The organism is Lysinibacillus cavernae (assembly GCF_009724685.1).
Taxonomy (GTDB): Bacteria; Bacillota; Bacilli; order Bacillales_A; family Planococcaceae; genus Lysinibacillus; species Lysinibacillus cavernae.
In genome coordinates, this window is record NZ_WMEF01000011.1 from 1 (window position 1) to 57671 (window position 57671).

Sequence of the window (57671 nt, forward strand, 5' to 3'; positions counted from 1 at the left end):
GGCATCAATTTTGATGTCCAAAATTTTGTTTCGTTCACTAGCGAAGCTAGTTACTGAAAACTTTATTGATTACGTTTTGCTTGTTCAGTTTTCAAGGTTCATGTTTTGGTTTGTTTTAGCGTGTCACCGTGGCGACTTGTATAATACTACACCCTTATTTTTAAAAGGTCAACACTTTTCATGAAAAAAATTTAACTTTTTTCTTAACAAAGAAAAACTTCCTATATATAACCTCAAAATAATTATGGTTTAAATTTTAATATCACAAGTTAATTCAATGTTATTTTCTAACTAAAGTATAATTTTATCATATACTTCAGTAAAAAATATATTAGTTTTTAATTAGAAAAATATACAAAAAAACTCGGTATAGCAACCGAGTTTTTAAAACGGGAAAAAGAATGGGATGGCTATCATCATGACAATAAACATAACTATTTGTAATGGAATCCCTATTCTTACAAAATCCATAAATTTGTAGCCACCCGCTGTCATTACCAGTGCATTCGTAGGAGAAGCAATTGGTGTAGCAAATGCCATACTTGCCGCTACTGCTACTGCAATCATAAATGTTGTGGGACTAACATTCATTGCAATTGCAGCACTCATTGCAATCGGTGCAAACAATACAGCAGTTGCTGTATTACTAATAAACTGACCAAAAATAACAGTCAAAATATAAACACCTACGAGTACACCATAAGGTCCGAAATCACCAAGGGCATTAATAATTCCATCAGATAAAATGGTCATGCCTCCTGTTTTTTCTAATGCTGTAGCCATTGGCAGCATTGCAGCCACAAGCACAATACTTTCAAAGTTCATATTGCTATAGGCATCTTCCATGTTTCTCAAGCAACCTGTTAAGATCATAAGCACGGCACCAAGCATTACAGAAATAACCGCAGGGAAAATTTCAAATGCCATCAATATAATCATGAACAACATAATAATACCTGCTATACCTGCTTTGCCTGTAGCAGCTGCGACACTTGCATGTTCTTTCGGCTGACCGACTACCACGACATCCTGAGTCTCTCTTGCTAACAAAAGAATTTCATCCCATGCACCCTGCACTAATATTGCATCTCCAAATTTCAATTTATGAGAAATCATGTCTTGGAGTTGGTAACCACCTTTGCGATTAATGCCAATGATATTTAAATTATATTTTTCACGGAATCCAAGAGAACTAACAGTTTCATTGATAAAGCTCGAATTAGGTGTGAGCAATACTTCTGCAATACCGAGATGTTTCGATACTAATTCATCCGCTTCCCCTTCCACTAACCCTTGCATCTCAAGCTGATAATCCTCGACAAAACGGCGAATATCCTCTTCCTCTCCTTGAACATATAGCTCGTCCTTAGCATGGATGACACTTGTTGGGCCAGCCATTTCTTGATAGGTCATTGGTAATAAATTGATGCCCTCCTGTGATTTACGATGAATTTTCATCATACAGAGCATATACTTAGCAGGCAATTTTAATTCTGCTAAAGATGTTTCAATAATAGGTGACTCTTCAGGAACAGAGATTTTAAATAGACGATTATTTAAATCATATTGCTTAATGATTTTCTTTGGTGAAAGTTTATAGCCTTCATTTGTCTGTGTACGGTTTTGATCCTTTGGTAATAGGATATTGCGTACAAGTACTAAGTAGGTAATACCAGCAATCATGCCCACTACCCCAATAGGAGTCACTTCGAAAAAACCGAGTTTGTTATAGCCCCGATCAACCAATAACTGACTGACAATTAAATTAGTTGGTGACGCAATCAATGTCATCAGCCCTGAAAGACTTGCTACGTATGAGAGTGGCAATAGAAACTTAGAAGGACTAACCTTCATACTGATAGCTATACTTACAACTATTGGCATCATTAATGCTACTGTACCTGTATTACTCATAAAAGCACCCACAGATCCTACAATAATGAGTAGTAGTACAAATAATTTTAACTCACTATTGCCTGACCATTTAAGTAATAATTGTCCTGCCATGCCCGCAAGACCCGTACGCAGAATTCCTGCACCCACGACAAATAACCCTGCAATCATTAAAACGACAGAGTTCGAAAAACCAGCCAATGCCTCAGCGGGCGTTAAAATATCCGTAATGACAAATGCTAGAAGTGACACAATCGCTACTAGATCGGCTCGTATTTTATTGGTCACAAATGCTAAAATTGTTGCTCCTAAAATTAGAAATGTTAATGTAAGCTGCACATCCATGAATTCCTTTCTAACATTAATCATCGTAATTATCATCAGCAAAAAAATCGTATTCCTTTGCTATTATTATTATAGCTTATGAAAGGCTACATATGATAAAATTCACCATCTTTTCAAAATTAAAAAAGTGTGGCACTCGACCACACTTATAAAAGTATATCCATTATTTTTGATAAAGATGATGCTCTTTAATATAGTCGTAACACGCAGTTGGCAGGAGATATCTCGGCTCTCCATCCATCGCGAATTCTTCCCGAATATAGGTAGAGCTAATTTCCATTGCTAGCCCTTTGTCTATAAGATGAAATCTACCATCATCATTATTTCTTAAAATTGGAGAGCGACTAATCGTTGATAGCATATCAATGCCATGTCTTGCCATCACAATAAATTTATTCTCCGCTACTAATGCGTCACCCTTTTTCCATAATCCCGCACCAATATCCACTAATAAATCTGCCCCCATGATAAAATGAACTTCATCCTCAGGGTGCTTTTCTCTAAAGTATTTCATCGTGTCATATGTGTAGATATTCCAGCCTTCTTGATCCATTTCATAGGAATCTGCTATGAAACGATCGTCCTTGGCAATGGCTAGCTGTAGCATATTCCAGCGATGAGTATCCGCTGTTTTTATTGTTTTATCTTTCCGTTTATTCGAACAAGGTAAAAAAATGACTTTATCTAATTTACAGCGGTGTGCGACCGTGCTTGCTGTCCATAGATGAACATTTGTAATAGGGTCAAAGGATGAACCATAAATACCTATCCTCGCCATCGTAACTACCTCCTGCTACTTCTTTTAATAGTTAGAATTCATTCCCTGCGTAACCTTCTCTTGTATTGCCTGAATGCTTGCCATTTTATTGTCCCAGCATGCTTGACTTAAATCGACTGGATACTCTTCTGGGTTCATTGTTCTTTTGTATTCACACCATAGTAAATGTAAATTTTCTTTCACATATGCTTGTGTTTCTTGAATTGTAGGCTCCTCATAAACAACTTTCCCATTTTCTATTATGCTTTCATGTAAATCTTTTGCTGAAAAATTCGTCACAAATTTACTAATATACGTATGAACGGGGTGGAACATTTTCAATCTTTCTTCTCGCTCTATGTTTTCTCCATCTAATGTAATATAGTCCCCTTCAGCATGACCATTCTCATTATTAATAATACGATAAACTCGTTTACGCCCTGGAGTAGTCACTTTCTCAGGATTTGCTGAAATTTTAATGGTATCTACCATTTCTCCACTTTCATTTTCAATGGAAACTAATTTGTATACCCCACCTAGAGCTGCTTGGTCGTAGGCTGTAATCATCTTCGTCCCAATTCCCCAAGCATCAATTTGCGCACCTTGAGACTTTAAATGCATAATTGTATATTCGTCTAAATCATTTGAAGCCATAATTTTTGCTTCTGTAAATCCTGCAGCATCTAGCATTTTTCTTGCCATTTTCGAAAGATAGGCTAAATCCCCACTGTCCAAACGGATACCAATAAAATGAATCTGATCTCCTAGCTCCTTCGCTACACGGATAGCATTAGGAACGCCCGAACGCAACGTATCATAGGTATCTACTAAGAAAACACAGTCTTTACGCGCAGTTGCATATTTTTTAAATGCAGTATATTCATCTCGATAGGTTTGAATCATAGCGTGTGCATGTGTTCCCGACACTGGAATACCGAACAACTTTCCAGCCCGCACATTACTTGTCGCAGAGAATCCACCTATATAAGCAGCACGAGTTCCCCAAATAGCGGCATCAAATTCATGTGCACGTCGAGTACCAAACTCCATCACCTCATCCTCGCCTGTCACTTGTTTAATACGTGAGGCCTTTGTTGCGATCAGCGTTTGATAGTTCACAATATTTAACAGGGGGGTTTCAATTAACTGAGCTTCTGCCAAGGGTGCTTCGATTCGTAAGATAGGCTCATTGGCAAAGACTAGCTCGCCTTCCCTCATCCCCTTAATAGTTCCTGTAAACTTAAGCTCCTGGAGGTATTGAAGAAATTCTTCTGGATACTTTCCCTCTTCACGCAAATATTGAATATCACTGTGAGAGAATCCAAAATTATTTATAAAATCTATAACTTTTTTTAAGCCTGCGAATACCGCATAACCATTACCAAATGGAATTTTTCTAAAATATAGCTCAAATACAGCTTTACGTTGATGAACATCATCTTGCCAATAGGTTTGAACCATATTAATTTGATATAAATCTGTGTGTAACATGAAGCTATCATCGGCATATTTCATGTGTTTCTCTCCATTCTTTAATGTCAAATAATAGTGGCGCCAAGTGTGTGCTCAAAATGTCCTAATGCCCACTCATGTCCTGTTTGATTAAATGATGCGACGGCATTTTTATGAATCACGAGATCAAACCCTTTATTATAAGCATCTACCGCTGTATGAAGAACACAGATATCTGTACAAACTCCGATTAAGTGAAGTTCAGTAACTCCTCTCTCACGCAATTTCAACTCTAAATCTGTCCCCGCAAAAGCAGAGTAGCGCGTTTTATCAATGTAAACGACATGGCCCTGCTCCTTATTTGTTTCATATAACGTGTTTAAAGCTCCATATAAATGTCTACCTTTTGTATTTCGAATATTATGCGGTGGAAATAGCTTTGTTTCTGGATGATAAACATCCCCTTGTTCATGAACATCGATTGCAAATACTGTAAACTCCCCATTCAATATAAATTCCTTTGTTAAGTCTACATTTGCTCGCTCAAGTAGTTGCCCAGGCTCTCCACAAGTTAAAGCTCCATCTGGTGCAACAAAATCAACCGTATAATCAATATTAATTAGTGCCCGCTTGTTCATCATTTCATCACTCCATTTTATTAATTAGTAATATTTAAATTACAAATTACTATCTTTAAAATAATCAGGAAAGACGGATCTTTCCTAATGATAAATGGATTCCACCATTTCAAAGTCATTAAATGTATACAGTTGTGAAGGTCTGAACGAATTTCGTTTCGTTTTCTTCGGTTTTCCTTCTTCATCCAATACTTTTTCGATAAAAGGCAATTTAGGTGCTTTTGTAAAGAATACGGAATCATTAGATACTCGAGGATCCTCTCCAACAGTCAGGAGCACCCGCTGCAATTCAGATAAGGTGAACTCTTGTGGTAAAAAGTTTTTGGCAACGGTCGTTTGTATCATATCTTTTTTAATGAAATCCAACGCATCAGTAATTATTTTTCGGTGATCGAAGGCTAGCTGAAGTGAAAATACATTTTCTATATCAAACAACTCTACATCATCAGCATCATCATTCGCTTGTCGTTGCTCAATGTACGCTTCAGGAACAATTGCGTAGAATGCATTTGAAATCATCCAACCACGAGGATCTCGCTCAATTTCATCATAAACACCAAAGTGCTGAACAAGTAATCCTTCTACATTTGTTTCTTCTTTTAATTCTCTTTTAGCTGCGATATAAGCTGTTTCCTTTTGATTAGCATCTACAAATCCTCCTGGGAGCGCCCATTTCCCTCCTTCAATATTCGGATTTCCATCAGCATCCTTAGCAGCACGTTTAATTAACATAATTTTCAGCGTCATGCTTGGTGGTGCCTTTTCTTCTGTTTTTTTAGAAGTAATTGTAAAAATAGCAATATCTGCTGTATATCCATCAGGTGTTTGGTATTTTGAAGAATCATAATGTGCAAGTACTTCTTCTTCAGTACGGAATTTTGTCATCGTATAACCCCTTCAATTGATTACAAGGTTTTAGTAATTTGTAATTAACGAATTACTATTTATTTGTATTATAATCTTCCACCCAGGTAATTGCAACTCAATTTTAAAAAAGCATAAATAAAGCTTCCTCAGCCTTATTTATGCCCATTTTTTATTGATTATTCAGGAGAATGCCGTTTTGCACAACAACTCGCCCATTTTTAATAACAGTGTGCGTATGGTTCATGCCATAGAAGTATTGTAGTTGTTTGTAGTTCGCAACATCTAGAATAATCACATCTGCTTTTTTATCAGCTTCAAGGGAGCCTATTTGTTCTCCTCGATTCAGTGCATATGCCGCATTAATCGTTGTTGCAGTCAATACTTCCTCTAATGTCAGCCCCATATGCATGCAAGCTAAATTCATGATAAATGGTAGACTCATTGTCGGTGATGACCCTGGATTAAAGTCTGTAGATATTGCTACAGGTACCCCTTCATCAATCATCAAACGCCCTCTCGCAAACGGTGCACGTAAAAAGAAAGCAGTTCCTGGTAGCAATACAGCAATCGTACCTGCTGCAGCCATTCTTTGAATGCCCTCATCAGAAGCAACTAGCAAATGCTCTGCCGAAATGGCTCCTACTTCCGCAGCAAGCTCCGCTCCTTTATAAGGTTCAATTTCATCAGCATGTATTTTCGGCGTTAGGCCAAGTGCTTTGCCAGCTTCTAAAATGCGTTGAGATTGCCCTGGTGTAAAGACACCTTTTTCACAAAACACATCATTAAATTCAGCCAGTTCTAGCTCTGCCACTTTTGGTAGCATAGTATGAATCACGACATCAACGAATTCATCCTCACGTCCCTTATAGTCACGCGGTACAGCATGAGCGCCCATAAAAGTACTCACAACATCAATGTCATGTGTAGCTTGTAATTTTTTTGCTACCTCTAGCTGTTTCTTCTCCGTTTCCCAATCCAAGCCATAGCCTGATTTTGCTTCAACTGTTGTCACACCATGTTTTAAAAATCCATCTAAGTGCTGCATCGTTTTTTCATATAATTGTTCAAAGCTAGTTTCTCTTGTACGCTTTGTTGTAGCGTGAATTCCGCCACCTGCATTCATAATTTCCATGTAGGTAGAACCATTGAGTCTCATATTAAACTCTTGCTCTCGTGTTCCACCATGCACTAAATGCGTATGACAATCCACTAAACCAGGCATAACAATCTTGCCAGTAGCATCAATAATCTCTGCTTTCTTCACTAAATCAGGGAAGTCTTCTTCCAACTGGTCAAAAGCTCCGACAGCTACTATACGATTTTCCTCAATAAGTACACTGCCATTTTCCACTATTGCTATTTCACGCATTCGCTCTTTCGTACGTGGTCCTTGAACATTACTTTTTAATGTAATCACTTCATTGGCATTCTTGATTAAAATGGTCACTTCACATCACCCTTTAACATTGGTATATGCACACCTTTGTTTTTCGCTGTATTAATCGCAATGTCGTAGCCTGCATCAGCATGGCGGGCAACACCCATCCCCGGATCGGAAATTAACACACGCGCGATTTTTTCAGCAGCAAGTTCCGTTCCATCTGCTACTAACACTTGACCTGCATGCTGTGAATATCCCATACCAACACCACCACCATGGTGCACACTTACCCAGCTTGCACCGCTTGCTGTATTAACAAGTGCATTTAAAATTGGCCAATCTGATACTGCATCCGAACCATCTAACATTCCTTCTGTTTCACGGTTTGGTGATGCTACTGAACCTGAATCTAAATGATCACGACCAAAAACAATCGGTGCTGATAATTCACCATTTGCAACCATTTCGTTCACTTTTAAAGCAAACCGGTGACGATCACCATAGCCTAGCCAGCAAATACGCGCAGGTAGCCCTTGCCATTTAACCATTTTTTGCGCCATGCCGATCCAATTTACAAGGCCCTCATCTTCAGAGAACATCTCTTTCGCAAGTGCATCTGTTTTATAAATATCCTCAGGGTCTCCTGAAAGTGCCGCCCAACGGAATGGACCTTTTCCTTCACAGAATAATGGTCGAATATAAGCTGGTACAAAGCCTGGGAAATCAAAGGCATTTGTCACACCCATTTCCTTGGCATATGCGCGAATGTTATTACCATAATCAAAAACTTCCGCACCAGCTTCTTGGAACTCTAGCATTGTCCGTACATGCTCTGCCATTGTTTCTTTCGCTCTTCGCTCATATGTTTTAACATCAGATTTACGAAGCTCTAGTGCTTCTTCCAATGTCATTCCATTTGGGACATAGCCATTAATCGGGTCATGTGCAGATGTTTGATCTGTCACGAAATCTGGAATGATCCCTCGATTCAGTAGCTCTCGATTGACATTTGCACAGTTACCAACAAGGCCAATCGAAGCTGGCTCTTTTTGGTCACGTAATTTATTGACTAATGCAATGGCTTCATCCACAGTCTCCACAATGTAATCACAGTAACCTTCTTTTATTTTACGTTCAATGCGAGCACGATCCACTTCAACAACTAGTATCACAGCGCCTGCCATTTTCCCTGCTAAAGGCTGCGCACCACTCATACCACCCATACCACCTGTAAGAATGAATTTGCCACGTAAGTCTGCAGTGCCAAATACTTTTTTACCTGCTTCTACGAATGATAAATAAGTGCCTTGTAAAATACCTTGAGCACCAATATATATCCAGCTACCTGCAGTCATTTGACCATACATCATTAAATCTCTGTCCTCTAATTCATAGAAGTGATCCCAATTTGCCCATGCCGGAACTAAATTTGAATTGGCAATTAACACACGAGGAGAATGCTCATGTGTACGGAATACTGCTACCGGCTTCCCAGATTGAATCAATAGCGTTTCATCATTCTCTAATTCTTTTAAAGAAGCAATAATTTGTTCATAGCTTTCCCAATTACGAGCAGCCTTTCCAATACCACCGTATACGATCAATTCATCTGGGTTTTCTGCCACCTCAGGGTCTAAATTGTTCATTAACATACGCATTGCCGCTTCCTGTGTCCACCCTTTACATGTTAGTTCTTTTCCACGTGGTGCACGAATATCTGTTTTAATTACCATTAAAAACACACTCCTTTAAAATAATTAAAATGCCGTTAACAAAAAACTGAATATTCAGACTTAGTTAGATGTCATTATTTTTGAAGAAGAGGTGACTTGGAAAACCAAGTCTACCTCAGCTCTTATCGTTATACATACTCATTTACTAAAGCATCACTCGTTAATAAATATTTCGCCAACGCTTCAATTTCATCACCAATTGGTTGATCTGTTAATAACGGCGGACAGAATTCCCGCACTTTCTCTAAGTATTGACGTGTTGTCGGAGATAATTGCTCTTCTGCCTTATCTAAATGGATAGCCTGTGATGCACAGATCATTTCTATTGCTATCACTCGAGCAGCATTGTGGACAATCTGACGAACTTGTCGAGCAGAAGTTGTTCCCATGCTCACATGATCTTCTTGATTTCCTGATGTAGGTATAGAGTCCACACTAGAAGGATGTGCCAGCACTTTATTTTCTGAGACAATGGAAGCCGCTGTATATTGAGCAATCATAAGACCACATTCAATCCCAGGGTTTGTAGCCAAGAACGGCGGTAATCCTTCATTAAGCTGAGGATTTACCATACGTTCAGTACGACGTTCTGAAATATTGGCCCACTCGCATACGCCAATTTTCAAAAAGTCCATTGCTAAGGCAATTGGCTGACCATGGAAATGACCACCTGATAGTACCTCACCGCTTTCTAAAACAATCGGATTATCTGTAGTTGCATTCATTTCCGTTTGAACTCGGTTCTCCGCATAGAAAAATGACTGCCAAGAAGCGCCGTGTACTTGCGGAATACAGCGAAGTGAATAAGCATCCTGCATGCGTATTTCTCCTTGCTTCGTCACACGCTTACTACCTTCAAGCCACTTACGAATACGACCACCAACAAGCTCTAATTCTGGATGTGGTCTTACAGCTAAAAGTGCTGGATCAAAGGCTGATGTAATACCCTTCAAAGCCTCAAGCGTTAAGCTAGCTGCCATATCAGCTGCAAGCCCAATTCGTTCAGCTTCATTGACCGTTAAAACCCCAATCCCTGTCATGGCTTGCGTGCCGTTTACAAGCGCCAGCCCCTCTTTAGCTTGAAGTCGAACAGGCACTAATTCTGCTTTCTGTAACGCATCTCTACCACTCATCACTTCTCCATTAAACTCTGCCTTCCCTTCTCCCACTAGTACCAACGCTAGATGCGATAATGGTGCTAAATCACCACTTGCTCCAACAGAGCCTTGTGACGGAACAATCGGATGAACCCCTTTGTTAATAAAATTCAATAATAGTTGTACAGTTTCCTCACGAATACCAGAAAAACCTCTAGCTAAAGCATTAGCACGTAACACCATCATTGCACGTACAACATCAGTTGGGAACGGTTCGCCAACTCCTGTTGCATCTGATCGTAATAAATTTAGTTGTAATAACCCAATATCTTCTTCCTCAATTTTTATATTGCTGAGTTTACCAAACCCTGTGTTTACACCATAGATCGTTTGTCCTTCTGCTAAACGTTTTTCGATACGCTCTCTACTTAGACGAATACGTTCTACACTAGCGGCAGAAAGCGAAACTGCTGCTTGCCCCTTAACGATTTCCTCAATTTGTTGTCTTGTTAATGTATTGCCATCAAGCTCGATGATTGACTTCACATGACATCCCCCTGTTCCCTATATAGCTATGTAAATTAATTACACTTCAGCGTAATGGCGTCCAGATTTTTTGAGCTTGCTCGAAAAGCTCCTCTTCAAAATCCGTGACATCCACCCTTTACCTTGATTCAAGCGGAGTTTGAATAGCCACTGAGTCCAGATAAAGTCTTTTCATTCTTTGATCGTAATATCTAAAACATCAGCATTAAACTTCATTTAAAACGTTTTCATCATAAAAGTGGTTTCTGCCGAATGGTGGTCAATTACTCTATTTACATTGTACTAACTACTTTTTTCAGAATATAGAGAATTTTAATAGCTAAAACAAGATTTTTTTCAGATTATTATGTTATTTTTAATAATATAATCGTATTTTTATATGAAACTGGACTATTTTAAGAAAGGTTGATGTTATGAAGTTGTTATTAATAGATCGTGATGCTACCGATTTGGCAGGTATAAAGTGGTTTTTGCATACATATTTCCCTGGGGATGTCTACATTGAAATATGCACAAATATTTCAGAGGTGCCTCAAAACATTCGACAATTTGAACCTGATGCCATACTGTTAAATATAGACTTATTTCCCAATAATCTCTTGTCTACTCTTTATCGTGATTTACAAAAGCTTTCCGGTGCTATTCTAGCAATGACGACTGAACCATTATTTAAAAATGCATTGAAAGCAATTGATTTACAGGTAGCTCATCTTTTTGTGAAACCCATAGATTTAGAAGTATTAAAGCAAAAACTCACAGCCATTTCTCTTCGCACACCACAGATCAAGGAATATACACAGGAGAATACAAAAGAATCCTTTTATTATCAATTATTTTTAGATAACAAATCTAGCTCTATTGATACCCATATACATTTCGCAATGATTGAGCCTGAGCATAATGAAACCTTTAATAAGCTTTACAATTGGCTTCAACAAACACCTATTCACTTCCATATGAAAACCTATCCTCTCTCTAATAGAATCGTATGTCTTTTTCAAACGCACGACATAAAAATGGTAGAGAAGGATGTACGTACGCTTATGAAGGAATGGCGTTTGATTAGTAATAGTTCTTTAAATATTGGTATCTATGATGGAACAGCTACAACCATTAAAAACATGTATACATTAACAAAGCGTGCTCTACATCAAAGTTTTTACGAAGGCTTTGGGCATATTTTTTATGCTAGTAAACGATATGAAACACAGCCCTTTGATCCCTTACTAACACCGGAGGAACAACAATTATTAATAAGCAGTTTGGAAGATGGTAATCTCGAAGTCATTAAAACATTTTTATATCGACTATCTAATGAAGGTATATATTACGAACAAGATGATTTACGCATTCACCTAACGAGTGTCTTAGCACAAATTAGGCGCTTTATGCTGAAATATAAATTACACGAAAAAGCAGTTATTGAGCAAAATTACCGTCAGCTTTTTCACTTAATCATTGAACATCCTATTTTTTACACGATTCTCAATGGCATTATTTCTTTTACACAAACATTAATAGAATTAGCACGGGAAGCTCGAATAGAGAAACGGGCCGATTATGTTGAGCTAGCTTTAGAAATAATTGATCAACAATTTAAGGATAGCTCCTTGTCTCTTCCCTTTGTCGCCCACAGGCTCGGGATTAGTCCAAATTATTTAAGTACAATTTTCTCAAAGAAGCAAGGCTTGCCATTTAAGCGCTATTTACAGCAAATAAGAATTCACCATGCCATTAAAATGCTGCTTGAAACAGATTTTGCTATTAGTGAAATTGCCCATTTAAACGGTTTTGATGATCCAAATTATTTCATTAAAATATTTAAACAACAAATCGGTATTACACCTAATCGTTATCGAAAAAACTAAAAGATAAGGCCTACTATAGATTTTCAATTAGTCAATTTTATTTTCAATAAAGGTTATTACAATGTAGCAATTATCTTAAAATTTATTTCAATTACTTTACAATTATTTTTTAAATCCAGTTTAGAAAAGCTAAATTTAAGGAAAAACTATGTATAATACGTAGATCTTTCGCATATATTTATAGTTTATATTTAAATATAAAAATTCTTTAACGATAATTATTATAATGTACTAGCAATTCTATTTTATATTTGTTATAGTTATAGACGAAGAGTTTGACTTACATTTTTTTCAGGAGGTAAACTAATATGACAAACGCAAATGATCGCAGCCGTCGTTTTACAACAGCAGGTGGTGCTCCAGTAGTAAGTAACCATGACTCTATGTCAGCAGGTCCACGTGGCCCTCTTTTACTTCAAGATGTATGGCTAGTTGAAAAATTAGCAAACTTCAACCGTGAAGTAATTCCTGAACGTCGTATGCACGCAAAAGGTTCAGGTGCATTTGGTACTTTTACTGTAACGCATGATATTACTCAATATACAAAAGCAAAGATCTTCTCAGACATCGGCAAGAAAACAGAAATGTTCGCACGTTTCTCCACAGTTGCTGGTGAACGCGGTGCGGCAGATGCTGAACGCGATATCCGTGGCTTTGCCCTTAAATTCTATACAGAAGAAGGGAACTGGGATTTAGTAGGGAATAATACGCCTGTATTCTTCTTCCGCGACCCATTACACTTTACAGATTTAAACCACGTGGTAAAACGTGACCCACGTACAAATATGAAAAATGCTAACTCTAACTGGGATTTCTGGACTTCATTACCTGAGGCACTTCATCAAGTGACAATCGTAATGTCAGACCGTGGTATTCCAGCTGGTTACCGTAATATGCACGGTTTTGGTTCTCATACGTACAGCTTTATCAATGCTAAAAATGAGCGCGTTTGGGTTAAATTCCACTTCCGTACAGAGCAAGGCATTAAAAACTTAACAGGTGCTGAGGCTACTGAGGTTATCGGTCAAGACCGTGAATCTTCACAGCGTGATTTATATGAAGCTATTGAAAAAGGCGAGTTCCCAAAATGGAAAGTGTACATTCAGGTAATGACGGAAGAGCAAGCTCGTGAGCTACCATACAACCCGTTTGATTTAACAAAAGTATGGTATAAAAAAGACTTCCCATTAATCCCTGTAGGTGAGTTCGAGTTAAATAAAAACCCGGACAACTACTTTGCAGAAGTTGAACAAGCTGCATTTGCACCATCTAACATTGTTCCTGGTATTAGTTTCTCACCAGATAAAATGTTACAAGGTCGTATCTTTGCCTACTCAGATGCACAACGCTATCGCCTAGGTGTAAATCACTACATGCTGCCTGTCAACGCACCGAAATGTCCATTCCGTACTTTCCACCGTGATGGAGCTATGCGCTTTGACGGCAATCTTGGTTCTACGCTTAGCTATGAACCAAATAGCTATGGTGAATGGGAGCATAACTTAGACCAAAAAGAGCCTGAACTACGCATTGATGGTCATGCAGGTATTCATGACTTCCGTGAAGACGATAATAATTACTTCGAGCAACCAGGTAAATTATTCCGTCTAATGACTGCAGAAGAACAACAACGCTTATTTGAAAATACTGCTAACGATATGGCTTCAGTTGAAGAATTCATCAAACGTCGCCACATCCTTCACTGCTACTTAGCAGATCCAGCATATGGTGAAGGTGTTGCAAAAGCAATGAGTCTTTCATTAGAAGGTATGGATCTTACAAACCCATACGTAAAACAACCAACAAACGTTTAATATTCCACTTATTATTGATATCCAAATCCAACTTTTACTCCATGTGAATCTGTCATTCACATGGAGTTTTTTTGTATCGAATACTGCGTAATGGCGTCTTGATTTTTTCGAGCGGATGACTAAAAGTTAATCTCAATCCGTCCCCTCTTGTAACAACAACTAACTGACATGCGTTAGATAGGCCTTCCATCAGAGATTTTGGTGCAACTGGCTAGTATTCTCTTATTTCAGCGGACGTTAGTACACTCGTCCAAATAAAGCAAAACAAGTATTCCCTCAGGAGGGAATCTTCTACTGAATCAAGACAAATAAGGCTTGCGTCTATTTATTCGACACAAGCCTTTTACTTCCTTATTGGTAAATCTGACTCCCCGCTTTTTTAAACTCATCGGCCTTTTCCTTCATTCCCTGATGAATGGCTTCAGTTGTATTTAAATCCTTTTCTTTAGCATAATTACGAATATCCTGTGAAATTCTCATGCTACAGAATTTAGGGCCACACATAGAGCAAAAGTGTGCTGTTTTTGCCCCCTCTGCTGGTAGCGTTTCGTCATGATATTCCACTGCACGCTCTGGATCTAATGATAGATTGAATTGATCACGCCAACGGAATTCAAAACGTGCTTTTGACAGTGCGTCGTCTCGTTGTTGTGCACCTGGATGACCTTTTGCTAAATCAGCCGCATGTGCAGCAATTTTATAAGTAATAACGCCCACTCGAACATCCTCTCGATTAGGCAAGCCAAGATGCTCTTTCGGTGTCACATAGCAAAGCATCGCTGTACCAAACCAACCAATCATTGCTGCACCAATGGCAGATGTAATATGGTCATAGCCTGGGGCGATATCCGTTGTTAGTGGGCCCAATGTATAGAATGGTGCTTCCTTACAAACCTCTAATTGCTTGTCCATATTTTCTTTAATCAGGTGCATCGGGACATGCCCTGGCCCCTCTACCATCACCTGAACATCATGTTTCCAAGCAATTTGCGTTAATTCACCTAGTGTTTCAAGCTCCGCAAATTGCGCCTCATCATTTGCATCTGCAATTGAACCTGGACGTAAGCCATCGCCTAAAGAAAAAGCAACATCATACGTTTTCATGATTTCACAAATTTCTTCAAAATGAGTATAAAGGAAATTTTCTTGATGATGATATAAACACCACTGTGCCATAATGGAACCGCCACGAGACACAATACCCGTCACACGCTTTGCAGTAAGGGGGACATAGCGTAAAAGGACACCTGCATGGATGGTGAAATAATCAACACCTTGCTCAGCTTGCTCAATGAGCGTATCACGATAAACCTCCCACGTTAAATCCTCAGCAACACCATTTACTTTTTCCAACGCTTGATAAATAGGTACTGTTCCCACTGGCACCGCTGCATTTCGAATAATCCATTCTCTCGTTGTATGAATATGTTTACCCGTCGATAAATCCATAATATTATCGGCACCCCAACGTGTAGCCCATGTCATTTTTTCAACTTCTTCTGCAATGGAAGATGATACCGCAGAATTTCCAATGTTCGCATTAATTTTCACATGGAAGTTACGACCAATAATCATGGGCTCTGCCTCAGGGTGATTAATATTTGAAGGCATAATTGCTCGTCCTGCTGCAATTTCTGATCTTACAAATTCAGGGTCCCTATTTTCGCGGATTGCCACGAACTCCATCTCAGGCGTAATAATCCCCTTTCGTGCATAGTGAAGCTGTGTTACATTTCTATCCTTTTTAGCACGCAAAGGTTTTCTTGCTAATTTAGGAAAAACATTTTCTTGATTGCGTGGGTCATCTGCACGACGAAAACCATTATCCTCTGGTTTAATCGTACGCCCAGCATATTCCTCAACATCCTCTCGCTCTTGTATCCATCCACGTCGTAAAGCAGGCAAACCTTTAGTAATATCCACTTGATAGGCTGGATCTGTGTAGGGACCACTCGTATCATATACTCGGATAGGGGTATTTTCCTCATCCCCAAAACTACCCGTAGTCGGACTTAATGCGATTTCACGCATAGGCACTAAAATATCCGGACGAGATCCTTCCACATAGACTTTTTCGCTTCCTTCAAAGCTGGACATAATTGTAATGTTCTTTTCACTAATTGCTGACATAAGCTACTTCTCTCCCTTAAATATATTTTGATACAAGGACCGAATCTAGCTCACCCCAACAAATAAATAAAAGCCGAATCCAAAATAATTATTTGGATCCGGCCATGAATGTAAAGGTCTATGTATTGCACAACATATTATGCAATAGCTTCTTAACTTTCCCACGCTGGTATGAGCCAGATCAGGTCCAAAGGGTCAAGAAACTTCTAAGTGTTTCCCTCTCAGCCTGACTCATCAGACTCCCCTAGTTAATACTATTTAGTTTGATGCTAGTGTAGCAGATATTGCTAAGAGATGGAAGATTTCGTTTGAAAATTTTTGAACTTTAAGCAACTAAGTAAACAATATTTCCGCAATGTAAATGACAATAGTAACCGTTATACAGCTGACTATGGTCGAAAATAAAACAGTTTGTGCAGCTGTTGCCGATTCCACATCATATTCCAGCGCTAGACTAGAGCTGTTGCGCGATGTTGGAAAGGCACTAGCTATAAATAGTGATTGTGCGACAACGCCATCTAGTCCCAACACGTAAATAATGACTAATGCCACAGCTGGTCCGATAAATAATCGTGTAAAACAGCTGACAAAAACGGTTTTATTAAACATAGATTTAATTTCAAGCTGTGACAATTGTGCACCTAACGTAATTAAAGCCACAGCAATAAAGCCATCTGCTACATGGTCTATTGGTATTTTGATAAATTGGGGAATGCCAATATCAAAATAGTTCATTGCTACACCAATAATCAGGGCATGAATAATCGGCATTTTTAAAAAATCTTTAATGATCGTCATGCCAGATTTGGTAGAAGAAATTAAATTGTACAAACCATATGTATATGTTGTCATATTTTGAAAGATAACGAGTATGACTTGGATGGCTACACCAATGGGTTGCGTTACAAATATCATTTGAGCCACAGGAATGCCGTAGTTTCCAGAATTAATGAGTACAACACTATTTTTAAAGACAGCCGCTTCCGTTTTGGCTAAACCAAGCCCTTTCGCTAAAAAGTGACTGAGTATTATTTGACTGCCTATAAATAGAACAATAAATAATCCAACTTCACCAAGCACAGATATCTCTACACTAGTTTCATATAAATTAACAAAAACAGCCGCTGGCATAAAACAGTATGTAATAAGTTGAGACAATGCTTTTAAGTTAAAACGAAATTTCTTTTGTAGTATAGCGCCTAGTACAAGTAACACTAAAATAGGTACCACAATTTGAAAGAAAATCATTCCGAGATACATCATATCGATGACCCCCTCCCTTTTTTTATAGTAGTGCTGATTTTCTACTAGGTCAATGTCTCTTACTTTCACACACTAAATAATAAAAGAAAGACTGCCTATGTACAGGCAGCCTCGGACTGTCGACAAAAGGAATCGAGAAGTTCACACTCGATTCCTTTTGTCTTTTTTTCTTCTATGAATAAGGTAAAAATGGTGATTTTCTACCCGTTTAAACATACTCTTCAAGCATAAGGGCTCTTTAAGCTGCCTGCCACGTCCAAGTAGGCAGTTTCTTTAAATTCATGGCAGCAAAAGTAAGCATCGCCCGAAGGTAGAGATATGCGGGACTTCTGTATGGAACCAAATCCTAAAAACCAGCGATACGCCATATTCGTTTGGATTTCTTTGATAGTTTGACGCATGGAGCGAATGCCAAAGACATATTGAATAAACGTCATTTTAAAGAGAACGACAGGATCAATACTTGGACGTCCATAAGCTGAATAGAAGTTTGCTACTAATGGATTTCATTCTTCGTCATCATGGTTCATCACCTGGAAAGGTCGAAAGGTTACTTTTTATCAACATATGAATAGGGATTTCTTTATGTAGAAGTTGATTGGAACGAAGGGCGGCTACTCCTGCGGGAAAAGCGGGAAAGTCGAGATCCTGGACTGAGTGAATGTTTTCTGTACGAAAGCGAAGCGGCAGTAACAAAGCGAGGGAAGCAGCTCGACCCCGCCCGCGGAAAGCGTCCGCCCGTAGTGGAAATCAACGGCTTTACTTTATTTCATTGTAAAAGAAAAAAGACTGCCTATGTACAGGCAGCCTTTCTCTTTACGCAAGCTTAAATCGATTAACGACTTCTTGCAGTTCATTTGAAATATCATTCATGTTTTGAATAGACCCTGCTACTTTTTGTAACTCGGCTTGTTGATCCATTGCAGAAGCACTTACTTGTTCAGCAGAGGCAGCTGTTTCCTCTGAAATAGCCGAAATACTTTGGATAGCCATAATTGCTTGATTTTTATGCTCTAACATACTAGACAGCTTAACCATTAGTTCACTAATTGATGTTGCAATGGAACTCGACAGGTCACTGTTGTCTTTAAAAGCCAATTGTGTGCTTTGTACTGACTCATTTTGGGATTGCATTAAATCTGCGTTAGAAGCAATGACAGCAACTGTTTGTTGAGAGTTATGAAGAATGCTTTCTACAGTACTCTTAATAATTTCTGTTTCATTTTTAGATTGCTCCGCTAACTTTCGTACTTCTTCTGCTACTACCGCAAAACCTTTCCCATGTTCACCAGCTCGCGCAGCCTCAATACTTGCATTTAAAGCTAATAGATTGGTTTGCTCTGTAATGCTTTGAATTGAAGCAATGATCTGATTTATATTCGCAATATTAGAGGCTAACGATTCCATTTGCTGTTGAATACGCCCATTCATTTCATTTGTCTCTATATTACGTTCACGTAAACTTTCAACCTCGAGCAATCCTTTTTCTGTTGTAGCACTCGTTTTATGCGATAGATTATCCATCTCATTGGAAAGTACAGTAATAGCATCCATCTGATCAGATAAATCCATCATTCGATAATTCGTTTCTTCTGTATCCTCTGATTGCTTTGATGCTCCTTGTGCAATTTCATTGATGGCAACAGAAACCTCTTGACTAGAAGCTACTATTTCATTAAACGCCTCATGTACTTGATTGGAAGATTGGTTTAATAATGTCGTAGAATGCAATACTGTTTGAATCGCATCATTGGTTTTATCTAGCATATTGTTATAGGCTAATGCAACTGCACCAATCTCATCAGGCTTAATATACTTCTCCTCAACCCTTTGCGTTAAATCCCCCTCTGCTGCTGTTTCAATGGACGCACGTAGAAACTTGAGCGGTTTTAACTGTTTGAAAATGAATAACACACTTGCTACTGTCATCAAAGCAACCATTATAATAGAGGCAATAATTGTAAATATAAATACTTGGTTGTATGTCTCTAAGATCTTCGATTCAGGTAGAACAATTTGAACAGTCCAGATTTCATCGATGCCTTCTAAAGTCATTGGAGCAAAAACATTATATGCTTTCTCTTTCAATTGATTGGAATTCATATAAAGGCTTGTCAGTTCTTTATTTTCCATTGTTTGCTTAATGCTTGTCCAATCCATATCATCCTGCATATTGAGCCCATCAAGCTCTTCACCAAAACTATTGGCTGTTAATATACCTTTATCTGTAACAATTGCTGCATAGCCACCTTCTGGTTTGACAGATTCTGTTAATTCATTTAAATAATCAATAGCTACATCTGCTGTCAATACACCAAAAAACGTCCCTGACGCATTCACTAATGGCACTGAGATTGTCGTCATTAGAACATTCTGACCGTTTACATTATAATCGTAAGGCTCTGTTAAAACTGCACGTCCCTCCTCTTTTGGCACCCAATACCATTCAGAGGCACTTTTATCATCAACACCTTCAAGAAGAGCAGTCGAAATTTCGTTACCATTTTTGCTTAAATAAGGGCCAAACCGTTTTTTAGAATCTATTAAAGTAGCTGCATCACTTGGGTTTAAAGTGATAGAATCTTCCTCAAATATAGCTCCTACCCCTAGTAAATCAGCATTGTTAGCTAAATTACTTTCCATGATATCTAAGACCCCTTTAGTGGATAGGGATTTATTCTTTTCCATACTTTCAATGATTCGCTTTGTTGTTTGTAGAACTGTATTTGCTTTCTTGAATCGTTCACTCATAATAGCTGCAGAGGATTCAGCTGCCTGCAATGTTGCATATTCCGAATCTTTCACACTTTGTTTTTTTATAATGATTCCCGTTGTCACTGTATAGGATAAAAATAAAACTAAAAATAATCCTATTATTAGGGAAGATAGTTTTAATGCAATACCTCTCGATTTTTTCATAACTAACACCCCACTTTTACTAATAATGATAAAGGATGGTTAGTTATATAACAATAAATATTTAGCGAATAAAGTAGAAATTTACAGAATTATAGAGATAAATGCGTATATTTTAACAAATATTTTAATTTCTATTATAAGGACTTATAGCTTATTTAAATTTAGATTTATAGTTAAACATTCACTTCCAATTCTAAATTATAGAAAAATATGATATATTATCTATTAAATAAAATGATTGGAGTGATTTATATGAAAAATAAAGCGCTATCAACATTAATGGCTACAGCTATTACAGCGACCTTGATATTACCAGTGTCGACTGCAAACGCCTCTTCATCTCAAAATCAACCAAATTTATCTGAGACACAGGTAGCCGCTACAAAAGTGGCAGGCGAAACGGTAACAATAAGAAATATTACAAAAGATACGGTCATTACATCGAACGGTACATTCAGAATCCACAAAGAATTGAAGCCCCTATTTGATTATTCAAACAAAACAGCATTAACGAATGCGCTAGCCACTATGGTAGTAAAAAATGGGCAAATTACTGACGTAACTGCACTAACATTGAACAAAGCAGGTACGAGCAAAAAAGCCGTATACTTTGACGGTGGTGATGCACAAATCTCTGGGGATCTTACAGTAAATGCGGACTATGTGAAGGTTCAAGAAGTTATTGTGGATGGACAGCTTATCATTACAAACAGAGTAAAAAAGGCTATAACACTCGATGAAGTTTCAGTCGGTGATACCATTACATTAAAACCACTTATAACGAAAAAGACAAATTGGCTATATGTTACTTTAAGGGATATGGAGTCATCGAACATCAATTTGGCACGTACGAAAGTTAATGTAGCTTCTGACCAAACACTTTCTAAAATTGGTGTAGTAGGTAAAGTTACGTCATTTGAAGTGATGGCTAATGTGGAAAAGCTAACAATTGATGTTGAGAAGGATTTCAACCTTTATGGTGAAGGAAAAATTGATCAAATCGTTGTAAAGGGCGGTACTAAAGTAGCTTTAGACTCAGGACATCTGGTAAACAATGTACAGGTAGACAATAAAAATGTTTCTGTCACACTTCCTATTATTGACAAAAAAGAGCTTAATACGCTAATAGCATCACCGCCATACGTAAAAGTATCTATTAACAACGGGTATGATGTTTTAACGACTGAAAAATGGACAACTCAAGCAGAACGTAATGTTTTTGAGTCAGCCGTAGCTAGCGCAAGAGCTGTATCAAACAATACAAGTGCCTCTCAAGAACAAGTGAAGAATGCTATTAATCAGTACAAAAATGCACTAGCAGTTTACCAAGCTGCTCAGAAAACTGGAACAACATATGGCTATGGCGATAAAGCTTCTCTACAGTCATTAATTAATTCTGTTCAATATGTTACGGTTTCTTGGTACAATGGCTCAGATGTTTATAACAATAATCCTTGGACAACACAAGCCGATAGAAACGCTATAGAATCTGCTGTGTCATCTGCCCAAGCAGTAGTGAATAATTATTACGCTACTCAAAATGATATTTCCAATGCAGTAAATAATTTAAACAATGCTATATGGACTTATAAGAATGCTTATAAGTATGGTAATAATGGGTATTATGTTGATAAAACTAATTTACAATCACTTATTACATCTGCATATAATGGAACTGTTACAATCTCTTATACTGAAAATGGCAGCGATGTATCTATTAATTCGCAATGGACTAGTTTATCTGAATATCAAAAACTAATAACTGCTATTGACCAAGCGCAATCAATTGTTAATAATTTATATGCAACACAAAGTGAAGTCTCAAATGCTTATAATAACCTTAACAATGCAATTACTTATTATAACAAATCTAAGAATACAAAACATTAACAGAAAGGACTCTGCGTTTTGCAGAGTCCTTTCTGTTAATATAAAATTGAGTTTTAACTAAGACTATTCGTTTGCGCAATTGCATTTGCCTGTTTCCAACTTTGATACCAATCCTCTATCTCCTTGTCTGGTTCCACTGCCAAGTGCTCCTGAAGCATCTTTTTTAACAGCCAGTACTGCTCTTCAACAGCACCAGCGTTATTCAGTAGGTCGTATAGCTTCATCAAGGTAAAGTAGCTTTCCTCTGCATCATAGATAAGAGCTTGGACTTTTTCCTGCACCTTTACAGCAGCCATGTAGTTCTCATTCTTTATATAAAACTCGCTTAACTGATGGGCATGGTGTAACCACAGTCGCCTTAAGCGCTCTCTCTCACTTTCTGCCCATAGATAATCGCAATCCCCTAAAAAATCACCTGTATACATTTGAAAAACTCGTTCATGTTCATCCACTGTTGTCTGTTGTAATGGAGGTAATGATTTTAAGCAGGATAGCCACTGTTCTACATCCACAACGACATTTTCAACTAATAGTTTATAGCCTGAATTCAACAAAGGGCTTGAAATTTGTACGCCATCCAGCCCGTAGTTCTTTAATGTTTGCCGTATTGTATAAATGGCTGTATAAAGTTGCTTAGATGCTTTATCAATATCAGATTCTGGCCAAAATAATTCTAAAATCGTATCACGATAAATCATTTCATCACGGTGATTGAGCATGTAGGCAAATAACTCTTTAGCTTTAGATGTACGCCACTTCATGAGCTGTGTATGGCCGTCTGGTGCAACAACATTTAGCCCCCCAAAAAGCTTGATAAATGTATGTTTAGCTAGTACTTTTTTATGTTTATTACTAATTTGTTCGAGACGTTCTAAGGTCTTTTCTAAACGCGCATTTTGTACAGGTTTCAATAAATAGTCAATCGCATGTAGATTAAATGCATCTATTGCATACTGATCAAATCCTGTTGTAAAAACAATTTCCACATCAGGCAATAATTCCTGGATTTTTTCCCCTAATGCTAAACCGTCCAGATCAGGCATTACTATATCTAAAAATACAACGTTCGGTTGTAGCGTCTGTATCTCTTCAATCACTTTTAGAGAATCGGTGTATTCTCCAACTATATCAATTCCCGGGACATTACTTTTTTCAAGTAAGGTTTTTAGTCTCGTTAATGGTAAATGTTCATCATCTACTAGCACGATTCTCATATTTACTCCTCCTTAAAAACTATTCCTTTACTTATTATCGTTTACTTTTTGAAAGAATTGATAGAATAACCATTACTTTTGAAGGAGAAAAAAACTATTTGTCGAAATCTATTATTTATGATGAAAAAGAAAATATTCTCCAAAAATTTTACTATTTTTCTAATCGCAGCGTTATTTTTTTGCTTTCTATCGCTTATACGATTCACTTGGATGAATTTCACAAACATTTCAGAAGGGGTTGCTGCTACACAAGGGACTGTTGATTTAACAAATATTGATACAAGCCATAATTTTAAAATCAAGCTACAAAAAGAATGGGAATTGTATCCTAATATCTTCCTTGCTTCGGAAAGCGTTACATCTTTTGAGCAAAAAAAGATTTATACGAATCAGCCAGAATCTTGGGATCAGTATTTTCAAAATAACAATGGGAATCACTATGGTTCCTATCGTTTAAAAATTTTAAAAGAACACACGTCACCTCAGATGTATGGTATTACGATTCCTGAAGGTTTAGCACCCTATGAGCTTTACATAGATGGTCAATTCATTGGAGGATTAGGAAATCTTACGTCAGATAATGTTCAAACTGCTCCTACTGGCAGACCTGTTACTTATTATTTTACGCTTACTACTAATGAAAGCGAAATTATTATACAAGGTATTCAAACTAATCCTTATGTACAAGGTGGATTTCAACGAGAAATTGTTTTTGGTGATCTGCAATCTATGGAACAGTCAAAGTCTTTTTCCATTGCAACTCAAATGGCTGTTTGTCTAGTATTTCTATTTTATTTATTATTTACAATTCTACTTTGGTTGATAGGCATTCGAGATAAATCCCTACTTTATTTTGCCCTAATTATTATTTCAACTTGTGTAACTGTACTTGTTTCAAGTAATAAAATTTTATATAGTTACATACCTATTAATTGGATTTGGGCAAATAAAATATACTATTTCTCTTACATTAACAATATGTTATTTTTCGTTTTATTCCTACGTGAATTAATGAAGGAGTATGCTAAGCCAAAAATATTAACGATTGTTCCTTTTCTATGTGCTACCTATTTATTATTTATTGTAGTAGCGCCCATAGAATATATTTTCAAGACCAAAATGATTTTTACATTACTTTTTATCGTCTCTCCTATTATTATAACTATCTACACACTGACTATTGTTATAAAAGGTCAAAAGGGTGTGATGTTTTTATTATTAACGGGAACAGCAGTAGCAACCAATTCTTTATTTTCCTCTTTAAGACAAAACGCAACATTACCTTATAGTCACTATCCTTTCGATTTATTAATAGGAATCACTGCTTTATCAGCATTTTGGTTTACCCGATATTTTCAAACAACTTTACAAACAGAAAGGCTTTCTGTGAAATTACAAAAAGAAATAAATACAAAAGATGATTTTCTGGCAAATACCTCTCATGAACTGCGGAATCCTTTGCATGGCATCATGAGTATTGCTCAAACGATGTTATCTAAGCAGGATGCTAAGGAAAATCAAAATGATTTAAAGCTACTGGTCCGAATTGGTAATCATATGACCCATATGCTAGATGATTTATTGGATTTAGTAAAATTAAAGGAAAAATCGCTCAAACTACAACCAAAACCTTTAAATACTTATATTCTTGCAAGTGGTGTAAGCAGTATGTTTCGTTTTATGCTGAAAGGGAAACCAATTGAGCTTGTCGTGCGTATACCCACTCATTCACCACTTGTGCTAGCCGACGAGACACGACTAATTCAAATTTTTGCAAATTTAATTCATAACGCCATTAAATTCACTGAACAGGGCTCCATTACAATCGATGCAGAAGAAGTTGGTAAAAAACTATATATTTCTATTACAGATACGGGAATTGGTATTGAAAAGGCTATGCAGGAAAGAATATTCGAACCTTATGAGCAAGTTGATTCAACAATGACATCCATAGGTGGTGGACTTGGATTAGGCTTAAGAATTTGCCAAGAGCTTATATCCTTGCATGGTGGGACCATTTCGTTGTCATCTACTATAGGGAAAGGCTCAACCTTTACTTTTTCATTACCAATAGCTAAAACTCAGTCGCTAGAAGACAGCGAATTGCGTACTGAAAAGGATACAGTGTTATTAAAATATACTTCTTTAATAAGTGATTTATCGATAATTGAACACAGAATTCCGTCTACTACTGAAAAGGACACTTTGGTGACTAGCCATGCGCGAATTCTCATCGTTGATGATGATGCTGTAAATTTACAGATCCTCGTTAATGCCTTTTCAACCGAGCCCTTTGAAATTGAAACGGCTTTAAGCGGGGCCGAGGCTCTTGAAAAACTACAAGAGAATAGCTTTGATTTAGTGATTTCTGATATTATGATGCCACATATGTCTGGCTATGACTTGGCAAAGCACATTCGTGAAAAATTCTCTATTTCAGAGCTACCATTATTGTTCTTAACTGCACGACAACAAAGTGAGGATATTCAACTAGCCTTTTTAAGTGGGGCAAATGATTACGTTAAGAAACCGATGGAGTATCTGGAGCTTAAAGCACGTGTTCAGGCACTCATTCAAATGAAGCAATCTAGTGAAGAACGTCTTCGTATCGAAGCTGCTTGGCTCCAAGCACAAATACAACCTCACTTTTTCTTCAATACGCTGAACTCTATTATATCCTTACATGGCGTAGACGAGGAGAAGATGGAGGAATTACTTCTTGCCTTTAGTGACTACCTACAAATGAGCTTCGATTTCCAAAATGTCGATTTAGTCGTGCCAATCGATTATGAATTAAAGCTTGTACGCGCCTACATAGCAATTGAACAAATTCGCTTTGGTGACAGGATACGAGTTGTGTGGGATATACCTAATCAGATGGGGCTGTTCGTTCCTCCACTGTCAATACAAACGCTTGTCGAAAATGCTATTCAGCATGGTATTTTACCACGCCGGGAAGGTGGCACTGTGACCATTTACATCAAAGAGATGGAGGAGCGTTTTACAATAGTCATTTCTGATAATGGTGTTGGCTTTGAAACAAAGACGCCTAAAAAGAAAACTGGCGTAGGTCTCGTTAACACGGAACAACGGCTAAAACAATTATTTGGTGTGGAATTAACAATAGACAGTGTCATAGGTCATCGTACAACCATCTCCTTCTCCATTCCAAAAAATTAATGGTTTATTATGTAGTTCTATCCGTTAGCTCGATGACTTTATCCTTCACTTTACTAGACTGATTCGCTTTATAAATCAAAAATGACTAGGCTATGAGATGCCTAGTCATTTTTGATAGTTATACACGGTCCTCACACATAGCACTCATTTAGCACAGCACCCTCAACAGCATCTGAAACCTAAACAAACAGGTAATGTCTTCACTCAACATCACCTGCTTTTCTCATTACATTTCTATTATCTTTACCAATATGACTTCCTTTATAGGTACTGAAGTTGTGCAATTCTCATATAAAATTTATAACCAATCTACCTATTCATCCAAAAAATGCATAAAAAAATACTTGCCTATGATAAAATTGGTTTATCACCATATCTTGGATAGATTTTCACTCAAATTATCTACGTTAACTATTAAAAACTAGGAGGCTTCTCATAGTATGAAAAACAAAAAAAGATGGGCCTTGCTGTCTTTAGTGGCAGTCCCTTCGCTTCTTTACAGTGCACCCGCATCGGCAGATGATATGACTGGACATGCAAAAACTGCCTACATATACAACTACAATGCTAACGTGTCAAATGTTATGCAACTGATTAACAACATTAACAATACAACCGCTACCTTCCAAGCAAATTTAGAGGCAGCCCTTAAAGCCTACAATGCTTTAACGGAAACAGAAAAACAGTATGTAACGAACTATTCAACATTGTCAGCACATCAACAAACAAGAGTGTCTTACCGTAAGTTAGCTGCTAAAATTGAAGAAAAGTTAAATTCTGTGGAATCCACGTCTATTAATTATTATCAAAATGTTATTGAAACGCGAGATTGGTATAATACCTTGAATGCTGCGCAAAAATCATATGTAAGTGCATCTGCACAAAAAATATTAACATCCTATATAACACCAAATACATCTGTTGATAAAGTGGTCAATAAAATTCGACTAATCAATTCATCTCGTCTGACTTTCCATAAAGATGTGGCTGATGCGAGAGCGGAGCTTAATGCATTACGTAAGTTTTCAAATGTTTCTTTACCTGTGGGTATCGAACAGCTTTTACTTGATGCTGAACAGCTTGTTGTAAAGGATAAGGCTGCTGCTAAAGAGGTTGAAAATGCCATTACAGCTTTATCGCCAAAAACGTCGACTGTTCAAGATGTACAGGTAGCCAAAACAGCATTTGAAGCTTTAACACCTGTACAACAGCAACTCGTACCGAATGTTTGGACTTTAGTCGATTTTGTACAAGGAAAATATACACTTCCTACAAAGGACAACGTCCCTAAAACACCTGTGTTATCAGACAATGCGGCTATACCAGGCAAAACCACTGAAATGACAAAAAGTAAAAACACCTATAAGGCGAAAATTAATGTAGCTAAATCAGAGATTGATACAGAACGTTTTATTCTCACTACAAAAGATAATATGACGATCATCATTCCACCACTTTATACACTAGTGAATGAGGATGAAGGCGTGATGGATATTCAAGTGACGAAAAAGGCAAATCGTATTACTTTCCAAGCGACTTTAAATAAAATACCAGTAACATTTGATGCTAATATGGAAATCATTATTGAAGGTTTATCAGCAAGTTCATCCATCGTCCACTCAAATGAGTTTGGCAAACGAGTACCCGCTGACTTTATCGTTAGTGGAAATCGTCACATTATCCAAACAACTTCTCCTGGTTCATTCCAAATCATAAGAAATTAAACCTTTTAAAGCATGAAAGAAGTACCAACGAAGCTTGTGTTGGTTTCTTTCATGCTATCTTTTTGTACATATCTACCGATAAGGTAAAGCCCCTCTGTATATATATGAGGCACTTATTTTGCCGTAGCTACTAGTCGATCCACAATGAAATCTAGCTGTTTAGTTAATGAATAAATGTCGTTGTAATAACAAAAACCAAAATCCATTTCAATAAGCCTGCCTTCTTTAATGGCTGGAATATTGGACCAAACTGGGTGATCTGTTAAATCGACCATCCCTTCATAGGATGAACGGAAAACATAATCACCTGCATAATCCGTTATTACTTCTAAAGATACATCAATTGCCTCTTCCTTGTTATTCTTATCATCAATTTTCTGTTGAATAATCTCGGGGGCTTTCATTCCTAAATACTCGTAAATGGCTTGGGAACCACGTCCAAAGGTGTAACTAGTCACAACTGACATTTTTCCTTTGCCACCTTCCATAATACTAACTGTTTTATCTAAAATGCCTGCCTTTTTTAACTTTTCTTGACTGTCTTCTACTTTTGCATAGAAATTAGCTAAAAGCTCTTTTGCTTCTTTCTCTTTCCCTAGCACTTCTCCAATTTTAGTTAAACGCTCATCTAGTGATGTTGAGAAGTCTATCATGACAGTAGGTGCAATCTTTTGCATTTCATCATAAAGTTCTTCCTTACTTGGAATTATGATGACATCGGGTTTTAATTGAATCACTGCCTCGACATTTGGCTCGAACCATTCACCTAAACTTTCAACGGTTTTTAATTCTTCCTCAAATGCTGCTCCCTCTTGTATTTTAGAGGAGCCCACTGGTGTCACATCAAAAGCTAGGACATCACCTGTATAATACATCACCACTACTCGCTCAGGGTTAACAGGTATTTCAACGTCCCCTTTCATAGTGGATATAATTTTTGTTTGTGATTCGCTGGCTGTTTGTGTAGTAGAAGCTTGTTTTTCTCCACCTATATTGGTAGATGCTCCGCTGCTGCAAGCGCTTAATAAAAGTGTTAGACATAGAAAGAGTGTTGCAATAGCTGATAATCCTTTTTTATTCATTGATTCATACTTCCTTTCATTATATTGATAACCTTTCTCAATATAATCTTGGAAGCTAAAATCGACAATGGAGTATCTTTCAGACATTGAAGGACTATCTTTTACTAGACGATTCACCTGTTCCATTTGACGAAATTTTGTGGGTGAAACGCCTACTCTCTTTTTGAATAGTCTACTAAAATAATAGACATCGCTATAGCCGACACCCATTGCGATATCGCGTAAGCTAGCGTTTGTCTGCTCAAGCAAAATAGAAGCCTTTTCAATACGAAGTTGAATTAAATACTCAATCGGACTACAACCTATTTGTTGCTTGAATTGAATGGATAAATGAGATGGACTATAGCGTAATGCCTTTGCAATTGATTCTAAAGTTAATGGCTGTGCATAGTTTTTTTCTATATAGGCTTTAATTTGACTAGAGACATTCAACTTTTGAATATCGACACTGTCCAGATCTAACTGCATGAAAATCTCATTTAATAATTGGTAAAATAACGATTTTATGGTGAATTTGCCGAGATTTTTTGCATTTTCCCATTCTATATACATATAATGTATTTTTTCAAACATGGTAATTGGTGAGTTAGGTACAAGACTGTATTGATAGTTGAAAGGATTATTGCTTTGCATGGCTCTTGCTATCAGTTTATTAGAGGTTAAAGGAATCGAAGCCCGATAGAATACCATATAGTATTCAAATCCTTTGTCGGTTGCAACGATTTGCAGAGTGGAGCCCTTCCCACCGTGAATAAGATGAAAGCCCTCTAGTGTATAGTTTGTTAAATCGATTTGGACTTCCGCACCACCACCTGTGGTATAAAGAAACATATTAGCAGGTAATTTATATAATTTTCCAATTCCCTCAGGTTTGATAAGCTCATATCGTATATCGAGTACTTTAATCGCTGCATGATTCCAAAGAAATAGAAACTCCTCTTTTGGTAGCATCCTAATTCATTCCTTCCAATTTATTACTACCTCCAATTTTATTATAATTGATAATCATTCTCAATATTTTATTTTTCTAACAACAATAGTGAAGGCATAAAAAAATCACTCAAACAAAGCTTGAGTGATTTTATTCAATCGCCTTTATTTTTCTTTAGCATGCTGTACTAACATTTCTGTCACTTCTTCAATCTGACCAAGAATTGAAATAGGATCTGAAAACCAAAAACTCCATCCATCAATTTCAAAGATTTGATCATTTTGTACTGCATCAAGCGTTTTCCAAACTGGTTCGTTTTTATAATCGTATGTTTCTGTCGCTTTATCCACTGCCATAAAAATATAATCACCCGCATAATCTGTAAGTAACTCAGGGGATAATTGAAGCCAAGGCTTTTCAGGATCAATTTCCTCTAATACTTTTGCGGGTGGTGTCATGCCAAGCCCATCATAAAATGATCGCCCTGTATAACCATTACCGTATAATGTTATATCATCTTTTGCTCCACCAGCCAAAATCGTAACTGTTTGATCCTTACCAAGGATATCTTGAACGGTTTGTCGGGCTTTTGCTACTCGTTGATTGTAGTCGTCTAACCAAGTTTTTACCTCATCCTCTTTATCTAAAATTCTACTAAACTCCTCCAATGTTGCATCCATTTCTAAAGTAAAGGGTATTAACACAGTAGGCGCTATTTTGGCATATGCTTCATAGTTCTTATCATCCCCTGTAATTATAAGGTCAGGCTTCAAATCAACTACTGCTTCAAGGGATTCCTCAAAATATGTAATTCCTTCATTATGCCCCTTCAAGTAAGGACTTTTCATATAAAGCTCCAGTGTTCCTACTGGTTTAATACCCATAGTTAATAAAAAACCTGGATAATAATCGGTTACGATACGTTCAGGGTCGAGAGGAATCTCTACATCACCCTTCACAGTTGATACAATTTTTGTTGTCGACTGTACTTCCGCTGACTCATTAGCTGGTGCTTTTGTTTCCCCATTATTAGAAGCAGTAATGGCAGTACCAGAACATGCACTAAGCAATAAAGTAAAGCATAACAATAAAGTCGCCATCATAGAGGACTTTGTTTTTTTATTCATCGATAAATCTCCTTTTGTCTTATATTGATAATAATTATCATTATCAATATAATGTCGTATCCACTTTTTATCATTAGACAAAGAAAGCCGATATATAGGACGATACGATTTCTTCTTCACTGGCTGTTGTTTGAATTGCATAGGGGTTTGCCCGCTGTATTTTTTAAAGATACGAATAAAATAAGAGACATCTTCATAACCAACACTCGACGCAATTTCTTGCAAGCTTGATGATGTATGTAATAGTAAATGTTGTGCTTTTTGTATTCGTATATGAATGAGATAATCAATAATACTTCTACCCGTCTTCTGTTTAAATTGCTTGGCTATATAAGGCACACTATAATTCAACATTTGGGCAAGCGATTCTCGTGTAATCGGTTGACTGTAGTATTCTTCGATATAATTTTGAATTTGTTCCACAAGATCTGGCTGCTGAACAATTACCTGCTGTTGGTGTAATTGCTGCAAAAGCTCATAAACAAATTGATAAAAAAGTGCTTTGACATGAAAATGAGCTAGATTCCCCCCCTGTTTGAGCCACTCTCGGTGCATAGTTTCAATTTTCTCCTGTAATGTGAGTACATTCGAAACTTGAAAAACATATTGAAGCTGAAAAGGTTTTTCACGCTCCCATAACGCTAGCAAACTTTTTCTATGAGGAAGAGGTAGCGCCGCTTTGTAGAGAATTAAATAGTACTCCAAACTATCTTCTACAGCACTAATCTGTAGGCAGCTCCCTTTGCCAACATGCGCTATATAAAAACTTTCTATTTTATAGGCTTTACTATCCAATAATAAATTAGCTTTCCCTTTTATTGCGTACAGAAAACCGCTTGTTGGTACACGATAGGAGCTAAGCTGTTCATCACTTTGCATCCTTATATAACGGATATCAAACACTTGAATGGAAGCCGCTTTCCACAGAAGAATATGATTATCTATGTTCACTTTGATTTCACACCTTTCTAGTCAAATCATAGAATGGTTCCTCTTGTGAATATTATAAATGATAAACATTCTCAATAATATCTTAAATTGTCACAATAAAAAGGAAGCACCTTCGTTTCTTAAGGTACTTCCTTTTATGTTGAGCTAAATGCTTCACTCAACTCGCGTATTATTTTTTATTCGTTAGCCAGTTTGTTAACTCCTCAACCTGCGCCAACACTGCTGTTGGATCATAATACCAAGAGCGCTCCTCTGGCCAAACATAAAGGTGATCATTTTTTACAGCTGGCAAGCTCCCCCATATAGGGTCATTCTTAAAATCTTCAACTGTACGATCATCTGAAGTCAGAATAATGTAGTCACCTGCATAATCTGACAGTACCTCTTCTGAAATTTCAGCCCACTGCTTTTCCATAATTTCATCTGCTACTTTTGCAGGCGGCTTTCGACCAAGTGCCTGATAAACAGGCTGTCCACCTCGCCCAAAATTATCACCATAAGCATAATAAGTTTTTCCTGCATCTTCAATAATAGAAAAACTTGCACCCTCTGGAATAATCGCATCTACTTGTGCTTTGGCATCAGCGATTTTTTGATCATATTGTGCGAGCCAATCCTTTGCTTCTTGCTCTTTACCAAGTAACTCCCCAAAATATGTAAGCTCTTCATGTGCATTCTTCAATTCACCATAAGGGATGACAACAGTAGGAGCAATTTTACTTAAAGCATCATAATTTTCCCCGTTGCCAGTAATGATCACATCGGGTTTCAGCGCTATAATTTTCTCAATAGAAGGTTTTCCATAATCACCGATTTCCTCTACACCCTTTAATGCTTCCTTTAAATAAAAGTTTTCTAGAGCCAACCCAGGAGCTCCAACAGGTTTCACTTCTAATACAAGTAAACTAGCGATATATTCCTCCGCTACAATACGCTTCGGATTAGTCGGAATAACCATTTCACCATTGATAGTCTGAACTGTTTTGGTCTTTGCTTCTTTTGTATTTTGTTCTGCCGCTGCATTATCCGTCTTTTCCTTTTCTCCGCAAGCCGTTAACATAAGCAGTAATAGAAGAAGCAATGGTACTATAAATTTTTTATTTTGTTTAAGCAATTTCTTCCCTCCACACACATCAATTGATAATCATTCTCAATAATTGTAGAAGATTATAAAATAACTGTCTATGCATGAAAGTGATTTGTTGCCCTGTACTTTTATGATGTCAGTACTTGCATTAATTTTTGTAATTGAGCCGCTGTAGATAATGGATCGTATCCATAAAATAATTCATACTGATTAATAAAATACACCTGTTTCTTTTGCACAGCCGTAAGCGACTGCCATTTTTCTGAATGTAACACGTTTAAAAAACGCTCTTTTTTGAAATCTTTCGTAGGAAGGGCCGTTACGAATATATAATCCGCTGGAAAGTGAACAATATCTTCAATATCTACTGTTAAATAACCTGTTTGGTTAATATTTTGTGTAACAATCGCATCTGGTCGCCTAAAGCCTAAATCTTCATATAATATGTGACTCCCTCTCCCATGGCTACTATTTAGACAATAAGCTTCATGACTTCCGATTTCCCAAACAATAGCACTACCCCTTTCGCCAAGCTTTTGATCCAGAATATGGTTACAGAGAGCTATCTGTTCATCATATTGCTGGAGCCAATTCTTATACACTTCTTGTCTATCAACGATATTGGCAATAAGCGCAAATTGCTCTCGCCAGCTTAACTGTTTACATGGCAGCTCCAATACTGGGGCTACTGACAGTAATGCTTGTTTTTCCCTGCCGCCACTGTAGTTAATAATGACATCTGGACAGGCGGCTGTTATCTCCCGATAATTTGAAGTAATATCATACTCATAACCCTTAAGTTTCTGTAAAGAAGGTACAGATTTGATACCCTCTAGAAATGGCGAGTACACCCCCAAAACTGGCGTAATGCCAAGAGCAAGTAAGCATGCTGTATGATTGGTATTGAGTGCAATGATACGCTTAGACTTCTGATAATAGACTGTCGGCGATACACCCACAAACTCTCTAAATTTCCGACTGAAATAGGTCCCCTCACGGTAACCAACCTCATGAGCAAGATCATCTAATTTCGGCATTGCAAACAATAATTTTTTCTGCGATTCTCGTATTCTTAACAACGTTAAATAAGCACTGTAGGTATAGCCTGTATGCTTATGGAACGTACGTGAAAAATGCTCTGGGCTTACTTGTGCTTTTTCTGCCATTTGCTCCCTTGTTAATTCGTCACGGAAATGTAGATTAATATAATGAAGCACCTTATCAATCCATAAGCCTTCTTGTTGTTGTTTATTATCACGTAAATGGCTGTACAACTCTTCTAGCATTTCACCAAATAATTTTTGCAAACGAAACGGATTACTCCCCCCAACGGTCGCTTCCTTCTCTACTTCTTTAGCTAAATTCATGAGCCGATATGAACAATGTTCCATTAAAGTGGCCTCTTGTAATAAGCTATCTCTTTTGGAACCATATGCACGGTATTGAATGACGATCCCCGTACTTTCCCTTGTTTCAAGTAGATAAAAATCATCCGTATCTTCTAAAAACATAACAGAATTTGAACTAAGCTGAATCGGCCTACCTTGAAGCATACACATGATATGTCCCTCATAAACTATGACAATAAACGGGTGTGTGAAATGTACTTCTTTGCAACTTACCATTTCTTCTAATTTTACTATTTGAATAGGTTGATAAAATACATGGGACAGTAACTGATTATCTTTATACATTATAGTTCTATCTCCTAAACACTTAATTGATATTGATTATCATTTTCATTATAATAAAATAGAATAATAGAAATCAATTGAATTAGGAGGTTAATAGCTTTGGCAAAGTTTTTAATAAAGAATGTCTTCTTAGCTGGCATTTTAATTATATCCATTCTTTTAGCTGCATGTGGCGAGCAGCCCTCTTCTTCAGCCGATAAAACGAATGAAGAAAGCTCAAATCGAGTATTAACAGATTCAATAGGCCATGAAGTGACCATTCCTAAAAATCCTCAGCGTATCATAGCTCCCTATCTAGAAGATCATCTTGTAGCATTAGGTATTAAGCCAGTTGCTCAGTGGTCCGTAAAGGGCGGGACATCTATCCAAAACTATCTTCAGGATTCTTTAAAAGACATTCCAACGATTGAATTCGATCTTCCCTTCGAAGCTGTTACAAGCTTTAACCCAGATTTAGTTGTAATCGGTTCCCCTGAAACTGCTGAAGGCGAAAAATATGAGCAATATAGCAAAATTGCACCGACCTATGTAATGGGAACAGAGGATAACAATTGGCGTAATAAACTCTTGAAGGTGGGTGAAATTTTCAACCAAACAGATAGAGCAAAGGAAGTTCTCGCACATTATGATCAATTTGCTAAAGAAGCAAAAGAAGAAATTGATCAGAAAGTTGGCAATCCCTCAGCCACTGTCATCTGGAATATGAATAATACAATCTATATGGTAAGTGACACAGCTTCTAGTGGTGTGGTTCTTTATGAAGATCTTGGGCTTCAAGCACCGATGCTTGTGAAAGAAGTATCCGCCTCTGCCGCTGGTAATTGGTCACCAGTTTCGTTAGAAAAATTTGTACAAATTGATGCTGACTATCTTTTTGTTATTAACAGTGATCGTGCAGGTAGCTCTGAATTGTTAAATGATCCCCTTCTAGCTAATATCCCTGCCATTAAAAAAGGCCATGTTTATGAGTTTGACCAAAGTTCAAGTTGGTTATATTCAGGGGCTATAGCTAATCGTCAAATCATTCAAAATGTCTTAGACAGCATTGCTAAGTAGAAAAACCCTTCAGCGTCGGCATAACGCTGAAGGGTTTTAGTGTGAACTATACTTTACAAATTCTCGAGGACTCAGCCCATATCTCTCCTTAAAAACCTCAGCAAAATGACTTGCATTTGAATAGCCAACAGCATTTGCCACTTCCATGATATTTGTTGCTCCATTTTGCAGTAAATAACAAGCCTTTTCTAATCGTTGCTCACGTAAGTAGCCGAATACCGTTGTACCATACATTTCTTTAAACCCTTTTTTCAATTTATAATCATTTAAACCAATTATACGAGACAGCTCCATGAGTGAAGGAGGGTTCACTATATTTCCCGCCATGATGGATTTTGCTTGAGATAATTTAGCTCTATCGTCCCGTGAAAATTCCATTGAATTTGGAGGGTGAGGGAAAAAAGATTGGAAGGCTCTTGTTAAAAGTTGTAAGGCCATACTTTCTAACTCCAAATTAGTCATCCGATTAGTTGCTATGCCTTCTACCAGTTGTTTTACCATAAACAAATCAAATGGATCTATCTCCTCTTGAAACAAAAGATAGGGAGATCCCTGAAGAATCTTCGAAAATTTGGTAGAAGCACCGTCATTGCCGTTGATTTTTTCCATGTAATAATTAAAAGTTGTTACAGGAATACCGATGCCAACCATCTGATAAGGCTCATCTTTATTAAATAAAAAATTTGCCTCTACTTGCTCCATCAATTGCAAAGTACATGTTCCTGCCGTTACTTCATATTCACAATTGGAAATTTGAACGCCACGTGTCCCTTGCAAGCAGTAGCTAATTTCCACCATTGGCTTCGCTGTATAGATATTCATTCGTTGTTCTTGCTGAAATGAATAATCCGATACTACCACCTCTAAATCTGCACGAGGCATATAACGGTGTATTGTCCCTTCCTTCATTGTTGATTGGAATGTCATATATTGTGTTGCTTTTTCCTGTGGTTTTAATATTTCTAATGCATGGAAAAATTGTGTGAAATTTTGATGAAAGTCTGTATTTATCGCGTTCACCATCCCTCAGCTATTTATTGAGAATAATTATCAATAATTAACCAAAGTATAGCAAAGGTACATTTTTTCTGCTATAAGAATTAGTATTCTTCTGTTGTTTCAGTAGTTAGTGTAAATGCTAGCAAGATACATACCAAGAAAACCATCGCTCCGAAGCCATAAGCCACTGGAAATCCTCCAACATGCTCAATTAACCAACCTGCTAAACCTGGTCCCATCATTTGACCAACTGCATAAAAAATGGAAATAAATCCGATAGCAGATGCAATATATGTAGGTGGTACTTGCTGACTTGCCTTCATCTGGATCAAGACAAGAACACCACCGAGCGATGAACCCCAAATAATGGAGGAGCATATAAACCCTCCAATATTTTTAAACATTATTGGTAGTAAATCGCCGACAACTGATAATAGTAATGCTGTTGTTAATGCCTTTTTAACGCCCATTTTATCTGCTAACATTCCCCAGAATGGAGCGCCTCCAATCGACACGATTCCCGCAATGGCATAAATGGAACCTGCTAGCCCGTTGGATAGTCCAAGGCTTTTCATATAGCTTGTTTGATATAGATTAGGAATAAGATAAACTAGACCAACAGCAAAATAAATACCTGCAATGATATACAGCTGCTTACTGCGCCACGTTGTTGTTTTTTCCTGTACGCTATCCTTTTTAATAGGACTCGGTTGCTCAATTGTCCAAAACGCTAACAACATGACAATCAGTGTAAAAATGGCAAAAACTAGCCATACTCCTCGCCATCCTAACGTAGGAAATTGTTGCAGCATAAAGGGTACGAGTAAACCTGATAAAAGCATCCCAATTCCAGCTCCACTCATTAACAGCCCCATGACAGTCCCTCGTTTCTTAGGGTATAGGCTAATAGCTATAGATAGTAATGGCGTATACACAAGTGCACTTCCAGCCCCTGCAAAAAACAGTGTGATAGCAGCCCCCCAGAAGTTAGTGACGAACACTAGACCTAGTAACCCTAAAACAACATAGACTCCTCCGACTAATAAAACATTTTTTGCACCAATGCGCATTGTAAGTACTCCTGAAAGTCCAACTGCTAATAAATAGCCTAAAAACAGCATTGTACCTAAATAACCAGTCTGTGAGGTCGTAAAGCCCAATCCCTCCTGCATAAACGGTAAAATAATGCCATAGGCCATACGTGCAAATCCTGTCGTTGTTACGATTAATAGCATACCTGTTATGACAAACACCCAAAATTTTTTCATTTGTATACTCCTCCTATTACATGCATCTTAGTTCAGTGAAAGGCCCTTTTCCACCTATGGAAGGATGCTTATACGGTTAAACGGATTTTATTTTCCACCATATAAAATTGAGACATTGCCTTTTTGGATAAACTTCAATGACTTATCTTTGGTTTGTCCATTGTCCTTAGACAATGACTAAATTATGCTAACCTATATCGATAATGATTATCATTTATGGAGGAATAGACGTGAAAAAATTAAATCGACATATGCTCATTTGTAGCCTATTACTACTGGTTGGAATCATGCTAGCTGCTTGTGGTTCTAACAATGAAGAGGCAAAAAAGGAAGACACAAAAAAAGAAGAAACAACAGCAGCAGAATCAACAACTCGTGTCTACAAAGACTATATAGGTCATGAGGTAGAAATCCCTGTAAAACCTGAGAGAGTGGTTTATCATGGGGAAGGATTCGGTGATTTGCTTGCTTTAAATATCAAAACAGTTGGTGCAGGCTTCTCCTGGATTACCAATTATGCTTGGGAAGATCGTGTAAAAGATGTGGAGGACGTAGGTTTTCCAATTAATGTAGAGAAAACATTGTCATTAAAACCAGACCTTATTATTATTGGTACTTCTGATGAAAAGACCTATTCACAGCTTTCTAAAATCGCACCAACTATAGTATTTGATACTTTCGCTCCTTTGGACCAACGTTTAACAGAGCTGGGCGATATACTTAATAAAAAAGAAGAAGCAGCTCAATGGATAGATGATTATACGGAAAAAGCAGATAAAATGTGGGAGTCTCTTGTAGCTGACGGCACTGTTAAACCAGATGAAACAGCATCCGTTTTAACCTATTATCCAGGAGATCGATTATTTGTAATGGCTCGTGCGGGACTTTCTCAAGTTTTATATGATTCAAATGTTCTTAAGCCTGGGGACAACATTCAAAAAATACTTGATGATGGGACAGGCTTTGCTGAAATCTCCACAGAACTTCTTCCTGAATATGCTGGTGATCGAATTTTCATCTTAACGCCAGCAGATGATGAAGCGAAACAATCGACAAAAGATATGATGGAAAGTCCAATTTGGAAAAACCTACCTGCTGTAAAAAATGGGCATGTATACACGATAGATATTCAAAAAAGTGATAGCGACGCTTCAACAAGAGAGTGGCTGTTAACAGAATTACCTACTATGTTAAAAAAATAGATTACAAGAGACATTTCATCTTTGTTGAAATGTCTCTTTACTTTTTATACAATACAGTTAATTGATAATCATTTTCATTTAACAAGGAAGTGAACAGATGGAAGACAATATTTCAACTTCTTTTAACAATAATTTACTATTTCATTTGGAAGATATTGACTGTATTTCACAGAGCTATCCGTTTATCTCAACGTCTCACCATACGATGTTACTTTTTACAGATGCCTGTGGGACATTAACAATTGATGATATTCCCTATTTGGTGACGAAAGGGAAAATTTTTCTTATACCACCTCATTCTATGATTGATTTATCGGATTTAACTAAAGAATACTGTTTCTATAAAATTACCTTTACAGCTTTTCAGCTAAAACATGAGCGCCCTTCTCCCTATCTAGAATCCATTTTTTCTGATGTGGCGTATACCATTTATCCGAATACGCGCTTTAGTCGACTTACAGAAGATTTATATCATTTAAAGTCTAACTCGGATTATCTTAAACAACAGGGGATCTTGTATGAACTATTAAATTTATTATTTGAACACCAGCTTCATATGAATTACCAATTAACTATGACAAATGCTGTTGAAGAAACAATCAACTATATACATAAGTATTATCAACAGCCTTTAACCGTTAAAATGCTTGCGGAATTAGCTCATATTGCTCAATGGCAATATAGTACGATCTTTCAAACTCTAACAGGGAAGAAACCGCTAGATTATATTACAGATTTACGTCTTACCAACGCAAAGGAATTATTGCTACAAACAAATGAGCCACTAAAGGATATTGCACTGCAAGTTGGATTTGATGATGAATATTATTTTAATCGCCGCTTTCGACAGGTAGTTGGTATTCCGCCGAAACAGTTTGCACGACAATATAAGCAGAGAACAGTTGTGAAAGATTGGACTGGACATGAGGTAGCCATTCCAGCCTCGCCTCATCGCATTATTTATCATGGCGAAACATTTGGGGATCTGTTGATTTTTGATGTTCAGCCAATAGGTGGTGACAAAAAATCTATTAGTAAGTCTTTTTATAAAAACCATGTTCCATACATTAAAGACGTTGCATTTCCGATTAATCTAGAAAAATCTTCGAAGCTAAATCCAGATTTAATTATCTTTACCAATAATGACGAGCAGCAATATCAGGCCTTATCATCTATTGCACCAACGATTACCTTAAATTCATGGGATTCCTTAGAAGAACGCATTCTTTTATTAGGGCAATGGCTTAGCCAACAACAACGAGCAGAGGATTGGCTAACTCGCTTTAAAATCCAGGAAAAAACAATGTGGCAGCAGCTACAAACAGTTATAGAGCCTGGTGAAACTGCATCTGTTTTAACTTTTGATCATGGTAAACGTCTTTATGTCATGGGCTGTACAGGTCTATCTCCTGCCCTGTTTCATCCAGATGGATTTCAGCCTCACCCGCAAGTCAAAAAATTAATTCAAGCAGGCATGGGGTATAAGGAAATTCCGATAGATCACTTGCCACGATACGCTGGTGATCGAATTTTTATGCTTTTATCTGATAAACCCGAATCGCAAATAGCAACGATGGAATTGATGCATAGTGATATTTGGAAAGGGCTCACTGCTGTACAAAACAACCATGCTTACTTAGTAGATACTACAAAATGGAATTTTAGCGATGCCTTTACAAGAGAGAAGTTACTAGGTGCATTACCAAAATTATTGGTTACTACGTAATTTCTATACTTAAACTCAAGGGGTGACATGTTATATGAAAATGGAAAGCATAACAGATAGAATAACTACTCAAATATCATTAAAGGATATACGGGATTACATTGCCAAAAACCATCAACAACCTCTCACGATAGAGCATCTAGCACTCATTTCTGGACTAAGTGCTAGCTACTTTGGAGAGGCCTTTAAAAAGGCATTTGGTCAAAGTGCTACAGATTATTTAACAGAGCTGCGTATTGGACATGCCAAACAATTACTGCGTGACACAGATCTATTACTGCGTGAGATCGCTAGAAAAGTTGGCTATAGTGATGAATTTTATTTTAGTCGGAAATTTAAAAAAGAAGTTGGGGTTTCACCTTCCGCTTTTAGTAAAATAGCTCGCCAACGAATTTCTACTTTTTCTGTGTCCGCTACTGGGAATTTATTAGCACTTGGCATCATACCCGTTGCAGCCCCATTGAACGCTAAGTGGAGCCCTTATTATTACAATCATTATCAAGATAAAATTCAAGTGCATGTCAATATATTTGATGCAGAATCAGAGGATAACTTTAGAAAATTAGCCTCTGCAAAGCCAGATATTCATATTTTTCAGGAAGAACCATCCCTATCCATGTTAGATTGGCTTCACACAATTGGCGTTAAAAATGTCTATATACAAGCAAAGGATTGGCGAACACAACTAAGAGAAATTGCAGTTGCTGTCAAAAAGCAAAGCCTAGGTGAGTATTTTATTCAAACATACGAACAAAAAGCATTACAAGCAAGACTAGAGATTAAACAAGTAACTGGTGATGATACTTTTGCCGTTCTACGATTATGTGGCGACCAACTATTTTTATATTGTAATAAAGGAATTCAAGATGTGCTTTTTATGGATTTGCAGCTGCACCCTGTCGATGCGCAACAACAAACATGTAACGAGCTTATTACACTAGAACAGCTAGTAGACTTAAACCCAGACCGTGTACTATTTATCATTTGTCCCGATTCGCCAACTCGGAATTATTGGCTCACTTTACAATACCTCGACAATTGGAAAAAGCTCCAAGCCGTTAAAAATGGCCATGTCTATGTTTTGCCATCGAACCCATGGTTTGAATACTCTGCAATTGCTATCAATCGGATGTTAGATGAAATGTTACTGATGTTAACCGGAAAAAATCCAAATCCTTTTCCTGCCCCCGTCCATGGTATCGTTTCTGACAGTGAATTATAATTCCATTTGAGAATGATTATCACCGGAAGGAGACTTTGATGAACAATGAAAACCAATTGTCGTAATCACGGTACAACGATTTTAAAAGCTATTTATGTATTAGCTACTCTATTGCTGGCTATTGGCATACTTACTGCCTGTAATACTGAATCGAGTAAGAAAGACGCACAGAAAGCAACACAAGCAACCTCAGAAAGTACAGCAGAGCAAAGTGTTTATCCATTAACAATAAACGATGAGGTTGGTAATGACGTTACACTAACTGCTAAGCCTACTAAAATATTTGCACCTGTCATGGAGGATTCTTTACTTGCTTTAGGTGTTAAGCCTACTATGCAATGGTCGAATGGTGTTAAACCACAGCTCTATTTACAAGATCAGCTACAAGGTGTACCCGAAATTAGCTTTGCAAGTGGCCCCCCATCAGCAGAAGCCATTATGGCAAATAAACCAGACTTAATTATTTTGCCCAATTCATTTTATGTTGAAAACGGCACATATGAAAAATATGCAAAAATTGCACCAACCTATGTGTTCAATAATGCAGCAAGTGATTTAGAAGGTTCTATTAAAGTATTGGGACAGCTGCTTGATGAACCAGATAAAGCTGAGCAAGCCTTACAGAGTTATCAGGAAAAGGTGGATGCAGCAAAAACAAAGCTAGCGCCCACGACAAAAGGCAAAAAAGTAGCGTTAATTCGTTTTAATGCAAAAGGTATGTTTTTCATGACCGATGAATATTTCAGTGGTTATGTCTTAACACATGAATTAGGATTTGAACAAAGCAGCCTCGTGAAAAACGGTGCCTTTGAGGTGTCACTGGAAATATTACCTGAACTAGATGCCGATTATATTTTCCTAATCAATGATGGCAATCTTGGAGATGAATTTATTAACGAATTGAAGGACAGTAAAATCTGGCAAAGTACAGCTGCCTTCAAAAACAATCAAGTATTTGAAACATCTGAGGATTATTGGCTAAATGGGGGAATTCATGCACAAGGAAAAGTGATAGAGGATGTATTGGAGTTTTTAGCGCCATGACAACAATGACAAAGAAACTTTATCTATCAGAAAACTATTTTGAATATGCCATGACATCCCGCCAACAGTTAGACTATCGAATTTTAATTGCTGCCCCAACAGACGCACCACCAGCTGATGGCTATGCTGTTATATATGTCTTAGATGGGGACGCACTTTTTCCAACACTTGCAGAGGCAGTAAAATTACAAACACGCAAACCAAAGGGCTATGATCCCATTGTTGTAATAGGTATTGGCTATCCTTCAAAGGAACCTTTTGATATGGAACGACGCTGCAATGATTTTACATTACCTGTTCATGAAGAAAATCTGCCCCCACGTCCAGATGGTACACCTTGGCCTCCTAACGGGAAAGCCAATGATTTCCTAGACTTTATTGAGCATGAGCTAATGCCTACTGTGGCAAAGGAATGGCCTATCAATAAAAAGAAACAAGCGATTGTTGGTCACTCATTAGGCGGACTTTTCACACTATATGCTTTATGTGCAAGACCCCATTTATTTAGTCATTTTGTTGCAGGCAGTCCTTCTGTTTGGTGGGCTGACAATGCCGTACTTAAAGAAATAGAAAAATTCGTTGAAACTTGGAACGGTCAGCACGCTATTAATCTCCTACTTACAATCGGTGCTAACGAGCTGCCAGATATGCTAGAGGGGGCTGATCTAGCAACCGAACGAATGAATCGTTTAGGCGACAAAAACGTTCACACTCATTATGTGAAGTTCGATGAGGAGGATCATGTGAGTGTCCTGCCTTGTATGCTTAGTCGACTTCCTCGGTTTATTAATTCCTAGCTGAAAAACCCAAGTGGTCATTTGTCCACTTGGGCTTTTTGCAACTTAGGTTATTGGAAAAAAGGCTAAGTATCTCCACCTAGCCTCCCTATTTGCTTATTTTGATAACATATTTGGAAATTCCTCTAGCAACATGCTACTCGTTGTCATATCATCATAATTCCATTTATCCTCAATGAAATGTACTTTATTGTTTTTCACAGCAGGTAATGAGTTCCACAGCGGCGGCTCTTGCTTCAATTCATCAAATGCCTTTTGAGCTTCTTTATCTGCAGAAAGTAAAACGAATAAATGATCACCTATAAGTGTCTCATGTAGCATTTCTTTAGTAATTTCAATATATGGCCCACTATTTGGTTGTAGTGCTTGCACCTTCTCACATAGAAATTCCGCTTGATACCATAGGTGTATACGGTAATTGTCACATTCATAACGGTATAACTTTCCTGTCTATTTTCTTTACTTCTACCATTATTGAGGAAAATTTACCATTCATTTTTATAATCAAAAAAACACTAACTATTAGAATTCATAGCTAGTGTTCTTATATTCTACGGTGTTCTAGGTTGAATTAATACAAAGTTTGGAGCCGTTGGAGCTGTTGACTCTTTTGCATAAACTATATTTCCGTATTTATCTTTAGTAAATAGATATATTTTTTGATCTTTCTGGAATACGTTTGTAGAATTTGGATTATTGCTTGTTTGTATTGCTGTAAACGTCTTAGCAGAACTTGCATCTGAAGGTTTTGTTATTTGTCCCTTACCATAAGATATTATTGCACCACCAGGAATATCTGTATAATTACTATTATCAGCTCTAACTATAATATCCCTAATATTATCTAATGTTAGTTCATAGCCATCCGAAAGAACTGCATAATAGTAATGCTGATCCCATGTTATATCTGCGTTCAAGTTTGCTACAACCTGAACCTGTTTTGAAATATTTATATTACTTGGGAATTGTGTATCAGGTAACAATGTCGCCGAAGTAATTGTATTTACTTTTGTTGGATATTTGTATTCTGCTTTTTGTTTACTAAATATCCATCCACCTTTATCCTTAACATTCGCATTAACTGTAATGTCGAAGCTTTGCGTTACTTCATTAGCAAACTTAATAATCAATTTACGAGGCTCCCACTCTTTTTTAGCTGAAGTATCTTCCCAATCCCATGTATAAGTAGGAGAGATAGCATTACCTGTTTCAGGATCAACTAATTTAAAATCGGAACCAGTTAAATCAACTGCCTCAGAGAAAGTCACTTCAAATGTTTTGCCATCAAGCTGTTTAAAGATTGGGTCTTCTACCCTTGGTGGAGTACCATCAGAGAAGAATTTATATGCCATTATCCCTGTACCAGATACACCTGGTGTCAAAGCCATTGTTTTATTTTGCTTTTCATCATAAGTATAAACTTTTGACTCTGTACCAACTTGAAGCATAGTCGCATTCTTATATCTATCTTTAACTGCTACATACAGCTCGTAATCCTGATGAGGTTCTAAAGCAAGACTAATTTCATTTGTATCCTTTCGCATAGTACTTGCACGTCCCCTATCAATTACCTCCTCAGCACTTGTTGGTACAGGAACTGCTGTGTCACCGGCTTTTCGAAGAATATAGTGATACGTGCCCTCTTCATTTGACATAAATTTAAAAGTAGCATTTTTATTACCTTCAGCTATTTTAATAGAGGTATTTTCAATCTTTGGTGCAGTTCTATCATCAATAACATGTTTAGTTTGTATATCTGAAACATTTCCTGAACGATCACGTAAAACCATATAGATTGAATAGCTCTTAAATGGATCTAATGGTGGCGTTGTATTTGGTAATGGGATTAATACCTTTTGTTTTCCTAATTGGGCAGGCTTGTTACCTCCACTACCGATAATTGCTACATCCGCTGTTCCAACATTAAATGTCTTTTCATCTAATTGGACAGCTTCAATTAAACGCAAACGATCATCACGTGTAAGCGTTAATCCTGATTCCATAATTAAATAATGGTATGTTCCTGCTTTTGTCGCATTAAACTCTAGAAGTGTTTGATCCTTTGTACTATTAATTACTGGTTCTCCAATAATTGTGAGGATCGGTCCAACACTATCATTATGAATATATTCAGCAGTATTTCGCGGAACTGTGTTATTAGGAATATTATTAATATTTTCAAATTCGATATCAGCTAAATCTTTGACCTTTGGTGATATTGTAACAACTAGGTTATCACCATTAACAAAACCTGTTAGTGATGGAATGGTGAAAATAAGTCTTTTCTGCGCTTTACTATAGACAACCTTTGTAGGATGGATTGGTTGCTGATCACCTTGGTTGACTATACCAGTCCCAGAAAGGTCGTAGTTCTCTATTTTTTCTGCAGAAATAGGATCTAACTCTTCACTAACAGTGACATAAAATTCATTTTTAATTTCATCAAGTTTTACAAGTTCTCCACCAACAACATATGGTGGTACATTATCAAGTGCCTCAGTTTTAAAATCTTTTACCACAGCAGGGTCTACCGAGAAGTTACCTGAATCATCCTTCATCACTACATAAAGTTGGTACAATGTTTCAGCCTCTAAACCTGTTAACTTTCCTTCTACCCCTAGTTTACCAGCGATAGCTTTTCCTGTACCAGTTGGATTAGCAACAATATCTGCCGTCGTCGGGTCAGCAGCTGTTGTTTTCTTACGTACATAGTAGTAGTAATCTCCAGGTTCACTCGCTGTAAATGTAAATTCAGCACGTGTTCCACCATGTAATTCTTGGACTTTTAGATCCTTTACCACTGGTGGTGATGCATCTTTCATTTGGAACGATTGTGACACAATATCGGATGCATTTTTCGAACCGTCTACTACCATGATGTAGATGACATATTCTTTTTTCTCACCTAGATTTGAAACTTTAACCGAGTTTGTACCTTTGACTGCGGCTCCACTGCCGTATGCTACGTTATCATTTGAAAGATGATTTACCATTTCACGTTTATTTGGTGCCTCTGCACCCTTTTCACGGACAATATAATAGTACGTACCGACTTCATCTGACGTGAAGTCTGCCTGAATCTCGCTGCCATTTAGCACTTTGACATTTGTAATACTAACTGTTGGCTTTGTTTTATCATCAGGGTTCTGATTCTCGTTTTCATCTTTATCGATTGGTTTGCCATCAGGATCAGTGATAGTACCTATATTGTCTTTATCATCTAGGAAATCATCAAAAATATTATTTGGAGATCCGTCCTTAGGTAAAATAACTTTATCAATATACGTATAATCTCCAATATCAATTTTGCCATATGAATTACTAACAAATAATGTACCGATACGACCATCAATATACAGCTCAAGATCTGTGTGGCTATTGTAATTGATCCAATCGATATTTCCTGAACCATAGATTGTAAGTTTTGTTTCGGTATTTAAATTCAATGTGCCAATATTGCCTTGAATTTCAAACTCTCTCACATTTCCAATAATGTCTACGCGAGGTAGTTTTGTATTTGTTTCGATTTTTGTACCAGTTTGAGATACAACTAGTCGGGAAACACTGCTGTTATAAAATTCAAGGTATTTTTCAACATTTTTCATTTCCTGCTTTTCTTTAGACCAGTTCACGAATGGCTTGTCTTTATCAGAATTTGGGTTTGTCCAATTTTGGAGGTCATTCGTTGAATTGTTATTTGACGAATCTTCATCTTTGTTATTATCTGGATTTGACCAATTGATAAATGAGATATTGTTGCTTGCCACACGCCCAAGAGCTAATGGTTGCTTATTAGTAGCACCTAAATTTAACGGTGGACGAACCGTTTCGTTAACAAACATTGTCCCTGTCAGTGTCATATTAGAAAACTCAATATAGTTCCCGTTCACCACAATCGTTGCACCAAAAGAACCGTAATCACCATCAAAATCAAGGGAGCGCGAGCTTGTTCCACTTGCATTGAGTGTTAATTTTGAGATGGAGCGAATTCCTTTACCTGAAAGATCCCCCTCAATGAATGCACCTTTTAAAACGGGCGCATTGTATTCGTTAAAAATATGAGCAAGGCTTTCTGGAATTGTATAAGATTGACCATTTATATAAACGGCATCATCATCAACATTTGTAATTTTGTAAGATGTTTCATTGTTCTTCTTCTCTTGTGAACCCACCACAAATGAAGCAAATTGTCCGCGTGTTACGGCATCAAAAGGAGAAAATGTAACAGGTGTTGTACCCTTTGTAATATTCAAATCAATTAATGTTTGAATATAGATAGCATTGCTTGTTTGGCTATTAACATCTTTGAAAATATTATTGTACGTAGGGGATACCTCTAGATGGAATCCAACTACTACTATTTTGGCTAATTCGCCTCGAGTAAGCACTTCATTTGGGATAAATGTGCCGTTTGAATAACCAGACATGATGCCTGCATTTTGCAACGCTGCAACATATTTATAATATACACTCCCCTTAGGTACATCCTTATAATAAGGGTCTTGAATATTTTTTGTATCCAATTTTAAAGCAGTTACCAGCATTTTCGCTGCCTCTCCACGTGTTACACTCACGTCTGGGCGGAAAGTATTATCCGCAAATCCGCTCATCACGCCCTGAGAATATAATTTTAAGATTTCGTTATAATTATCCGAGTATTGGTTAATATCCGTAAAGGGAGAAGTAGCCGCTGCCGCTTTTTGTGGTGAAGGCACTACAACTGCAATTCCACTTGAAGCAAATACCGTTGCAATCAAGGCTTTATTTACTTTTTGGATTTTAGATTTATCCATTCCACTCTTCCTTTCACCTATGTATTTTGATACGTACAAATTTCATTTTCCTAATACCCTTTATATCGACCAAAGGCTGGATAACCTTCATAGATAAATCTAAAATAGTTAGGTAAAATTCTTGATAATGATACTAGTTTGAGAATACGCTGCTCTCTCTTTGTGAGGAGTGGGGCTTTTTTAAGCTTCATAACTGAGCGAGGCTTCTTCCTTTTGAGTGGAGTAACTCTTTTTGATCACTTTCACACCCCTTCCGAGCGGATTCTATGCAGGAATACACCAACAAAAAAGCCAAGGAGCATCGGTGCTCTCTTGGCTTTCACGATATATAGGCATACATCTAGTCGTACTTGTGGGTGTCATAAGGGAAAGGGGGATAACCTTACGTCTTGTCAAGTCGATCAAGAGATGTGACCCGAGTTACATATCATTTGAACTTGGATTAGAAGTCATATGGCGAATGACTTAAAAGTAGCTTGCCCAAATGATGTTTGCATTAATCATTTACCCCCAAAATTAAAGATGTAAGCACATTTGTTATAAATTTTTACTCAAACTTTGTTCGGCAACCTTTACTTGATTGCGTCCCGCTTGTTTCGCAAGATATAATGCACCATCAGCCGCTTCAATTAATGCCTCAGTGCTATCTGCCATTTCTGGATATACAGCAATTCCTGCAGATAGTGTTACAGGTCTACCACAAGGGCTTTCTGTAGTCGCTAGAATTTCTCGCAATCTTTCTGCCACTTGTGCTGCCTCTTCTTCTGTAGTATTAGGCAATAGCATGACAAATTCCTCACCACCATATCGACAACACACATCCCCTTCACGTGCCACAGATTCCATATGTTTAGCTGAAAATTGTAAAACTTTATCTCCAACTGCATGACCATATGTATCATTCACACTTTTAAAATGATCTAAATCTAGCAAGATAATCGCGTGCGAGACATTACTTGCTAGCCACTCAGCGAGCATGGCATCCATCGTACGTCGATTGGTAACGCCTGTCAGTGGATCGACTGTTGATTGATCCTTGAAAAACATAACTTGTCCATGTAAAAACGATAAACTCCGTATTAAGACATTTTTCAAAGAGGAAGCTTCAAAGTACCACCCACTAACAGATTTTAAACCTTCCACATTTTTCTTATCTAGGCTTTCCTCTGTTAAAGTCGCTAATTGCTGTAATGGGTTGGCAATGCGCGCTGCAGCCCAAAGTACAATAATAATAGAAACAATCATAAGCGGGACAGATTTTATAATAACGTCCTGTACACGATCAAAAGAAGGTGCTAGTGCTATATCTAAAGGTTTCTGAGAGACAACCCCCCAACCTGTTGAAGGCACTGTACTATAGCCTGCAAGCATTTTCACTCCTTTTGTGTTCTCAACTAATTGAATACCATTTTTGCCAGACATCACAGCTTGAACCACTTTATTTTTTGTTACAACATCATTAATACGGCTTGGGTCCTGATGATAGATAACACGTCCATCTGAATCGACTACATATACGTAAGAACCATCCTTACTATAATGTTCCCCTAGTAACGTTTTAAAGGCATTAGGTTCCTTTAAATAAATAGTCCCTGCTACCATACCTAAATATTCATTTGACTCAGAGAAAATAGGATGGGATATAAAAATGATGAGGCGTCCTGTCATCGCCTCATAAGGTTTAGAAATGGTTGGTGTCTTTTTGGATAACGCCTCTTTACCTCCAATGGATGTTAAAACCTCCCCTTTAATTTCAATTGAAGGTGGTGATACAGATAATACAAGTCCCTCTGCATTTGTTATTACCACAGAATTGAACATTTGATTTTGCAACCTCAAACGCTCCGTTTCCTGATTTAGGGCATCCTCATCTTCCATTTTGTCTCTCATTTGATTCGCACTATAGCCTAAAATTTGATGGGCTTCATGGAGATAAGACTCTGCAGTAGATGCCAGTTTCTGAGCATAAACTCGATTTGTTTCAAGTGTATTCTCCTTTATCGAGTCAACATTCATTCTGTATCCGCCCCACACACTGCCAATGCTCGTGAAGAAGAATGCTGCCATCGCGACTCCCATAATTAAATGCTTTAATTTTAAATGATGTGACTTCATTACTTCCCTCCTATTTATAATAGTTTTGTATATATACCTTGAGAGATAATTTGTCGAATTAGTGACTATTATAAGCAAAGACTCCATTAGGGAAAAGTATCATTTCATAATGGCGTAGGAAGTACCCATCCAAACTCATAAAATAACGCACCTCTAGGATTGTATCAATAAAGTGGGTTGCAGCATATGGACATCTAGTAAATTTTGTACGTCATCACATCATGCTTTTCACAAGAATGAATTTTCTAATAAATGACTATTGTTATCTGAAATTTGACAAGGCATCTAAATTCTAAATTTTTTTACTTTTATTGTTATTCTGACATATAAAATTTAAGATGTTTATTTTATAATAAAAAATAGCATAGGCAAGTTAAGATTTATTCTGTTATAATACTGATTAAATTAAATAAAAACTGTATTATTACAGAATTTGCAATACGCTTTTCACACAATGGGGATTATGAGAAAAGCGCTACGCTGCCATCGTAGGGATGGTCGTGTAGCCTACAAAAAAGGGGTTGGAAGATTTGGGTATTTTAAAGGGGTTAAAAATTCTCGATTTTTCTGCATTACTACCAGGACCAATGGCAACAATGATATTTGCTGATTTAGGAGCTGATGTCATCCATGTTGAATCATCAAAGCGCGTTGATTTAACACGAATTATGCCTCCCTATGATGATGATCATGAGGCATACATCCATCAACATTTAAATCGATCTAAAAAATCCATTACATTAAATTTAAAATCGCCAGACGCTATAGACATTGTTAAATCACTTGTACAAGAGTATGACGTTATTATCGAAGGCTTTCGACCAGGTGTCATGCAACGGCTTGGCCTCGGCTATGGAGCGCTTAAAGAAATAAATCCAAAGGTTATTTATTGTGCGATTACAGGCTATGGACAAACTGGACCTTATAGCAATCGACCTGGACATGATAATAACTATCTTTCATTGGCAGGAGTACTTGACTATTCACGCCATAAGGATAAAAAACCTGTCTCCATGGGCGTTCAACTAGCAGATATAGCTGGTGGGACAATGCATGCCGCAATTGGGGTACTGGCTGCTGCCCTTCATCGTGAAAAAACGGGAGAAGGACAATTCATTGATATTAGTATGACAGATGCTGTATTTTCACTTAATGCAATGTATGGCTCAGCATTTATTGGTGGTGGTCGTGTACCACAGCCAGAGCAAGAAATTTTAAATGGTGGCAGTTACTATGATTTTTATAAAACAAAGGATGGACGCTTTTTCTCTGTCGGTAGTTTAGAGCCTCAATTTCGTAAATTGCTCTGCGAAGCACTCGATATTCCTGAGTTGATTGATAATACCTTTAATGATTCCTACTATACGCAAATTCGTTTTAAGGAAGCTGTTCATGATGCATTTTTATCAAAGACGTATGAGGAGTGGCTTGAAGTTTTTAACGAGGATTTTGAAGGTTGTGTAGAGCCCGTTCTCACATTCCCAGAAGCATGTGAGCATCCGCAGCTAAAAGCAAGAGAAATGATAGTAGCGATCCCCAAAAGTGATGGCTCAATGCAAAAACAAATTGCATCTCCGTTTAAATTTGATGGTTCACAGCCCGAATACAAGCATGTGGGTGCTAAGCTCGGCGAACATACGGAGGAAGTTTTGCTATCTTTAGGTTACGATGCTGAGCGAATTAAAGCGTTGCAAGAAAATGGTGTGTTAGAATAAAAAGGAGTGTCTAATACTGTGACGTATTAGACACTCCTTTTATACATACGCACTAATAAACATGCGCATGTTTTCAAAATGGTCATCAATTAGCAAATATTTTTTATAGGTCTCCATTAATTTTTCAAAAAGCTCGAACTGTTCAGTTACAAATAATACTCTTAAAATATTTAGCATATGCAGGGAGGCACTTTGTGCTACAACATGATACGGTACATCAGGTTGACGATAATTACGCCGCCACTCTTCCACAGATAAACCAATATGCTGTAGTGAGTTATTAACATGTAGTGCAATGTCCTGTTGAACATAGGCCTCAATAGCAATAAGCTGTTCACTACTAAAGTTTTTTTGTACTAATGAAGCATTAATTTTTTTATTAGACGCTAGGACATGTTCTTTTAACAGAAGTAAGCCATCCTCATAACGTGCAAATTTTACATAATGATCAAGTAGAATAGCATATAAATTTTCTAAATAATTTAGTTGATAGTTTTTAATAATGGCAGGCGGTGTTGGTTTACGATTTGGCAATAGCTCCTTATACTCCAGTAAAATTTCGATAGCGTAATTATTTAAACGTTCATCTTCTAATAAATATTCACCATAATGTATAACCTTTTCGCTCTGTTGTTCTCTATTTGCTATATGAAATAGAATATAGGCAATTAACACTTTTTCCTTCTCTGTTAGTGCATACATTGAGTAGCGCCATTCCACTTCAAATGAAGTAATAAATGCTTTGACATTGTTATAATCGCCCTCTGACAAACAATAATGTGTAACAATTTGATAAAGACGCAGCTGTTTCTTTGCCAAACAGCTTGCATTGTGCTTATCCACATGAGTTATACACTTATCCAGCATCAATTTATAGTTATTCACAAAGTTATCCACATGTTCACAATTTCTTTTCACAGATTGCTCGAAATGTCCCATTATTTCATAAAGAAATGTGAATTGCTCTAAAGGTCTGTGGATAAGTAGTGAATAAACTTTTTTCGTGAAAAGCCAATGCCAAAATGATTCATATTCTTTATACATCATATGCACTAAATATTCATCTTGAAATTTATATAAAATAATTGTTTGTAGCTCATTAACTGGCATTTCTATTTGCATTCGTTTGCCAAATACTAGCCAAATTAATCGTTCTAAGTCTATTGTGTGTTGCGCGAAGAGCTGTTCAAAAAAAGTCTCTTTTCCTTTTTGTGTATAGAAAAAAGCATTGAGCCGTTCATTCACAAATTTTGCATCTAAACTATATTTGTCAAAATACATTTGCATTTCTGTTGATACACGACCCCAATATTTACGAGCAGTGGAAAAGGCAATATTCTTAGCCGTTTCTTCGTTTACTAAAAACAGATTGGGTGAGAGCGAAGTACCAAGTATTTTTGGATCTTCATGCAGATTAGACTCTGCCTCAAGCCATGTTGCTAGTAAATTTTCAGCACCCTTTTCACTTCTTTGTTTATAAGCCATGAATAATTGCTCATCACAGTCCAACAGCATACAATTGGAGCCTCCCATCAAATTCGACCAACAAAGATCTTCCCCTATTATTAAAATACATGTTTTTAACACTCTTTCTTCAATATAACAAATCTTAACTAACATATGCTAAAAAAATAGTGATATGCATAGTGAAATCGCTATCAAACATAAAAAAATCCATCTATAAAGTGGAGCACTTCATAGATGGGAAATCTTCATCACCAAAATAGTGGATATTTTCTTGTTTCTCGTAAATTATTTATCAACAATCCGAACAGCACAATAATGACTGCACCAATTAATACTGGCATTACTAAGTAGCTCCAACCATAGCCTCCTAAAATAATAATAATTGGATTAGCACCCGCAGGAGGGTGAATGATTCCTAAAAGGGCCATAAAAAATATGGTTAATCCAACACCAAGACTAATTGACAGCATACTAGAGCCTAGTAATGTATACATTGCCAAACCAATAAATGCTGAAATGAAATGACCACCTATAATATTTCGGGGCTGAGATAATGGTGCATTCCAAACAACAAATACAAGTACGCAGCTACCACCAAGTGATGCCATTAACCAAGGAGCAGCTGTAAAATTTGTTAACCATAGCAACACAAAAATACATATTAAACCGCCTATTGCTCCTGTGAAGGCATCCGCGAAATTTGTTCGAGAAGGAGCATGACCTCCTCCTCTCATTTTTAAAATAAAAGGTTTTATACTATTCTTTTTCTCTAGTTTATTTTCCACACCTAAGAACTCTGTCATTCGACACCAACTTTTCTATTTTACACTCATCTATTTAATGCTGACATATTGATCGTTATTAAACTTTAACTATTATATCAACACAACAATAGAATTCAATCTAAACTTCAAATTTCAGTCAAATATTTACTTTTTCAACTTGTATCTCATACAAAAAAGCAAACCTATAAAAGTTTGCTTTTGAATGGAATCATCCATTAATCATATTGCTTTTTCACAGCCTTATAAATTCGGACCTTTTTTAATATTGTTTTTGGTACTTGGAGGGTTGCAGTGACAACCCCTGGGTGGCGTCCAATTTCAATGGAACCTGTGATTGTTGCTCTATTTAATACTTCTGGATCGCTCATCTCAAATAGCTTTGCAGCTCTATGGATCGCATTATCAGTAGCATCATTTAATGTTTTTCCAGAACCAACCACAGATACAGGGAATGCTTCCTCTACCTGTTTCACACCAAACTCCTCTGCTAGCTCGCGAGCACGACGTTTTTCTTCTTTAGTAAAGGGCTTTGCCGTATAAGGTAAATCTTCTACATTTGGTAGTAAAACTGGACCTTCCAATGCTACTTTTTTCAAGACACTAACTTGGAGCTGCACAATACCCGCTACATCTGTTGTATGCCCTGCAATCTCACCATCTCCCTGCATGGCATGCATATCCCCAATATATACACCACCACCTGGAACTTTTACAGGACAAATAATCGTTGCTCCTTCTCGCACTCTGCTGATGTCCATATGTCCATCGGTACGATGTAAATCCAATTCATCTTGGGTAAAGGCATATTCATGTGGTGCCCCAATTAAAAATGAACCGAAATCACCAGCATTATGAGAATCTGGCATCGCTTTAGAAGGAGTTGTACCGAGCTGACCTAAAAATGGTCGCATTCTGGCCATTACACCAACTAAGTCGCTTGGCGCTAAAACCACAACAGGATTTTGTACAGAGTTTTCAGGTGTCCTCATGTAATTTTTGGCATCAAGGGCAATACGGCGAGCACCCTCTCGTCCAACAGTCACACCAATTTGTCCTTTTTGATCAAGTGCCATCGTATAGCCGTTCGTCATTTTAAATGGGGCAGTTTCTGTGTCGCATGTCGAACAGCGAATCGCTTGTGGACCTATTCCTTTAACAACTGTGCTTGGGTGGAGCTTGCCACAACCTGGGCATTTTACGGAAACAAATGGATCACCAATAAATCGATCTACAATGGCCTCATCATGTCCAGATGAAGTTGCCAATGACGTGACCTGAATAGATTTAATTTTAATGACGATAGCATCTCCTACCTCAGCACCTTCTACAAAAACAGGTTTCGTCACTTCATGTCCTCCACGAATAGTGGGTGTTAGCATTGGTCCCCAGCATCCAGGTGTTGTATTGGCAATAATTGTTCCACCATCTTTAACGGGCCCTAACATTTTCTGCGAAGGATCTAAAATACCATCAATGAACTCATTTACGAACAATGTCTCAGCGGCTTGCGGTTGCTGTATAAAGTCATCACTTTCTATTCCTTCTTTTTCAAGCACATGCAATTCGTTTGTCATTTTTCGCCACGCTCCTAGTTCCGGTTTTTATGTATAAAGTTGTATGTTAAAAACGCTCTCCACATTTGCAGAGAGCTATTTTTATCAATTGTTCATATATAATTCAAAAATATGTGAGAAATCTTCTTTTTTGTACTTATCTTTATGATCGATCATCCAAGTATTCGCAAAGCGAGTAATTTCCTCGAATGACGCGGATGGAGAAATGTTGTCATTGCCAATCCTGCCAAGCGATGACGAAGCAATGTTTAAGCTTTTTTCTGCTACCTCTAACTTATAGGCATTGTGCTTTTGCTCGTAGCTAATGGCGTGTAGTGCTTTATAT

37 protein-coding genes, 1 pseudogene and 1 riboswitch (1 of these 39 running past the window's edge) are annotated in these 57671 nt (G+C 37.3%); of the genes and pseudogenes, 12 read left to right on the top strand and 26 right to left on the bottom strand.

The genetic code is table 11. The features are described 5' to 3' along the window. Window positions 1–384 precede the first annotated feature (384 nt). The 8 genes from GJU32_RS18280 to hutH form a co-directional block, all read right to left on the bottom strand. Entirely contained in the window at window positions 385–2238 is a 1854-nt protein-coding gene (locus tag GJU32_RS18280; RefSeq protein ID WP_230875095.1) for an SLC13 family permease, read from the bottom strand. 163 nt (window positions 2239–2401) lie between these two features. Continuing rightward, entirely contained in the window at window positions 2402–3016 is a 615-nt protein-coding gene (nadD, locus tag GJU32_RS18285; RefSeq protein WP_155593361.1) for a nicotinate-nucleotide adenylyltransferase, read from the bottom strand. 24 nt (window positions 3017–3040) lie between these two features. Beyond that, window positions 3041–4510 (bottom strand): nicotinate phosphoribosyltransferase, encoded by a 1470-nt coding sequence (locus tag GJU32_RS18290; RefSeq protein WP_155593362.1) that lies wholly within the window; start codon window positions 4508–4510, stop codon window positions 3041–3043. A 23-nt stretch (window positions 4511–4533) separates the two neighbouring features. Beyond that, window positions 4534–5085 (bottom strand): cysteine hydrolase family protein, encoded by a 552-nt coding sequence (locus GJU32_RS18295; RefSeq protein ID WP_196426741.1) that lies wholly within the window; start codon window positions 5083–5085, stop codon window positions 4534–4536. Between the two features lie 84 nt (window positions 5086–5169). Next, window positions 5170–5970 carry an NUDIX domain-containing protein gene (locus GJU32_RS18300; protein WP_155593364.1) on the bottom strand — a complete coding sequence of 267 codons (801 nt, stop codon included), beginning with the start codon at window positions 5968–5970 and terminating at the stop codon, window positions 5170–5172. Between the two features lie 151 nt (window positions 5971–6121). After that, complete coding sequence (gene hutI, locus GJU32_RS18305) at window positions 6122–7399, bottom strand: imidazolonepropionase (RefSeq protein WP_155593365.1); 1278 nt, start codon at window positions 7397–7399, stop codon at window positions 6122–6124. Continuing rightward, window positions 7396–9066, bottom strand: a complete 1671-nt coding sequence (gene hutU / locus GJU32_RS18310) for a urocanate hydratase (RefSeq protein ID WP_155593366.1) — start codon at window positions 9064–9066, stop codon at window positions 7396–7398. Before hutU ends, hutI begins: the two co-directional genes overlap by 4 nt. A 128-nt stretch (window positions 9067–9194) precedes the next feature. After that, on the bottom strand, window positions 9195–10709 hold the full coding sequence (hutH, locus tag GJU32_RS18315; RefSeq protein ID WP_155593367.1) for a histidine ammonia-lyase: 1515 nt from the start codon (window positions 10707–10709) through the stop codon (window positions 9195–9197). A gap of 413 nt (window positions 10710–11122) precedes the next feature. Between hutH and GJU32_RS18320 the strand changes: the two genes are divergently transcribed. Together GJU32_RS18320 and GJU32_RS18325 are read left to right on the top strand one after the other, a co-directional pair. Continuing rightward, window positions 11123–12577 (top strand): helix-turn-helix domain-containing protein, encoded by a 1455-nt coding sequence (locus GJU32_RS18320; RefSeq protein WP_155593368.1) that lies wholly within the window; start codon window positions 11123–11125, stop codon window positions 12575–12577. Window positions 12578–12885: 308 nt separating this feature from the next. After that, entirely contained in the window at window positions 12886–14391 is a 1506-nt protein-coding gene (locus GJU32_RS18325) for a catalase (RefSeq protein ID WP_155593369.1), read from the top strand. Window positions 14392–14742: 351 nt separating this feature from the next. Here GJU32_RS18325 and thiC read toward each other — a convergent pair whose 3' ends face one another. The 4 genes and pseudogenes from thiC to GJU32_RS18345 form a co-directional block, all read right to left on the bottom strand. Continuing rightward, a complete protein-coding gene (gene thiC / locus GJU32_RS18330; protein ID WP_155593370.1) occupies window positions 14743–16521 on the bottom strand; it encodes a phosphomethylpyrimidine synthase ThiC in 1779 nt (592 codons plus the stop codon). Window positions 16522–16662: 141 nt separating this feature from the next. After that, window positions 16663–16777: riboswitch (TPP riboswitch) on the bottom strand. Window positions 16778–16854: 77 nt separating this feature from the next. Then, window positions 16855–17784 (bottom strand): AEC family transporter, encoded by a 930-nt coding sequence (locus GJU32_RS18335; RefSeq protein WP_155593371.1) that lies wholly within the window; start codon window positions 17782–17784, stop codon window positions 16855–16857. 300 nt (window positions 17785–18084) lie between these two features. Further along, window positions 18085–18284 (bottom strand): annotated as a pseudogene (locus tag GJU32_RS18340) (transposase); the annotation flags it as partial. Window positions 18285–18600: 316 nt separating this feature from the next. Next, on the bottom strand, window positions 18601–20703 hold the full coding sequence (locus GJU32_RS18345; RefSeq protein WP_155593372.1) for a methyl-accepting chemotaxis protein: 2103 nt from the start codon (window positions 20701–20703) through the stop codon (window positions 18601–18603). Window positions 20704–20955: 252 nt separating this feature from the next. On the opposite strand from GJU32_RS18345, the gene GJU32_RS18350 reads away from it, so the two are divergent. Further along, entirely contained in the window at window positions 20956–22593 is a 1638-nt protein-coding gene (locus tag GJU32_RS18350; RefSeq protein ID WP_155593373.1) for an S-layer protein, read from the top strand. 53 nt (window positions 22594–22646) lie between these two features. On the opposite strand, the gene GJU32_RS18355 is transcribed toward GJU32_RS18350, so the two are convergent. Beyond that, window positions 22647–23807 (bottom strand): response regulator, encoded by a 1161-nt coding sequence (locus GJU32_RS18355; protein ID WP_155593374.1) that lies wholly within the window; start codon window positions 23805–23807, stop codon window positions 22647–22649. 120 nt (window positions 23808–23927) lie between these two features. Between GJU32_RS18355 and GJU32_RS18360 the strand changes: the two genes are divergently transcribed. Beyond that, entirely contained in the window at window positions 23928–26987 is a 3060-nt protein-coding gene (locus tag GJU32_RS18360) for an ATP-binding protein (RefSeq protein ID WP_230875089.1), read from the top strand. A 440-nt stretch (window positions 26988–27427) separates the two neighbouring features. Beyond that, window positions 27428–28711 carry a hypothetical protein gene (locus GJU32_RS18365; protein ID WP_155593376.1) on the top strand — a complete coding sequence of 428 codons (1284 nt, stop codon included), beginning with the start codon at window positions 27428–27430 and terminating at the stop codon, window positions 28709–28711. Window positions 28712–28824: 113 nt separating this feature from the next. Here GJU32_RS18365 and GJU32_RS18370 read toward each other — a convergent pair whose 3' ends face one another. The 4 genes from GJU32_RS18370 to GJU32_RS18385 all read right to left on the bottom strand — a co-directional run bounded on the left by GJU32_RS18370 (window position 28825) and on the right by GJU32_RS18385 (window position 35583). After that, on the bottom strand, window positions 28825–30744 hold the full coding sequence (locus tag GJU32_RS18370) for an ABC transporter substrate-binding protein (RefSeq protein WP_155593377.1): 1920 nt from the start codon (window positions 30742–30744) through the stop codon (window positions 28825–28827). A 144-nt stretch (window positions 30745–30888) separates the two neighbouring features. After that, window positions 30889–32802: an AraC family transcriptional regulator gene (locus GJU32_RS18375; RefSeq protein WP_155593378.1), complete on the bottom strand. Its 1914-nt coding sequence runs from the start codon at window positions 32800–32802 to the stop codon at window positions 30889–30891. 169 nt (window positions 32803–32971) lie between these two features. Continuing rightward, on the bottom strand, window positions 32972–33916 hold the full coding sequence (locus GJU32_RS18380; protein WP_155593379.1) for an ABC transporter substrate-binding protein: 945 nt from the start codon (window positions 33914–33916) through the stop codon (window positions 32972–32974). Between the two features lie 101 nt (window positions 33917–34017). Further along, on the bottom strand, window positions 34018–35583 hold the full coding sequence (locus GJU32_RS18385) for an ABC transporter substrate-binding protein (RefSeq protein ID WP_155593380.1): 1566 nt from the start codon (window positions 35581–35583) through the stop codon (window positions 34018–34020). A 99-nt stretch (window positions 35584–35682) separates the two neighbouring features. Between GJU32_RS18385 and GJU32_RS18390 the strand changes: the two genes are divergently transcribed. Continuing rightward, window positions 35683–36639 carry an ABC transporter substrate-binding protein gene (locus GJU32_RS18390; RefSeq protein ID WP_155593381.1) on the top strand — a complete coding sequence of 319 codons (957 nt, stop codon included), beginning with the start codon at window positions 35683–35685 and terminating at the stop codon, window positions 36637–36639. Between the two features lie 36 nt (window positions 36640–36675). On the opposite strand, the gene GJU32_RS18395 is transcribed toward GJU32_RS18390, so the two are convergent. Further along, window positions 36676–37662 (bottom strand): helix-turn-helix transcriptional regulator, encoded by a 987-nt coding sequence (locus tag GJU32_RS18395; RefSeq protein ID WP_155593382.1) that lies wholly within the window; start codon window positions 37660–37662, stop codon window positions 36676–36678. A gap of 77 nt (window positions 37663–37739) precedes the next feature. After that, the gene (locus GJU32_RS18400) at window positions 37740–38906 is read right to left on the bottom strand and encodes an MFS transporter (RefSeq protein WP_155593383.1); all 1167 of its coding nucleotides are present in this window, start codon (window positions 38904–38906) and stop codon (window positions 37740–37742) included. A 230-nt stretch (window positions 38907–39136) separates the two neighbouring features. Between GJU32_RS18400 and GJU32_RS18405 the strand changes: the two genes are divergently transcribed. From GJU32_RS18405 to GJU32_RS18425, 5 genes are all read left to right on the top strand, one after another. Further along, complete coding sequence (locus GJU32_RS18405; protein WP_230875090.1) at window positions 39137–40108, top strand: ABC transporter substrate-binding protein; 972 nt, start codon at window positions 39137–39139, stop codon at window positions 40106–40108. Between the two features lie 97 nt (window positions 40109–40205). Further along, complete coding sequence (locus tag GJU32_RS18410) at window positions 40206–41834, top strand: helix-turn-helix domain-containing protein (protein ID WP_155593384.1); 1629 nt, start codon at window positions 40206–40208, stop codon at window positions 41832–41834. A 34-nt stretch (window positions 41835–41868) separates the two neighbouring features. Then, a complete protein-coding gene (locus GJU32_RS18415) occupies window positions 41869–43056 on the top strand; it encodes a helix-turn-helix domain-containing protein (protein ID WP_155593385.1) in 1188 nt (395 codons plus the stop codon). Window positions 43057–43101: 45 nt separating this feature from the next. Next, window positions 43102–44100: an ABC transporter substrate-binding protein gene (locus tag GJU32_RS18420; RefSeq protein ID WP_155593386.1), complete on the top strand. Its 999-nt coding sequence runs from the start codon at window positions 43102–43104 to the stop codon at window positions 44098–44100. Beyond that, the gene (locus GJU32_RS18425) at window positions 44097–44897 is read left to right on the top strand and encodes an alpha/beta hydrolase (protein WP_155593387.1); all 801 of its coding nucleotides are present in this window, start codon (window positions 44097–44099) and stop codon (window positions 44895–44897) included. Before GJU32_RS18420 ends, GJU32_RS18425 begins: the two co-directional genes overlap by 4 nt. Before the next feature lie 96 nt (window positions 44898–44993). Here GJU32_RS18425 and GJU32_RS18430 read toward each other — a convergent pair whose 3' ends face one another. From GJU32_RS18430 to GJU32_RS18440, 3 genes are all read right to left on the bottom strand, one after another. Then, entirely contained in the window at window positions 44994–45269 is a 276-nt protein-coding gene (locus tag GJU32_RS18430; protein WP_155593388.1) for a TroA family protein, read from the bottom strand. Window positions 45270–45448: 179 nt separating this feature from the next. Continuing rightward, window positions 45449–49690 (bottom strand): S-layer homology domain-containing protein, encoded by a 4242-nt coding sequence (locus tag GJU32_RS18435; protein ID WP_155593389.1) that lies wholly within the window; start codon window positions 49688–49690, stop codon window positions 45449–45451. A gap of 537 nt (window positions 49691–50227) precedes the next feature. Further along, window positions 50228–51805, bottom strand: coding sequence for a sensor domain-containing diguanylate cyclase (locus GJU32_RS18440; RefSeq protein ID WP_155593390.1), 1578 nt, complete (start codon window positions 51803–51805; stop codon window positions 50228–50230). Between the two features lie 530 nt (window positions 51806–52335). On the opposite strand from GJU32_RS18440, the gene GJU32_RS18445 reads away from it, so the two are divergent. Then, window positions 52336–53520 carry a CaiB/BaiF CoA transferase family protein gene (locus GJU32_RS18445; protein ID WP_155593391.1) on the top strand — a complete coding sequence of 395 codons (1185 nt, stop codon included), beginning with the start codon at window positions 52336–52338 and terminating at the stop codon, window positions 53518–53520. Window positions 53521–53559: 39 nt separating this feature from the next. Here GJU32_RS18445 and GJU32_RS18450 read toward each other — a convergent pair whose 3' ends face one another. The 4 genes from GJU32_RS18450 to GJU32_RS18465 all read right to left on the bottom strand — a co-directional run. Beyond that, window positions 53560–55035 carry a hypothetical protein gene (locus GJU32_RS18450; RefSeq protein ID WP_155593392.1) on the bottom strand — a complete coding sequence of 492 codons (1476 nt, stop codon included), beginning with the start codon at window positions 55033–55035 and terminating at the stop codon, window positions 53560–53562. Window positions 55036–55235: 200 nt separating this feature from the next. Beyond that, window positions 55236–55790, bottom strand: coding sequence for an HPP family protein (locus GJU32_RS18455; RefSeq protein WP_155593393.1), 555 nt, complete (start codon window positions 55788–55790; stop codon window positions 55236–55238). Between the two features lie 197 nt (window positions 55791–55987). After that, a complete protein-coding gene (locus GJU32_RS18460) occupies window positions 55988–57346 on the bottom strand; it encodes an acetamidase/formamidase family protein (protein WP_155593394.1) in 1359 nt (452 codons plus the stop codon). 84 nt (window positions 57347–57430) lie between these two features. Further along, a protein-coding gene (locus GJU32_RS18465) for a PH domain-containing protein (protein ID WP_155593395.1) crosses the window boundary here: on the bottom strand, window positions 57431–57671 show its 3' end. The gene runs 374 nt beyond the window's last position; 241 of the gene's 615 nt are visible here — the last part of the coding sequence; its start codon lies off the right edge, out of view; it ends in the stop codon at window positions 57431–57433.

What these genes read in the sequence shown, in the direction of transcription:
- GJU32_RS18280 (WP_230875095.1), bottom strand. Translation starts at nt 2,238, where the DNA reads ATGGATGTGCAGCTTACATTAACATTTCTAATTTTAGGAGCAACAATT.
- nadD (WP_155593361.1), bottom strand. Translation starts at nt 3,016, where the DNA reads ATGGCGAGGATAGGTATTTATGGTTCATCCTTTGACCCTATTACAAAT.
- GJU32_RS18290 (WP_155593362.1), bottom strand. Translation starts at nt 4,510, where the DNA reads ATGAAATATGCCGATGATAGCTTCATGTTACACACAGATTTATATCAA.
- GJU32_RS18295 (WP_196426741.1), bottom strand. Translation starts at nt 5,085, where the DNA reads ATGAACAAGCGGGCACTAATTAATATTGATTATACGGTTGATTTTGTT.
- GJU32_RS18300 (WP_155593364.1), bottom strand. Translation starts at nt 5,970, where the DNA reads ATGACAAAATTCCGTACTGAAGAAGAAGTACTTGCACATTATGATTCT.
- hutU (WP_155593366.1), bottom strand. Translation starts at nt 9,066, where the DNA reads ATGGTAATTAAAACAGATATTCGTGCACCACGTGGAAAAGAACTAACA.
- GJU32_RS18320 (WP_155593368.1), top strand. Translation starts at nt 11,123, where the DNA reads ATGAAGTTGTTATTAATAGATCGTGATGCTACCGATTTGGCAGGTATA.
- GJU32_RS18325 (WP_155593369.1), top strand. Translation starts at nt 12,886, where the DNA reads ATGACAAACGCAAATGATCGCAGCCGTCGTTTTACAACAGCAGGTGGT.
- thiC (WP_155593370.1), bottom strand. Translation starts at nt 16,521, where the DNA reads ATGTCAGCAATTAGTGAAAAGAACATTACAATTATGTCCAGCTTTGAA.
- GJU32_RS18335 (WP_155593371.1), bottom strand. Translation starts at nt 17,784, where the DNA reads ATGATGTATCTCGGAATGATTTTCTTTCAAATTGTGGTACCTATTTTA.
- GJU32_RS18345 (WP_155593372.1), bottom strand. Translation starts at nt 20,703, where the DNA reads ATGAAAAAATCGAGAGGTATTGCATTAAAACTATCTTCCCTAATAATA.
- GJU32_RS18350 (WP_155593373.1), top strand. Translation starts at nt 20,956, where the DNA reads ATGAAAAATAAAGCGCTATCAACATTAATGGCTACAGCTATTACAGCG.
- GJU32_RS18355 (WP_155593374.1), bottom strand. Translation starts at nt 23,807, where the DNA reads ATGAGAATCGTGCTAGTAGATGATGAACATTTACCATTAACGAGACTA.
- GJU32_RS18360 (WP_230875089.1), top strand. Translation starts at nt 23,928, where the DNA reads ATGAAAAAGAAAATATTCTCCAAAAATTTTACTATTTTTCTAATCGCA.
- GJU32_RS18365 (WP_155593376.1), top strand. Translation starts at nt 27,428, where the DNA reads ATGAAAAACAAAAAAAGATGGGCCTTGCTGTCTTTAGTGGCAGTCCCT.
- GJU32_RS18370 (WP_155593377.1), bottom strand. Translation starts at nt 30,744, where the DNA reads ATGCTACCAAAAGAGGAGTTTCTATTTCTTTGGAATCATGCAGCGATT.
- GJU32_RS18385 (WP_155593380.1), bottom strand. Translation starts at nt 35,583, where the DNA reads ATGTATAAAGATAATCAGTTACTGTCCCATGTATTTTATCAACCTATT.
- GJU32_RS18395 (WP_155593382.1), bottom strand. Translation starts at nt 37,662, where the DNA reads ATGGTGAACGCGATAAATACAGACTTTCATCAAAATTTCACACAATTT.
- GJU32_RS18400 (WP_155593383.1), bottom strand. Translation starts at nt 38,906, where the DNA reads ATGAAAAAATTTTGGGTGTTTGTCATAACAGGTATGCTATTAATCGTA.
- GJU32_RS18410 (WP_155593384.1), top strand. Translation starts at nt 40,206, where the DNA reads ATGGAAGACAATATTTCAACTTCTTTTAACAATAATTTACTATTTCAT.
- GJU32_RS18415 (WP_155593385.1), top strand. Translation starts at nt 41,869, where the DNA reads ATGAAAATGGAAAGCATAACAGATAGAATAACTACTCAAATATCATTA.
- GJU32_RS18420 (WP_155593386.1), top strand. Translation starts at nt 43,102, where the DNA reads ATGAAAACCAATTGTCGTAATCACGGTACAACGATTTTAAAAGCTATT.
- GJU32_RS18425 (WP_155593387.1), top strand. Translation starts at nt 44,097, where the DNA reads ATGACAACAATGACAAAGAAACTTTATCTATCAGAAAACTATTTTGAA.
- GJU32_RS18435 (WP_155593389.1), bottom strand. Translation starts at nt 49,690, where the DNA reads ATGGATAAATCTAAAATCCAAAAAGTAAATAAAGCCTTGATTGCAACG.
- GJU32_RS18440 (WP_155593390.1), bottom strand. Translation starts at nt 51,805, where the DNA reads ATGAAGTCACATCATTTAAAATTAAAGCATTTAATTATGGGAGTCGCG.
- GJU32_RS18450 (WP_155593392.1), bottom strand. Translation starts at nt 55,035, where the DNA reads ATGCTGTTGGACTGTGATGAGCAATTATTCATGGCTTATAAACAAAGA.
- GJU32_RS18455 (WP_155593393.1), bottom strand. Translation starts at nt 55,790, where the DNA reads ATGACAGAGTTCTTAGGTGTGGAAAATAAACTAGAGAAAAAGAATAGT.
- GJU32_RS18460 (WP_155593394.1), bottom strand. Translation starts at nt 57,346, where the DNA reads ATGACAAACGAATTGCATGTGCTTGAAAAAGAAGGAATAGAAAGTGAT.